The sequence below is a fragment of the Loigolactobacillus zhaoyuanensis genome (assembly GCF_003946385.1).
GTDB classification, from domain to species: Bacteria; Bacillota; Bacilli; order Lactobacillales; family Lactobacillaceae; genus Loigolactobacillus; species Loigolactobacillus zhaoyuanensis.
In genome coordinates, this window is the sequence record NZ_RHOE01000017.1 from 1 (window position 1) to 43,707 (window position 43,707).

The following is a 43,707-nucleotide window of genomic DNA, read 5'->3' on the forward strand; positions in this document are numbered from 1 at the left end:
CGCGGCACTTAACCAACGGCCACGTAAACTATTTGGTTATAAATCAGCCAATGAATTCATGGCTGAGCAGCTACTCGCATGACCACCACCTAGACCACTTATAAGTGAAGTTTAGCAAGTGTTGCACTTGATTTGACAATTCGGGATTTTTAATATCTAACTAAAGGTTGAAAGTTAATATTCCCAATTGAGTCCCAATCTGTTGGGGCTTTTTTGTTATAAAAATAGACACGAAACACTCCGTATCTGTATAATTGAGTCGTCTAAAAAACAAACATACAGAGGAGTTTTCGTGCCATGTCTACTATACAACATTCTACCCCTAATATTCACCTAGCAATGCAACATTTTTCTAAATTGGTCCAGTTACCTGACGTTTTACGTCGCGCTAATATCCATAAAACTCGTGGTATTCAGGTGCCAGTCCTGTTTGAATGGCTGATCACCACTATTTTTACGCGCTATTCCATCTTTCGTGCCGAATCTGATCCACATTTTACTAAGAAAACCGCCCGCAACTGTCTCAATAATCGCCATACAAATTGGCAACGTCTAGTTATTTTACTCGCAGTGCGGCTAATTCAATATGTTAAACACTTTACGGATACCCGCCGTGCACAAGCGCTCATCCTAGATGATTCCTTATTCAAGCGTGAGTTCTCGCGTAAAACTGAGTTATTAGCTCGGGTTTTTGATCATAATCACCAGCGCTATTATCATGGCTTTCGTACGTTAACTTTAGGTTGGAGTGATGGGAATACTTTCTTGCCCGTTGATTTTGCGCTGATGTCATCTGGCAAAGCCAAAAATCAATTAGGTCCGATCAACCAATTTGATCCGCGTACATTAGCCGCACAGCGACGAGCACAAGCCAAACGAAAAATGAATGAGGTTGCCTTAGAGCTAGTTGATTCGGCTTTAAGTGCTGGCATTAAAACTAAATACGTTCTGTTTGATAGCTGGTTTGCTTCACCAAGACTATTTTTTGAGTTACTGCAACGCGGTCAGTTTGGTGTAGGTATGCTCAAACGCAGTGAGAAAGTTTATTTTCGTTATCGTGGTCGCCAAATGGATGTTAAATCGTTGTACGAGCGCCTTCGGCGGAGTAAATGGCCTCAGCATCAGAATTATCATTATAGTCCCATTGTCACTTTCGAAGTTGGAGGTCAGCCCATGAAAGTTAAATTAGTTTTCGTTCCTAACCGAACAGATCACAGTCAGTATCTGGTTTTAGGTACAACAAAAACGACCCTAGAACCTGACCAAATCATTCAACTTTATGGTCGTCGCTGGCAGATCGAGGGCTACTTCAAAGTAGCCAAACAATACCTGCGTTTTGATCAAACCCAAGTCCAAAGTTACGATGGACTGTGCGGCCATATGGCCATGGTCATGATGAGTTACGATATTTTAGCGCTGCATCAACGCGAACAAGTTGATGAACGAACGCTTGGCGATTTATTTTATAATTTTGGCCGCCCGTTGCCGGATATTGAGATCGCAGTCGCTTTAGCTTGGTTGATGCGCCAATTAACTGGTCTAGGTGAAAAGTTAGGGCTCACAACAACCATCATTGATGAACTCTTCGATCAATTTATCCGAACACTGCCCAATAATCTGGCCCAATTATTGGGCAATGGCGTGTAATAACTGAATTAACTAATTTTTAGTCTTCAAACTCAGGACTAGCAGGAGTTTGAAGTTATTTGGGTACTTTCAACCTTTAGTATCTAATAAAATTATTTTAATTTACGAGTCGCTCAGACTTAACTAGCTCCCAACCGTAGTGTAGAATAAGCACTGAAGCAACAATCCGAATTTAAGCCAATTAGTAGAATATGGAGTAAGTAAATGGAAAAAAGAATAATGCCGATCAAAATTTGGAATCGAGGTAAAAAAATCGCGACTAATGGTGATGTGGAGATTCAATACGTTGATAATGTTCGCCAAGAAGTCGAAGCAACGGTTTATGGTACCGAAGCCTATGGCGTGACAGTCAGTCAAAAAGCGGCTAATGCTGATTTTTGTGAATGTCCTTATTTTCCTGATCATGGTTATTGTAAACACATTGCCGCGGTGATCAAATTATTGAAGTCACAGCAGCGACCGATTGAAAAGTTGTTTGATGCGGCGACGGATGATCTTAATTTTGACAAAGATAACCAGGATGATTATTTAGAAATCTCAAGTGAATTTGAAGAATTATTGACAGCCAATCCGGTTACTGCACGACAAATTTATGCGGACAAGCGGCAATACAATGTTTTACGTGCTGATCCTAATTATTGGGATGATTTATTTAGTGCGGCGTCTGAACAGCCTACGATTGACCCGGTTATGCCGGAATCAGTGCGACCTGCTTCAGAATTTTTTCGCACACAACAACCGCAGGCTAGCGGTGAATATTTTTTAGATAGTATTCAGCTGCCAGAAAAGCAGTATTTTCAGCCGTTGCAAGAAAGCACAACTTCAGCGTTGCAGATCGAGGTCACGCTGGTCGTCAGTGCAATCGAGAGTGATTGGAATTATCAAGAAGAAAATCGGTTCTTTGTTAAGTTGCGTATTGCCACGTTGACCGAGCTTAAATTTTACGTCGTGACCGATATTACGCGCTTTTTAAATGCGTATAAAAATAACAACGACTACCAAACCAATGGCAAACAGAAATTTCATTTAACGCCAACCGTCTTTACAGCTGCTGAACAGAATTTTCTAGATTTTTTGCTGACCGCAGAAAACAATGTTAGAATCGCCAGTTATGGGTCTAGTACCAGTAAGTATTTTGTTTTACCAAGTTATAATTTTAAGCAAACCTTGGCACTTCTAGCTGAGTTACCTAAATTTCAATTTCAATTAACGGATGAGGCGGAAGTCTACCCGCGGGTTCAGTTGGCGGACTATCAGGCAAGCGTTGGTTTAGTTCGTGGCGAAATAAAGGCGGTCGCAGATGGCTATGATTTAACGATCCATGACGACGTGCAAGTGTTCGTTAGTGCTAATCAGATTTTTGTGAATGGCAATACTTTTTATGCAGTCACTAGGGAACAAGCTCAGCTACTCGAGCAAATTTTAGGCGGCTATGAGGACGTAATGAACTATCGCACTAATGGCGCTGCACTGCATTTCCCAGCTGGTAGTGAAGCACAGCTAAGCGATTTTATTGCGCTTTTTCAGCAGGTTGGCGTGCTCACAGCGCCGCCACAGTTGACGGTCAGCACAATGACGCCGCACTTTGATTTAAGCAAAAATAAGCAGTCACTGGAATTGCGCCTAGCTTATGAATATAACGGTGAAATCACGGCAAGCGCTGATATTGAGCAGAATACAGTGGTAGTGCGCAATTTAGAAATGGAAAAACAGGCACAGCAGTATTTACAAAGTTTGCAATTTCGGCAGCACAGTCGGCTCTGGGTCAAAGATTTTACGCAATCCGAAGAGCTATACCGCTTTTTCATGCAAGAATTACCTAATTTGCGCTTAAATGGTGTTGTGACGATTACGCCAGAATTGGAGGACTTGCTGCATGATTCAGCCGAATTAACACCGGCCATCAATGTTAATGAAGCAGATGGTTTTTTAGCGGTCAGTTTTTCTTTTGCTGGGATTGGTGAAAATGAAGTTGATCATGTGCTGGAACAGTTGGATGTGGCGCGGCCGTTTATTGAGCGCGACGATGGGTCAATTATTTTAGTTGATGATACCTTAAAAAAGGTGTCAGCCACTTTGGCTAAGATCCGCGCCCAGGGTAAATTTAAAAATGGCCAACTAAAAGTTCATGCTTCCCAAGCACTGGCATTGCAGGCAGCTTTAGGCGATACGGCTAATTTTGATCAAAAATTTCAACAGTTAACGACTGATTTGGCTCATCCGGAAAAGTTTAAAGTTGCAGCTAGTCGACCAGTTCAAGCAAAGTTACGACCATACCAAAAAGCTGGGGTGCGTTGGCTAGAAATGCTGGATTCGTATAATTTTGGTGGTATTTTAGCTGATGAAATGGGTCTCGGCAAGACGCTGCAGATGATCACTTTTTTAAATAATCATTTGACCAGCGATAAAACTAATTTGGTCGTGTCACCAGCGTCACTGATCTATAATTGGCAAGAGGAATTTTCTAAGTTTGCTCCTGAAATTGAGGTGGTAGTAGTTGATGGCACCAAAGAAAATCGCCGCCAATTGATTGAAACCAGTACCGCCGCGGTTTTGATCACCAGTTATAACAGTGCCCGCCTAGATATTGCGGAATATCAACAAAAACAATTGAATTACTTGGTGCTGGATGAAGCACAGTATGTCAAAAATGGCAGTACCAAAACTAACCAGAACTTACGCAAACTGACACCGAAGAATACCTTTGCTCTGTCGGGAACACCAATTGAAAATCGTGCCGAAGAATTGTGGGCGATTTTTGCTTTGGTCATGCCAGGACTTTTGCCTAGCAAAAAAGCGTTCAATAAGTTAACGCCTGCCGAAATTGCGGTGCGGGTCAAACCATTTATTTTACGTCGTGAAAAGGCGGCGGTGCTGAAAGATCTACCGCCAAAGGTCGAATCTAACTTATACAATGAAATGACTAAGGAACAAAAAACAGTCTACTTAGCACAACTTAAGCAGATGCAAATTCAGATCAAGGGCATGTCTAGCGAAAGTTTTGTCAAAAATAAAATTGCGATTTTAGCTGGTCTAACGCGACTGCGCCAAATTTGCGATACACCAGCGCTATATTTAGATGACTATCAAAATAGTTCTGGTAAGCTAGAGCAACTAAACGAAATTCTCCGGCAAGCACAAGATAATCAACATCGCGTGCTGATTTTTTCACAATTTACCAGTATGCTAAATATTATCGAAAGCGAGTTAGCTGATCGGGGTGTTGCGGCGTTCATGCTACAGGGTAACACCAAACCAAAAGAGCGCTTGGCCTTGGTCGATGCCTTTAACGCTGGTGAAAATAATATTTTTCTGATCTCACTTAAGGCAGGTGGTACGGGGCTGAATCTAACCGGCGCCGATACCGTGATTTTAGTCGATCTATGGTGGAATCCGGCGGTAGAAGACCAAGCCACTGCACGCGCCCACCGGATTGGTCAGAAGAAAAAAGTTGAAGTTTACCGCTTGATCACAAAAGGCACGATTGAAGAACAAATCTACAAGTTACAGGAAAAAAAGCGTAACTTTGTCGACCAAGTTTTGAGCGGTACTGAGAATAAAGGCACATTAACTGAAGATGAAGTGCGACTGATTCTGGGGATCGAATAGGCCATAAAAAATCGGTAAGTAACTTGCATTATGCAAGTTACTTACCGATTTATTTTTGTTGCTCATAAACAAACTTCGCGAAATAAAGTGAGCCGATATAGAGATGAAACAAATCCCGATAATTGTGTGGATCTAACTGTAATTCGTCTTTGATTTTCTTAAGCCGATAATTCAGTGTATTACGGTGAATATGCAATTTTTCTGAGGTCGCTGACATATTGCCATTATTTTCGATAAAAGCAGTCAACGTTTGTAATAATTCTTGGCCACTTGTGGTTTGATTAACTTCAATAAAGCATTTAAGCAATGGTTCCAGTGGTAGGTTGCTGGATAGCAATTTGTCGATCAGCTTCACTTGTTCATAATATTTAAGCTGGCTATCATTTAAAATATGACTTAATTCAATTGTTTTTTGCGCTTCAGCGACAGATATCCCGATTTTTGTGGTGCTATGACCGATCCCCACGTCTAATTTACGTTTTAAACAACTGTGTTTATATTTTTCAATATTACCCTCATATTCGGTTAAAATAATTAAGTTATTTGAAGCGATCAAGAGCTTGAAGTCTTTACTATCAATCGGAAAGTCAGAAAGGTGGTGACCTTTAATGACGATGGCATAGCGATCACGGAACAGATCGATTTTTAGTTTTTGGGCATCAACTAGTAAGGATTGATTTTTTTCTAAACTATCGGTCACTTGAACCCATTGGTAGAGAAAACGATTAAAGTAGGTCTCGCTAATTAATTTTTGCTGATCAGCATAACTCTGGTTCAGCAATAATTCAGTTGCCGTGCTTAATAAAGCGGCCAATGGGACAACTTGTTCAGGCTCACCAGTAATACCGATAACGCCAATGATTTTATCATTAAAGTGAACCGGCATATTAACGCCAGGTTGGCCATTTTCACCGTGGGAACGTTCCATAATAAGTGTTTTCTGCTGACGAATTGCGTCCCGCGCGCCAACATGCAACGTGTTGATACGCTCCGGACTACCGCTGGCAATGATATAGCCGTTTTCATCCATCATATTAATATTATAAGGGATCTTACGCATCATTTTATTAACAATTGACTGAGCAAGTTCACTTTCTAATTTCAATTTTTCCACCTCCATTAGACGTTAAAATTAATTAGTAAATATTGAGCATGAATTGATTATTAATGCACAATGTCGGGTGCTACTATTTCTATATTAGCAAGTTTTTTTCATAAATCAAACAAAAAAATAAAAAAATATTGGTCAAATGAACATTGTATGCGAATACATTAATTGATATTATGAACGAGATGAATCAGGTTAACCACATCACAAATGTTCATTGCGTAACAATATTACTTATCGGAGACTGAAAGTGGGTGAGCTTCATGGATTATAAAGCAATTGTCGGCTTTATAATGATGATTTTAATAACGGTCTTATTGATGAAGAAGAAAGTTAGTACAATTTTTTCCTTCACCGTAATTCCATTGGTAGCAGCTATTATTATTGGATCATCGGTTAAACAAATTGGTACTTATCTGACGAAAGGGTTAGCGATGACCACGTCAGTAGCTTTGATCATGCTGTTCTCATTACCGTACTTCATGTTAATGGCTGATACCGGGCTCTTTAGCGGCATTGTTAAACGAATTGTTAGTCGCGTTAGAATGAACCCAATTGTTTTAGCAGTATTGACCGTGATCGTTGCGATGATCACCGGACTTGATGTTAGTATCACTTCCGTCTACTTAATTACAATACCGTTACTTTTGCCATTTTACAATAAGATGAAGATGCGGCCAGTAATTCTGGTTTTCTTAACGTCACTAGGGATCATTAATACCTTTGATGTGCCATGGAGTGCCAGAATGCTGCGGAGTGCTTCATTAATTCCTAATGTTGATAATGGCGCCAATTACTTATTTGCCAAATTATTTCCACCACAAATTGTTTTAACGATCGTTATTTTCGGGATCGCCGTATTTCTAGGTATCCGGGAAACAAGACGTTTGAAAAAACTCGGCATCGATGCTGCTGCGGCTGCTAAAGAGAGTAGCACTGATGACGATGTATTCAATGAAGATGCTGATTTGGTTCAACCAAAGAAGTTCTGGATCAACGTTGTTTTAACCTTAGTTGTTATTACTTGTCTCTGTGCTTTTCCAGATGTGCCATCCTACTACACATTCGCCTTAGGGCTGGTCATTGCACTGGAAATCAATTTCCACGATCAAAAAATGCAAATTACGTTACTTAAAAAATATGCCAGTTCATTGTTCCCCGTTATGCCAGCTATCCTTTTATCTGGGGTCGTTGTTGGGGTCATGGAATTTAGTGGCATGATGCAATCAATGGTCAAGTTCTTAGTTGGGATCATTCCAGCTGGGATGGGCCCATGGATCTACATTATCATCGGGCTTGTCGGGACACCACTCATGTTTGTTTTTACAAACGATACTTGGTATTACGTTTTAATGCCGATCGTTATTGGTCTGATGCGGGCGTACGGCATACCAGCCGACGTTGTTATCGTCACCTTATTCATGAACATGGGTGCAATGTTAACACCAATTGCGCAACCGCAATTATATATTGGGACTGATTTAACCGAAGGCGCTGTCGATTTACCGCAGTATATGAAGTTTGCCTTTCTACCGATTTGGTTACTAAATATTGTCTGGATCGGTATCGGTTTATTGATGGGTACGTTTAGATAATGCACTTGCACAAGAGCGTGACCTAATTGTTGAACCAATGAACATTGTTAATGAATGTACAAAGAACTAGTATAAATATGTAATTAAAACTTTAAAATTTAAAGGAGATCATATATATGACAAAAATTGGATTTCTTGGTTTAGGTATTATGGGTAAACCAATGGCTAAAAACTTAGTTAAAGCGGGCGAAGATGTAACCGTATTCGATTTTAAACAAGCTGCAGTTGATGAGTTAGTTAGTGCTGGTGCTAAATCAGCACAAAACGGTAAAGAACTCGCACAAAATGCTGACGTTGTCTTCACTATGGTACCTAATTCACCTAATGTTGAAGCCGCTTTATTTAATGAAAATGGGGTTGCTGAAGGCTTAACTGCTGGCAATACCGTGATCGATATGAGTTCGATCAATCCATTAGCTAGTCAAGGCTTTGCTAAACGTTTAGCAAAAATGGATGTTGGCTTCTTGGATGCACCAGTTTCTGGTGGCGAACCTAAAGCAATCGACGGTTCGATTGCAATTATGGTCGGTGGCGAAAAGTCTTTATATGAAGAATTTAAAGATTTATTAGGCATTATGGGTGGTACTGTAACTTACGTTGGTGCAGTTGGTGCCGGTAATACAACTAAATTAGCGAACCAAGTTATTGTTGCTTTGAACATCGCTGCAGTTAGTGAAGGTTTCGCTTTGGCAGAAAAAGCTGGTCTTGATCCAGAATTAGTCTTCAATGCGATCCATACTGGTTTAGCTGGTAGCACGGTAATGGATGCTAAGGTACCAATGATCATTAATCGTAACTTTGATCCTGGTTTCCGGGTCGATCTACACATCAAAGACTTACAAAACGCCTTAGATACATCACATTCAATGCACGTTTCATTACCATTAACTGCAGAAGTTATGGAAATTTTACAAGTTGTAAAAAATGATGGTAACGGTTCAGATGATCATGCGGCAATCGCTAAATACTATGAAAAAATCAACGATATCACAATTCAAAAGAAATAAATAATGCAGAAAAGGGTGAAGTAATCAATTCGCTTCATCCTTTTTCTCTAAAACTTAAAGTGAAGGAATGATCAAGATGGTACCTAAAATTGTCAAAATGGATGTCTATCCAGTTGCTGGCTATGACAGTATGTTGCTCAACCTAAGTGGTGCGCATGGCCCATTTTTCACGCGCAATATCGTTATTTTAACAACCGATAAAGACGAGATCGGTGTTGGTGAAGTGCCTGGTGGTGAGAAGATCACCACACTATTGGAACAAACTAAGTCGTTAGTCGTTGGACAACCTATTAGCCAATTTAAAGGCATTCTCTTAGCCATTCAAAAGAAATTTGCTTATTTGGATGTTGGTGGCCGTGGTCAGCAAACTTTTGACCAACGCATCATGATCCATGCAGTGACTGCGATCGAAACGGCTTGCTTGGATTTATTAGGCAAATATCTACACGTCCCAGTCGCTGCACTATTGGGTGATGGCCAACAGCGAGAAAAAATCGATGTGTTAGGTTATCTATTCTATGTGGGTGATCGGACTAAAACTGATCTACCTTATATTCATGATGATGACAGCGATGATGAATGGGGTAAGGTACGGCGCCAACCAGCTTTAACGCCTGAAGCAATTGTGCGTCAAGCGCAAGCGGCATACGATCGTTATGGCTTTAAAACCTTTAAGCTTAAAGGTGGCGTTTTCTCTGGTGAAGAGGAAGTTGCGGCAATCAAGGCGCTCCATCAAGCCTTTCCTGAAGCTAAACTAGATCTTGATCCAAACGGTGCTTGGTCATTAGCTGAATCGATCGAATATGCTAAGGAACTCAAAGGTATTTTAACTTATGCCGAAGATCCTTGTGGTGCCGAAGATGGTTTCTCTGGTCGTGAAATTTTAGCTGAATTCAGAAAAGCGACCAACTTACCCACTGCGACTAACATGGTTGATACTGATTGGCGACAGATGCAGCACGCAGTTGCGTTAAATAGTGTGTCGATTCCGTTAGCTGATCCGCATTTTTGGACAATGGAAGGTTCAGTCCGTGTTGCCCAGTTGTGCCATGATTTTGGTTTAAATTGGGGCATTCATTCTAACAATCATTTTGATATTTCATTAGCAATTGTGGCCAACACAGCTGCAGCAGCGCCAGGCAGTATTTATGCCATTGATACCCATTGGATCTGGCAAGATGGGCAAAACTTAACTAAGAATCCATATGAAATTAAAGACGGTCAATTAACGGTGCCGAAGACCAATGAAGGTTTAGGCGTTGAAATTGATTTAGATGCGATCAAAGCGGCCCATCAGTTGTACCTTGATAATAATCTTGGTGCGCGTGATGATGCGAAGACGATGCAGTTCTTGGTTCCTGGCTGGTCGTTTGATCCGAAGAAACCAGCCTTAGTTCGTTAGGGCGATCGTTCAAGTCAGTCATTTTGATTATTGATAAAATAATTTTATTGCAGGAAAGGTGCGCAAACTAAAATGGATACAACGAGAATTAAAGGCATTATCGTACCGCTAATAACACCAGTTGACGCTGAAGAAAATATTGATGACGCTAAGCTACGAAAGATCGTTGACCACGTGATCGAAGGCGGCGTCCAAGGGATTCTAGCCTTTGGTAGTAACTCGGAATTCTACATGTTTGATGATGATGAATTAGCACATGGTTTTAAGATCATTAAAGAACAAGCCGGCGACCGGGTCCCAGTCTACTTTGGTATGGGTCCGATCCGCACTCGCCGCGGGCTTAAGCTAGCTAAGAAAGCAGTTGAATTAGGTGCCGATGCGGTTTCAATTTTACAGCCAATGTTTTTGGCACCAACGGATGAAGAGTTGTTCCAACACTACAAGACAATTGCTGATGCGATTCCAGATACACCAGTATTAGTTTATAATAATCCGCGGGTCGGCTATGGCTTGTCAGCGCAATTGGTTAGCGACCTTGCTCACCAAGTTCCGAATATTGTTGGGATGAAGGATTCCAGTGGTAATTTAACGTTGCTTAGTGAAATTATTCGCTTAACTGAAGATATTGAATTCAGAACGTTTACGGGTAAAGATACGCTGATCTACTTAGGCCTTTGCTTAGGGACTTACGGTAGCGTATGTTCGACGGCTAATGCACTGGCACCACTAATTGTTTCGATCTACGATAAATTCCAACAAGGTGATTATAAAGGCTCACGGGCAGCACAATTCAAATTAAACCCAGCTCGGTTAGTCCAAAATGAAGCCAGCTTCCCAGTAGCAACTAAAGATATGGCGAATATTTTAGGCTTAGATATGGGCAAACCAATCTTGCCAAGTACACCATCAACCGGTAAAGTATATGCTGATATTAAGCGCGAGTTGGATAAATTAAATTAAAACTGTAAATCGAGGGATGGCTATGAATAGAGTACTTATAGCGTCTGACTCCTTTAAGGGTAGCGCTACCTCGACAGAAATTGCTAAGTATATTACAACCGGTATTTTACGTGCTGATGAGACTGCGCAAATTGATGCCGTTTCGATTGCTGACGGTGGTGAAGGCACTGTTTGTAGTGTTGTGGCCGCCACTGGTGGTCGGCTGTTAGAAACTGAGGTAGCTGGTCCCTTAGGAACGCCAGTTAAGGCAACCTGGGGATTGTTAGACGATCAAACTGCCATTATTGAAGTGGCCGAATCATCAGGCATCACTTTAATTCAAGATCAATTAGATGCTGGCAAAACGACGACATTTGGCGTTGGTCAATTGATCAAAGCCGCTTTAGATCAACAAGTAACTAAAATTTATGTTGGTCTAGGTGGCAGTGCAACTAATGATGGTGGCGTTGGCATGGCCCAGGCGTTGGGTGGTCATTTTTATGATCATGCTGGCCAAGAATTACCACACGGCGCCAATGCATTATGTGATTTAGAAAAAATTGATTTAACCACGATCGATCCGCGTTTGAAAACAGTTAAAGTGATCGGCTTATCAGACGTTAACAACCCGTTAACTGGTGAAGAAGGGGCTAGCCAAGTTTTCGGCCCACAAAAAGGGGCTAGCCAGAAGCAAGTTGCGGAGTTAGATCGTAATCTACAGTGTTTGGCACGAATAGTTGAACAGACAAGTAACGTTGATTACGCAACGCAGGCTGGTGCAGGCGCTGCTGGAGGGACTGGCTTTGGTTTAATGGCATTTTGTCAGGCAGAGATCAAATCAGGTATCAACGAAATTATCAACTTATTACAATTGGATCAACGAATGCAAAATGTTGATTTAGTTATTACTGGTGAAGGTCAAATCGATGGTCAGTCACTGCATGGTAAATTACCAGTGGGTGTAGCGCATTTAGCTAAACAACATGATTTACCGGTGATTGCGATCGTGGGCAGTATTGGCCATGATCTGGAGGAAATTTATAAAGCTGGATTTAACTTAGTTTTAGCATCAACTAGTCGACCGATGACGTTGCAACAAGCCACGAAAGATATTGCGCTATTAGTAGCAGATGCTGGCTATACCGCTTTTAAGGCGTTTGAATCTTTTAGACAAGAAAGTTAGAAGGCGCAAAAATGAGAAATACAGTTATGATGCGAAGTAATGATAACGTTGCCATTGCGATCCATGATTTAAAAAAAGGTGATTATGCGACCGATGACGTGCAAGTTAACGAAGATATTCCACAAGCGCATAAGGTGGCACTTGTAGATATTCCGCAAAATGAGGATGTTCGCCGCTATGGTGTCGTACTCGGATATGCGAAAGAAGACATTAAAGCCGGTGACTGGATCAATGAAGATAGCCTGATTTTACCAGCTTCACCGGAATTAGATGACATGCCATACAATACAAATATTGTGAAGGATCGACCACAACCACCACGGACAACTTTCATGGGTTATGAAAATGAAGGTTCTGATTATGCGGGTACGCGTAACATTTTAGGTATTCAAACTACAGTTCAGTGTGTTGTCGGTATTCTCAATGTTGCGGTTAAGAAAATGAAACAAGAATTATTACCTAAATACCCTAATGTTGATGATATTGTTGTTGTTAGCCACGCCTATGGTTGCGGGGTTGCCATTGATGCCCCTGAAGCAAAAATTCCAATCCGCGCCATCCGTAATATTATGAAAAATCCTAATTTCGGTGGTCAATTAATGGTTGTTGGCCTTGGCTGTGAAAAATTAACACCAGAAAGAGTTATGGACGAAGCCGATATTACTGATGAGAATTTTATCTTATTACAAGATCAGCATGGTTTTCAAAATATTCTTAAGGCATTATACGCAATGGCCGAGAAGAAGTTACAAATTCTGAATCAGCGCCAACGGGTAGAATTGCCATTATCAAAATTATCAGTGGGGATGCAATGTGGTGGTAGTGATGCCTTTTCTGGTGTTACTGCTAACCCAGCTGCTGGCTACGCTTCTGACTTATTGGTCAGTGGTGGCGCAACCGTAATGTTCTCCGAAGTTACTGAAGTCCGCGATGGTGTTGAATTTATTGCACAGCGGATCCCAGACAAACCTAATTGTGATAAGTTGGCTAAAGAAATGAGTTGGTATGATAATTACTTGGCCGAGGGTGGAGTCGATCGTTCAGCTAACCCAACACCAGGGAATAAAGCCGGTGGATTGTCAACAATTGTCGAAAAGTCGATGGGCTCTATTGCAAAATCAGGTGCTGCACCAGTTGCGCAGGTAGTGAGTGCCGGTGAAATCCCAACCAAACATGGTTTGATTTTCAACGCGACACCAGCTAGTGATTTTGTTTGTGGCACGATGCAATTAGCCTCTGGTATGGGGATGGAAGTCTTCATGACCGGCCGCGGCACACCTTATAACTTAGAAGCAGCGCCAGTTATTAAAGTTTGCTCACGGACTGATTTAAAAGAATTTTGGCAAGATTTAATTGACATCAATGCAGGTACGATCGCTACTGGCGACAAAACAGTCGAAGAGGTTGGGACACAGTTATTTAACTTCATTATTGACGTTGCTAGTGGAGAACAGCCAGTTGCCGAGCAGTTAGGATTATACAATGATATTTGTATTTTTAATCCGGCACCGATTACTTAGAACTTTGTTCAATAATGAGATTGACAAAAAAGGCGATGACAGAATAGTGTCATCGTTTTTAATTAGACATTAGGGAGGAAATTTCAATGACAAGCGTAATTCCTAAAATTACAGCAATGAAAGTTTATCCAGTAGCTGGCTACGATAGTATGTTGTTAACACTAAGTGGTGCTCATTATCCGTATTTCACCCGTAACATTGTCGTTTTAACGGATGATTCAGGTCAAATGGGTATCGGTGAAATTCATGGTGGCGACTCGATCACTAAGTCCCTGGAAAGCTATAAGCCCTTAATAATTGGTCAAAAAATCACTGAATATCGGCGGATTTTAAACGATATCCGGCAAAAAGGTTGGCGCGAAAAAAACGATAGTGGTCAAGGTTTGCAACAATTAAACTTGGCTAATCTGAAATATGTCGTTCACGCTGAAGCTGCCATCGAGTGCGCACTATTGGATTTATACGGTAAATTTGTCAACTTACCAATGTGCGATATCATTGGTGATGGTCGCCAACGTGATAAGGTAGAAATGCTGGGATATCTGTTTTATATTGGCGATTATCACAAAACTGATCTGCCATATATTCATGACGATGATAATGACGCCTGGGGTAAGGTCAGACGACAAGAAACGCTGACGGTTGCTGGGATTGTTAAACAAGCCGAAGCCGCCCAAGCACGTTATGGCTTCAAGAATTTCAAGTTAAAAGGTGGCGTCCTCAGTGGCGACGAGGAAATGCAAGCAGTTGTGGCTTTGCATAAAAGATTTCCGGATGCGCGAATTAATCTTGATCCTAACGGGGCGTGGTCGTTGCAAGAAGCCATTGATCTAACCCATAAATACGGGGATGCGCTCACTTATTTAGAAGATCCTTGTGGTCCAGAAAGTGGTTTTTCTGGTCGTGAAATCATGAGCTTCTATAAAAACGCGACTAATATGCCAGTGGCAACGAATATGATTGCTACTGATTGGAAGCAATTTTATCCATCACTGATGATGAAATCAGTCGATATTGTCTTAGCGGATCCACATTTCTGGGGAATCAATGGTAGCTTACGCATGGCCAGCGTCTTAAATGATTGGGGCTTAACTTGGGGCTCACATTCTAATAATCATTTTGACATTACCCTTGCTTTATACGCGCAAGTTTCAGCAGCTGCGCCAGGTAACATTACGGCTATTGATACGCATTTTATTTGGCAAGATGATCAACAGTTATGCGATGATGCGCTACAAATTAGCGACGGTGGTATTAAGATCCCTAAGCGTCCTGGATTAGGGATCAATATCAATTTAGAAAAATTAGAGGCAGCAAACAAGTTGTATACTACCTTGAAACACCATGACCGTGATGATTCATTAGCAATGCAATATTTAATTCCAGGTTGGCAGTTTGATCCTAAGCAACCGACTTTAGTTAGATAGCAAAAATAAATTATAAAAAACGTTCATCAATGATTAGATCTTTGTCTAACAATTGATGAACGTTTTATTTTTTTACGTTAATTTAAAGCTTATTCTCCAGGTTTATATTCTGGATCGATGACCAAGACAGGCTTGATCGTTTCACCACTAATTGAATCTGCGTTAGCTTCGTTGATTTGATCAAACTTATAGAATTTTTCAGTCTTATCAAAATCAAACATACCTTGACGATAGAATTCAATCAAACGAGGAATATCGATCTGTGGAATTGAGTCGCCCATGTTAACGCCGATAACAGCTTTGTCATCAACACAAAGGTCATTCCAAGTATCAACGTCAATATGATGAGATGTCACGGCGATACAAGCAGCAACGCCACCTTGAGCCAAAGCCTTGATGGAGGATTCCATTACTTGGGTCACACCAGTCGTATCAACAGCGAAGTTAACGCCATGACCATGAGTTAAAGCCTTGATGGCAGCAACTGGGTCTTCATTTTTACTATTGATCACGTCAGTTGCGCCAAGTTCTTTAGCTAAGGCCAAACGATCGTCAATAATATCAACGGCGATGACACGGATACAACCAGAAATTTTACCGGCCATCATAGCTGCTAAACCAACAGCACCAGTACCAAAGACCGCAATTGTATCACCAGGGCGAGGTTTTAAGGTGTTTAAAACGGTCCCACTACCAGTTACGTAGCCACAGCCCAAAGGTCCTAATTTCCGTAGATCTAAATCATCAGGAACTTTGACGGCATTACGTTCGCGGACGACCGTAGTTGTGGTGAAGGATGATTGATCAAACATGTCATCGACTTGTTTCCCGTTTTCAGTGAAATGAGCTGAACCATCAGGACGAACGCCAGAAAGGTTATTAGCTGCATAATGTAAACATTGAGTAGGAACACCTTTGAGACAATTTTCACAGTTGCCACAAGCGTAGAAAGAAAGGATAACGTGATCGCCAGGTTTGAAGTTTTGTACATGTGAACCGACTTTTTCAACGATCCCAGAACCTTCATGGCCTAAGACGATTGGGTAGCCAATTGTAGCGTCACCCTTACGTAAAGCCTCGTCAGAATGGCAAACACCAGTGGCAACCATATGGACTTGAATATCGTCGTCTTGCATTTCAGCAAGTTCAATATCATTTTTAATTGTAAATTTGGCACCTTGTTTATCAACTACAGCTGCTTGAATTTTCAATTTAAATCACTCCTTAAAATAGTCATGAATCACTTGCAATATAATTATTTCACATATTAGGATAATAGCAAGCGCTTAACAGCAACTGATGAGTATTTGCCCCTGTGAATTTAACAACATTATCCTAAAAAATAGCCAGCATTTAGGCGGCATTGTAAGGGAATACACAAACTAAGTTACAATAAATAATTGTTAAATTAGGAACATATCTACATATTTAGTCGATTATAATGTGTCGGTCAATGACTTACTATTGATAAGCTGGCGATCTTCCTTTGGTGTTCGCCCGAATTTATCGGCGTATTTATGATAGAAAAAACTTTTATTTGAAAAGCCAACTTCGTGACAAATCGTAGTGATAGGTTGGGTTGTATTTTGGACTGCTTCGCGCGCACGGAGCAACCGTTCCTCGGTCAGCGCCTGACTGAAAGTTTTGCCAACTACCTTATGGAACAGGTTACTAAGGTAGTTCTTATTATAAGAATACTTATTGGAAAGCGTCTCTAGACTCAGGCTTTGATAATGCTGCCGGATCTCATCTAGTAATTTGATCGCCAGCTTTTGCGTCGGTGACGTTGCTGGTTCTGGGAGCTGTTTGTTGCGGACGAGCCGAGCAATTAGAATCGTTAATTCTGATTTAATAATGGTATCAGCGAAATCACGTTGTTGGTAATATTCGGTGATCAAGTCATCAAATGTTGTTTGGATTTCGTTGTTGCCGTTGCCCAGATTCTTGAATAAAAGGTATCGGCCTGGCTTGGGATCGGCTGCCATATTATTGATCAGAAAATCGTAAAGCACGCTCTTAGCTGCCTGTATATGGGAAATTAAATCTAAGGAAATATTGCGGTCACGGAATAAAACATTGATCAGTAGGTCATTGGTATCAAGTGCGTCGATTCGATGTTGACTACCAATATCGAGTAGTAAAACATCGCCTTCACTTAACACGATTTTCTGACCATTGACGTATTCGGTTGCGTGACCGCGGAGCATGTAATTGATTTCAAAAAACTGATGCGTGTGCAACGGATAAGGTGCAAAACGATTATATTTGCGGATAGCAACGCTGCAATTTCTAAAAAAGTATTCGTTGTTGATCACAGGAACTTTATAGTCGTGACTAGCTTTCAAATCAATTGCTGCCGGCGGGATATCATCGCTAACGTAATGGCTTTGCTGTTGTTGAATTTCAACACTCGATAATGCTTGTAATGATTTGAAAATATTAGCGTCCATAATGCCCTCCTGTACTTATGTTCCAAATATCCTGAAGTTCTGACATTGATATAATACCATGAAAACGGTTAAATGATAACTGTAATCAAGTAATTATTTATTCAATTTATTATTGTCTTAACATTTAGGAGGTTAAAAATATGGCTGAAGGGTCATTGAAGTCCACAATTCGTGTTTCGATCACAAATTTCCTCGATTCCGGTTGTATCGTTGCTGGTTCTGTCGGAATGGCGTCTTGGAGCACACAGTTTGGGCTTAGTACATTACAAACAGGTATTTTAGGTGCTTTATCTGCTAATGCGTTTGGCGCTGCGTTAGGCGCGATCATTGGTGGACCATTATCTGATAAATTTGGTCGTCGTTTCATTTACGTTTATGACATGTTGATCTACATGGTGGGTTGTTTAATGTGTGTCTTCGCTAATAATTTTGGTTTTTTATTAGCCGGCTTCATTATCACTGGGATCGCAGTTGGTGCCGGTGTTCCAGCATCATGGTCATATATCGGTGAAACAGCTGCAGGAACTGAACGTGCCAAGAACATTGGGGTTTCGCAGTTTGCTTGGTCACTTGGCCCGGCGGTAGTCTTTATTGCTGCATTGATAGTTGCACCACTTGGACTATTAGGTTATCGTCTGATCTTTGTTGGCTTGGCGATCGTTGCCTTTGTCGCTTGGAATTTGCAACGGACATTACCTGAATCACAAGATTGGTTGGATCAAAAGGCGGAAGAGAAGAAGACTGGGCATAAATCTAAAGCTAACAGTCATCCATACCGTACTTTGTTCTCCAATAAGACATCCATCAAATGGCTATTCTTCTTAATTGGGGTCTATGCTTTATGGAACTTAGTTGCTGGTTCACAAGGGATGTTCCTACCGTATATTTTTGAAAACGTTGTTAAGCTTGATGCTACTCAATCTAGTATGCTTAATATTTTGATTTGGGTGCTTACAGCTTGCGCCACATACTTTGGTTTTGCCAAGTTTGGTGACAAAGTCAATCATCGTTTCTTCTTCGGAGTCGGTGCAACAATGTCATTGCTTTCATGGATCATCTTGACACTCTTTGGGATGAGCCAGACATGGGCATTGTGGACATTTGCTGCGCTTTGGGGCATTTCTGCTGGTATCGGTGCACAAGCATGGTATGCACTGTGGGCAACTGAACTTTTCCCAACTCAGTTCCGTGCCGGTTCGCAAGGGGTCATGTTCTTCGTTGTTCGTGCTTTTGCTGGTGCATATACGATTTTTGTACCAACGATCATGGCCAACCTAGGCTTTAGTATTGGCGGCTACATTATGATCGCAATTTTGATCATTTCACTGTTAGTCGGAATTACTTGGACACCAAAAACTCGTGGCAAGAGTTTGGAAGAAATCACCAAAGAACAATATGGTGAAGACTTCTTAACGCAAGACCAGCGCGATACACTGGATAAAAAATGAATCTGAGGTGTTAAAAAAATGAACACATACGTAGCAGTTGATATCGGTGCTTCCAGCGGCCGTTTAATCCTCGGTACAGTGGATGAGGGTAAACTAAAACTTGAAGAAGCGCACCGTTTTAAGAATGGCTTTACTGGTGAAGACGGACATGATTGTTGGCAGATCGATCATCTCATCGATGAAATTTTAGCTGGCTTGGAAAAAATCAAAGCACGTGGCATTAATCGTGTTAACTTAGGTATTGATACTTGGGCGGTCGATTATGTGTTAGTTGATGAAGACGGCAATAAGCTGCATAATCCGATCGCATACCGTGATGCGCGAACTAATTCTGCAATCTCAAACCTTACTTCGGAATTACCAAGAGAATATATCTATGAGAAAACTGGGATTCAATTCCAGGATTTCAATACGCTATATCAGCTTTATACCGAAGATAAGGCCGACTTAGAAAAGACTGACAAGATCATGATGATCCCAGATTACTTGGGCTATGTCTTGACCGGCAATGCGGTTACCGAAGTGACTAATGCTTCGACAACGCAAATGTTAAATCTCCGTCAAGGCTTGTTCGACAAGGATTTGATGAGTGAAGTCAATGTTGAGGCCGATCAGTTTCCACATTTAGTTGAAGCCGGGACTTTGCTAGGTAGTGTGCGGCGTAAGTGGCATAAACAATATGATATTCCAGAAACTGATGTGATCACTACTGCGACCCATGACACGGCGAGTGCTGTCGTTGGGACGCCAGGATTTGGTGATAACTGGGCTTTCCTAAGTTCTGGAACTTGGTCATTGCTTGGTGCTGAGCTAAATACACCAGAAAATGGCTTAGATGCCTTTCGTGAAAATTATACTAACGAATGGGGTGCCTATGGGACTTACCGTTTTCTGAAGAATATTATGGGCCTGTGGATCATCCAGAAGGTCAAAGAAGAGCTGAATGACCAGTATTCATTTGCTGAATTGGCAGCACTTGCTGATAAAGAAGAGTCGTTCAAAGTCTTCATTGATGTCAATGATCTGCGTTTCCAGAATCCCGAAAACATGATTCAAGAATTACAGAATTATGCCAAGGAGACTAATCAGTTTGTACCCAAGACACCGGGTGAGATCGCCCGTGCGATCTACGATAACTTGTCATTGTATTATGCCGATTCCGTGCATAAACTCAGTACAATTATCGGTCACCCGATCACAACGTTAAACATTGTTGGTGGTGGTTCTAACGTCGCCCTAATGAATCAGTTGACCGCTGATCTTGCTGGGGTAACGGTAGTGGCAGGTCCAGGTGAAGCGACTGCCATCGGTAATATCATTGTTCAAATGATCACTGCCGGTGAGGTCAAGGATGTCGTGGCTGGACGTCATTTGATCGCCGATTCATTTGACTTGAAGACTTTTGCACCGCAGAAAGATGCTGATGCAGGCGTCTTGGCTAAATATCAGGATTTTTTAGCCAATAATAAATAATTCAGGGTACTAAATTATTAAAAACAATTTATTGAGATTTATGAGGAAAGTGAAGTGTATAACTGATGAAACGGATTGCGCAAGTAATGTACATCAACCCAGGTTCTTACGACGAATATGCTAAGCGTCATGCAGAAATTTGGCCAGAAATGAAAGCGGCTTTAAAAGCGCATGGTGCCACGAACTATTCGATCTATCTCAATCGAGCTAATGGTCAGACTTTGGCCTATCTCGAAGTACCAGATGTTGATGCCTATAATGCTATTGCGGATACAGATATTTGCAAAAAGTGGTGGCATTACATGGAGCCAATTATGAAGACTAACCCAAACGAAAGTCCCGTTGCCGATGATCTTGAAGAAGTATTCCATTTAGATTAACAGCGCGCCTTGATCCGTGCGGCATGAACTTGGCTACAAGAATCAATCGTATGGAACAAACAAAATCGATCAGTGATTTTGACTGATCATAACCTTAATTGAGGAGTGTATAAACATGGTAAAAGCAGAAACAGTCGATAAAGCATATGAAGTTGCAAAAGAACGATACGCAGAAATGGGTGTCGATACTGAAGCTGCAATGAAACAATTGGAAAAAGTCGCTTTATCTATTCATTGTTGGCAAGGCGACGATATTCATGGTTTCTTGAATCCTGACGCTGAATTAACTGGTGGGATTGCAGTCACTGGTAATTATCCTGGTGTTGCGCGTACTCCTGACGAATTGACAGCTGATTTACATGAAGCGCTAAGCTTAATTCCAGGCACACATAAAGTTGCCTTGCATATGATTTATGCAGTTGCTAAAGATGGCAAGAAGAAAGACTTTAACGATATCCGTCCTGAGGATTTCGATTACTGGATCGATTGGGCTAAAAAAGAAGGCATTGGTTTAGATAACAATGGTACTTTCTTCTCACATCCTAACGTTAAAGACAACATGACCGTTGCTTCTCCTGATAAAGCGATCCGCGACTACTGGATCGAACATGGTAAGTTGACCCGTGAAGTTTCTAACTATATCGGTGAAAAATTAGGTCAGACTTGTTACAACAACTTCTGGGTCCCAGATGGTTTTAAAGACAATCCAATTGACAAACGTACACCTCGTGAACGCTTATTAGCTTCTTTGGACGAAATCGAAGCTAAGCCATACGATGAAAAGAATACGCAAGATTCCTTTGAAGGTAAGTTGTTTGGTGCCCCTGGGATCGAATCTTACACAGTTGGTTCTCATTTATTCTATGACAATTATGCAATCACTCGTGGCCATTTATGGACGATCGATGCCGGACATTTCCATCCAACAGAAGATGTTTCTGATAAGTTTGCAGCTTACTTCCCATTCACTAAGAAAGACTTATTCATGCATGTTTCTCGTCCAGTACGTTGGGATTCTGATCATACGGTCATCATGGATGAAGCATTAGTTCGGATCACACGTTCACTTGTTCGTGATAACTATCTTGAACGTACTCATCTGGGCTTAGACTTCTTCGATGCAACGATCAACCGTGTCGCTGCTTGGGTCGTTGGCGCTCGTGCAACTCAAAAGGCATTGTTACAAGCAATGCTCGAACCAATTGATCAGTTGAAACAAGCTGAATATGATGCTGACTTTACTACTCGTTTAATTGAAACCGAAGAACTTAAGAGCATGCCATTTGGTGCCGTTTGGGATAAATTCTGTCAGAACAATGGCACACCTGTTGGCATGGACTGGATGCAGAACATTCATCAATATGAAAAAGACGTTCAATTCAAACGTAACTAAATAGACTGAATCAAATAAAGGGGATCATAAATCTTGACACAAGAAAAATTTATTAATTCAACATACGTACAACAAATGTGCAAAATCACTCGTGGGTTATACGACCATGGTTGGGATGAACGTAATGGTGGTAATGTTAGCTACCGCTTGACTGAAGATGAAATCAGCCAGTACGCAGATACTGATAAAGTATTACGTAATGTACCGATTGCTTTTGATGCTAGCGAATTAGCTGGTCAATACTTTTTAGTTACTGCAACTGGTCGTTATTTCAAAAATGTTATCGATAATCCTGAACGGGATACTGGTTTAGTTCAGATCGCCAAGGATGGCCATAGTGTTGATATTCGTTGGGGCTATAATGATGGCGCTCAACCAACTAGTGAATTTCCATCCCATTTAATGACGCATATTAATCGGTTGCATGTTGATAGCAATCAACGTGTAGTGATGCATTGTCATCCAACTAATTTAATTGCCATGAGTTTCACTTTACCTCTGGACGAGAAAACGTTTAGCCGTATCTTATGGAAAATGCAAGCAGAATCAGTAGTTGTCTTCCCAGAAGGCCTAGGCGTCATTCCTTATATGACTCCAGGAACTAACGATATTGGTGAAGCAACTGCAGAGAAAATGAAAAACTTCCGTGCAGTTATGTGGCCACATCATGGTGTCTTTGGCGCCGGCGATTCAATGGATGAAACCTTTGGCTTAATTGAAACGATTGAAAAAGCAGCATTGATTTACACCACGATCCAAGCTCAAGGCGGTGTTTGCTTACAAGAAATTACTGATGATGATTTAGCAGATTTAGCAAAGAACTTTGGTTTAACACCTAATCCCAAGTTTTTGACTGGTAAATCTCTAGTCGAAAACAAATAGCTTATTTTGAGTGATAAAGCGAATCATCCATAGGATGGTTCGCTTTATTATTAGGCAATCATTTAGCGGGAGATGAGGCATCATTGAAGAAACACAGTCGAAGAATCTAATTCAACGGTGGGGTTATCTAGGACTGTCGCTGTTGATCAATGCTACTGGTCATTCACTGACGATTGCAACTAATTTAGGTAGCGCTGTTTGGACCGCCTCAGCAGTTAATTTGTATCATTTGTGGCCGTTAAGTTTGCGCGTCACACTGTTCTTATGTGGTGTTTTAGTTGCCTTAGCGAATATGGCTTTGACACGTAAATTATCGTGGCGGCGTTTTTTAGGTAATTTATTATTTATTACGCCGTTTAGCTACTTGATTCAATTATTTACCCAAATCATTCTGCACTTAGGTATTAATCAGTTGCCGCTGGTTGTGCGCGTCATTACCGATATATTTGGCATACTTTGTGTCGCTTTGGCAACCTCAATTTATCAACGGGCCAACATTGTTCTGCACCCCAACGATGATTTTATGCAGATATTGCGGTTTCGCTATTTAAAGGGGAACGCTACGATCGCGCAAATGGTTCATTATATTCCACCAGTATTGATCATGCTAGGCACTTTCTTGTTTACAGGGCGGTTGTTTGCCGTCAATATTGGCACCTTGATCTGTCTATTTTTCCAAGGCAGTTTTATTGGCTTTTTTGATCAACATGCTTTTAAGCACTTAAAACATTACGGGATCGCGGGGTTGACTCAAGTAAAGCCAGTGATTAGGCCAGCACGTTCTGTAAATGGTAAATGATCGAGGTTATAAACAGTTATTTTGTGACTTAGTAGCCTGTCATTGTACTTTTGTTGTTACATTAGGTATGCTTGTGAGTAGGTAGATCAGTAGCAGATTTTGAGTAGTGACGGCTAGCTTAACCGGTATGCGCCCATAATGCCACGGCCGTCACGAGCATGAAGGGGAGGTACAAAACGGTGCGTAGTTTTAGTTATATTGTTTTAAAAAATTATTTAACCGAATTAGCCGAGTTTAGCGAAGTAGAAGTAATCGTCATGGAAAGTCCGGGACGCTACTATCACGTTTGTTTGCACAAACTTCAAGATATGGAACGTTTAACGACGAAGGCAATCTTTAATGTTGATTGCCAGAATATTAAACATTAAAACGATACATCAGCGTGGTGGAATGGTTCTTGCTGAACTTTGACTACAAGCAGAGCAAGTTAGCTTCTATTCCGGCGCCAGTGGACGGAACGAGTGCGACTTGAACTTGGTGGTTTCTGCCATAGTTCAATCGACATCGGGAAGCAAGCTCTGTTTAGCGAAGATGATCTAAAAATTAATACTTGCTAAAAGTGTTTCAAAAATTGAGCAACAGTGCTCCACTGGCGCCTGCATTCCAGCAGGCAATAAGTGAACATTCAAACATTGATTGCTTAAGTGGCAAACTTAGTGATAATCAGAATAAAAATATCGGTAAAACAGTTGAAAGACTGTTTTACCGATATTTTTATGCGCATATAATCTACTTGAAAACAGCGAATCACTAATGACTGTTGGTCAATTCTAATTAAATCAACTAAACCGTTTAATCTAATTCATTAAATAGTGTTCTAAAACTGCCAAGGTGAAATGGAGGCGCTGGCGTATCACTGTCGCTCGTTCTTAATAACACTATTTACAAGTATCGCAATTAGTACTTATTTGTTAAACAGAGCTTGCCTCCCGTTGTCGATTGAACTAAGGCGAAAACCGCCAAGTTCAAGTCGCAGCTGTGTCGATGGTACTTGGTGACCGAATTGTGGTCACCTAGTACCCATGCGCGATTGACAAGATCCATTTTCTTTTCCGATTGGGCTTAATTGGAAAGAAAATTAGCTTGCCAACGCGCCACGCGTTCCATACGCCAGCGCTGGAATAGAACCAAACTAAATCTGCCTACGAGTTAATCAGACAGACAAAGTTCAGAAAGAACCGATGGAATTTCACTATGCTGGTGTTTTCTTGTACCATGAATTAGGCTGCTTATTTTTTAAGCCAGATTTTAATAAAATTACCGTGATTTACTAAAAATTCAAAACTTCTTCATACATTTTTAATATAATTAAAGTGATTTTAATCTTAGGATAAGGAGTTTTGAATGATGAAGGGACAGCGCTGGCGAATTTTTGGGGTACTAACACTTATTTTACTGACAGTGGGGCTAACTGGTTGTGGTCAAACGCAAAAGCAGACCACGACTAAAACGAATACGACTAAGTTACTGTCAGTTAAGCAGATCAAACGAAATATTGGTAGCCACCTAGTGACAACACGGGCGCAGAAACAGGAAAACGCAAATCAGACGTATAAAACAGCATTGGCGAATACTGACTATACGTTGGCTACGCCGTACGTTAAGGTAAATCCCTATCAGACTTCTCCGCTAACCACCGCATTAGTGATTTTTCAAACTGAGCAAGCGGCTAAAATCACCTATACGGTCGTCGGCAGAACTGAAAACACTTCGATCACTAATCAAGTTAACGGTGACTACAGCACCCAACATCAGGTGCCAGTGGTAGGCTTATACTCCGGTCAAAATACGGTTAAGTTACAAGTACAGTATCAAGATGGTACAACCACAGAGCAAACATTACAAGTTAAAACAACGACTGATTTACCTGAATATTTGCAAAAAACAAAAATAAAGGTCACTAAGAATAATAAACAGCAAATGGTGATCGGCGATAATAAATTAACCTTTATGATTCGGACAACGAAACAATCGTTTGCCATCGATGCTGATGGCGCAATTCGTTGGTATTCGACTTTGTACGTTCAGCATATGTTGCAGCCGATTCACAATGGTCACTTGTTGTTATTAAGTAAAAACACACAATCAGCACTAGTTTATAATGATTTGCTGGAAACGGACTACTTAGGGCGTGTCTATAAGGAATATAATTTCCGGGCTAAAACTAGTAATAGTGACGGTGGCGCCAGGGAAACGACCGTGCTGCATCATGATATCATCGAGCTACCCAATCATGATCTAGTCGCAACGGTCAACGATGGCTCTGACTATGTGGAAGATACCATGGTCGTGATTTCCGCCAAGACGGGTAAAATTACTAAGGTGATCGACCTAAAAAATTTATTACCGCAAGCAATGTATACAAAATATAAAGCCGCTAAAGACGGTTCGATCGACTGGTTCCATCAAAACGCAGTTTATTATGATAATAATGATCAGAGTTTGATGATTTCTGGCCGTAATCAGGATATGATCATGAAATTTGATCTTAAAACAGAGCAGATCAAGTGGATCTATTCTGGTAAAAAGAAGTCCACTTGGCCGCAGAAATATCAGAAATTATTATTAACGCCGACGAAGGGAACATCGATCACAGGTGGTCAACATGGCTTGAATTTGTTGAGTGATGATAATAATGATCCGAACAGCGAAAATATTTTGCTATATGATAATAATATCAACGTGACTAACGGGGATGCCACAACTTCTGGTAAGTACTCACAAGGCGTTCAATACCATATTGACACCAAAAAGATGACTATTGATCAGACTTGGGCTTACGGTAAATCATTGGGGAAAGCTAACTTCACGGCGATCATCGGCTACACCCAAAAAGTTAGTTCAACTAACTATTTACTAGATTTCGGCTTCCAGAATAATGGGAAAACAAGTAATATTATTGAGGTCGCTGGTCAAGAACAAGTCTTCAATGTTAAGTTAACAAATCCATCAGCTAAAGCTTACGTTTATCGAGCTTATCGATTACCAGTCTATGCTAGTGACTACCAATTTGATGTTGATCAATAAAACATGCTAAACAAAAAAGCCTTGAATTTTTTCAAGGCTTTTTTATCTGGGAATCAAGCGCGTTGTTTTAAAGCTTCAATAATTTTAATTCCAGCGCTAGTACCAATGCGTTCGGCGCCGGCGTCGATCATAGCAAGAAAATCAGTTGCGCTACGAATACCGCCAGCGGCTTTGACTTTAACGGCTGCACCAACCGTTTGTTTCATCAATTGAACATCAGCAATAGTTGCACCGCCAGTACCAAAACCGGTTGAAGTTTTAATAAAGTCAGGTTGTACCGACTTAGCAATCAAAGCTAATTGACGGATTTCGTCGTTGGTTAAGTAGCAATTTTCAAAAATCACTTTGCATGGAAGTTGATGTTGATGACAGCAGGCGACCATTTGAGTCATTTCTGATTTAATGTAGTCATAGTTACCATTTTTAACTTCGGTCAAATTCAGCACATAATCAATTTCAGTGGCGCCATTTTTGATTGCATCTTCCGTTTCAAATATTTTAGCGGCTATCGTGGTTTGGCCTAGCGGAAAACTGATTGCGGCACCAACATGGATATCAGTACCCGCTAAATACTGGGCACAACGCTCGGTTTGACTTTGATTGATCGCCACCATTTTGAAATGATATTGTTTGGCTTCAGCACAAAGTTTTTCCATATCAGCAGCGGAAGCATCTGCATGTAGGTTAGTGTGGTCGATCATACGGGCATATTGATCCAGTTGTTCTGGGGACATAAGTAGACCTCTTTCTATTATGTAATTACCTTTTAAGATAAACCGTTTTCTTGATTAGGTCAAATCCATAAGTCAACGCTGGCTCTAAATTAAGTCGCCAGTGGCTATCTAATTGGCACACGTTTAAACTATAATATTTGGCAATGAAAAAAGACTGCGACATAATTTTACGGATCTTTTTGAACTTTGGCTGTGCGCAGAGTTAGTTTGCTTCCATTCCGGCGCCAGTGGACGGAACGCGTGCGAATTGAACTTGACGGTCTTTACCATAGTTCAATCGACAACGGAAAGCAAGTTCTGCTTAGCGGCTCAGTGCCAGTTTTGATACTTGTTAATTTAGTTGTTAAGAATAAGCGACAGTGGTCCACTGGCGACTCCATTTCAATTTCACCTTGGCAGTGTTAGATCACTATTTAATTAGTTAGTTTAATTATCTTAGTTAGCTCAGTTAGGTTTAATCGACAATTATTAGAGACTCGCAGTTTTAAAACAGATTATATGCGCATAAAAACACCAGTAAAACAGTTTTCGAATGTTTTACCGGTGTTTTACGTTCTAACTGCCTAACTTTACTGCTTAAACAAGCAACACTTGAATGTTCAGTTATTGCCTGCTGGAATGGATTCGCCAGTGGACCAGATGTGCCGATAGTTCTTGATGGCGACTTGGGCCATTTAGAACTATGCGTGGCTGGCGAGATCCATTTTTCCGTCCGCTTTTGGGTTTATCTGGGAAAAATTAGCTCGCCAACGCGCCCACTCGTTCCGTCCACTGGCGATGGAATGGAAGCTAACTAACTCATACTTCAGAAAGAACCGTTTTACTTATATCACAGTCTCTTTACATTGCTAGTCAGCAAGTGGTGCTTTGCCAAGGTAGGCGCTGATCATCCAAATGTTTTTATCAGTTTCATCCTTGAAGCCGTTTAACATATCTTGAGTTGGGAAGTCTTTTTCTTCATCAGTGACTTCGATACCTTTTTGATATTGATCACGTAGATACTTAAATTGATTGACCAAGCGTTGCATAAATTCAGGTAAGGTCAATTGATCGAATTCTACTTTGTCATCAGGTAAGCCAGTATTTGCAATGAATTCGTGGGTTGTCGCTAACGGGCTGCCGTTTAAAGCAATTAGCCGTTCAGCGATTTGATCAAGCTGTTCGCTAAGTTGGTCGCCGTATTCATCCATTAATGGATGGAGACGGAAGAAATTTTCGCCGCGCATGTACCAGTGAGTCTGTTGAACATTAACCTTTAATTGGCTGATATCTGCAATCAGCTGGTTAAGTTGTGCCTTAGACTTTGGAAAATCATAATTATAAGTTGTCATGATGAACCCCTTTTCTTAATTATTGATTACAAGACAACCATAGCAGTTTTGGTAGCGCTTTTCAATTGATACACTAGCGCTATTTATGAAGCAGTAGGGCCAGCTGTCCAGCGCCGATAAATATTTTCAATGATTTCGATGGTGTGACAGGTCAACTCGGGGGTCATAATGGGGCTGGTGAGTTGGTGCTGCCGCCAGAGTTGATTAAAGTGTTGAATTTCAAAGACAAATTCACTATCTTGTGTGACTCGTAGTGGGGTAGCTTTGCCATCATAGGTGTATAGGGTTGCTTCGGCTGATTTCCAATAATTAGGGATCACAATTTTACCGCGGTCACCGTAAATGATCATTCGACTGTTAAGTGGTAATTTTGCGGAAATAAATAAATTAACGAGGACATTCTGTTCAGTCTTTAAAACTACATTGCTTTGCCAATCGGCAGCCGGCGCTTGTCGTTGACATTCGCCACTATAGCTGGTGAATTGTTGGTTTAGAAGGTACTGAATATAATCTAGTGGATAAGCGGCACTGCCACGAAAGGCGCCACCACCAGCGGCAATATCTTGAAACCAACTAATATCAGTGCCGCCAGGGTGATAGCTTTGTGCATCGATCCAACTGACTTGGCCGATAGTGCCGGCAGTCAATATTTGTTTGATTTTTCGAGTCAATGGCAAAAAGACGGCCTTTTGTGCGGCCATTAAAGTCACGTGTTGTTGTTGCGCTAATGTAAATAACGCTTCCGCTTGAGCGCGGGTCAAGGTAAATGGTTTCTCTAACAAAACACTTTTGCCATGATTTAAAGCTAGCTTTGCGCCGGCGTAGTGGCCGCCATTATATAGTGGAATATAGATCACATCTAGTGTAGGATCATTGACTAGTTCGGTGTAACTGCCATAAGCATGGGGAATGTTGTTAACTTGGGCAAATTGCTGTGCACGCGTTAGTTGGCTGGCGCCGATCGCCAATGCTTGGGCACCGCCAGCTGCACGTAAGCCAGCTAAAAAACGGGGCGCAATTTGTGCTGCACCCATAATACCGTAATTAATTATTTGTTGTTGTGTCATCTGAATAAACCTCCGCATTGGTCTTACCGTAACAGCTTAGAAAAAGGTTGTAAAGAATGAGTTTTGCCGATAACCACATAAAAAAACGCCACTAAATTGTAAATTAGTTGGCGTTTTCTGTATAGGTAATTTTTTAAAATTGGCCATTAGGTGTAGCCGGACCGTTATAGGATTGCGTTCCAGTTGTATCGCCAGTCCCAGTGTAACTATCACTGCTACTCTCGCTGTTGTAGGTACTACCATCACTATAGGTGCCAGTGCCATAATTAACGGTGCTGTCAGTACCATAGATCGTATACGTGGTACTAGTAATTCCATCAAAATAAGGGTTGGCTGTGTTCAGTTCAGTTTCCTTATTGCTGACGGTTTCAGCATTCAAATTCAATTGCTTACGTAATTTTTTTGAAACTCGATTTAATTCCTTAGTCGATGCAATTTGGTAAGAACTACCGTTGATGTCGGCATCTTGCCCTTGTAATTGATCGGAATCCATCGTTGTTGCAGCCGCACGATAATTAGTGGCCAAACCTTTCATGTCAGAAAAACTGAGATCGGTTTGCAGATTATTCTGTACAACGCTTAAAATTTTCTGGTAGTTAGCAACACCATTTAATGATAGCAGCTTTTTGGTCACAGCCTTGATCACTTGTTGTTGCCGTAATTGTCGACCGTAATCACCCTTGGGATCGTCATAACGCATCCGGGCAAACGATAAGGCTTGCTTACCATTTACGTGCTGGGAGCCTTTTTTAATGGTGACGTTGTTGAAACTGAAATCTAAGTCACTGGTGACGGTGATACCGCCTACTGCATCAACAATTTTAGATAAACCGCCCATATTTAAGGTTAAATAATAATTGATCGGGACATTTAGTAAATTGCTGACAGTTTTTTTAGCGGTTTTGGCACCACCAATTTCATAAGCAGAATTGATTTTTTGAATACTAGTTTCGCTGCTAGCGGTCATTTCTGCCATTGTGTCACGGGGGATACTGACGAAAGTTGTTTTTTTAGTACTAGGATTAATGGTGGCAAGGATCATCGTATCAGAGCGACCTTTATCAGTACGACCATCAGCGCCGGTATCAATGCCTAATAAGAGAATCGATAATGGCTTTTTTTGTTTGACCACAGCAGATGCGTTACTGTCGCTGGCTTTGTAGATTTTACTAGCAGTTTGTTTGGTTTGATAGTAGGCATAGGCTACGAAGCCACCGCCGATCAGTAGGATCGCCGCAATGACCGCCGCTAAGATTTTGGGCCATCGTTTGGATTTCTTTTTATGCAACATAGGCTAGTTCCCTTCGTTTACTAAGGCGGCAGGAGAAAAAGCAGGTGATTGTAGTCGCGTGATAAATCTCCAGTTGGCCGCTTGGCTTTTTTTGCTCAATTTCTTTACAATTATATCAGAGTTGACTTAAATCAAGCTTAAATATTTCAATAAGATTACTTTAAGCTGAAATGTGTACGATAGTTGAGCCATATTAATGTAAAAAAAGTACCGCTTGGTTAGCGATACAGCAAACAGTAAGCTTTGAATCTAGGATTTAGTCGTTGATTCAGCCGTTGTTAGATCAACGGTACGGGTAACTTTAAACCAACTAACATAGGCGTTATCAATTTCACCAACGGTAAATGTAAAATCATCAACAATAAAAGTATCCTCTGGTTGGACTGCCGGATTGTCTTTCATAATATAACCGGTTAAAGTCACCACGTCCGAATCGTCAAATTCACGAATTTTAACGTTAAAATAGCGTTCAAAATCATAAAGGGTGATTTTACCGTTGACCTGGTAACTACCGTCTTTTTGTTTTTCAACATATTCTTCAGATGGAATTTCGTTTTCATCCTTGACGGTACCAAATAATTCTTCATAGATATCTTTATCAGTGACGATGCCACTGGTACCGCCATATTCGTCGACGACTACCACGATGGGGGTTCGTTTCTGCACCATTTGCGCTAAAACATTCTGTAGCGAAGCTGTTTCTGGCACAGTAATGATATTACGCAATAATTTACTGACCCGGGTCTGATCACTGAGTTCAGCTTGTTTAATTAGATCATAATTGTACACGTAGCCGATGATTTTATCTTTATCATTATCTTCAACGACGGGGAAACGGCTAAAACCGTTAGCGATATACATTTTAATCGTTTTGGCAACCGTTGTAGTGACATCAACCACCATTAACGATGTTCGATCGACCATAATATCTTTAGCGATTTTATCGTTCATGGCAAAGGCGCGCTCCATGTAGATATAATCGTTCCGCTCTAGCTGACCGCCACTGACCGCATTACGGGATAAGGTCAAAATTTCAGCCTGCGAGAAGTTTTCGTTTTCTTCATCGGCTGGTTTTAAACCGATCAACCGGACAACGCCGCTAGCTGAAATATTTAGCAACCAAACGAAGGGATAGAAGATCAAATGAAAATAGCGCAGTGGTGTCGTAATGAACATCATAGTTGGCAAGGGCATGTCGATACTGATATTTTTCGGCACGATCTCGGTGAAGACAACTTCTAAGTAAGTTAGTACGATCACCCCAAGAATCGCACCTACCGCGTGTAAGGCGGCTGAGCCCATTAGGTGATCTAGATTGAATAAGTCGATCAAAATAGTTTCCACAGTTGATTCACCGATCCAACCTAAAATAATTCCGGCAACACTGACGCCGACTTGGGTGGTCGATAAATATTCATTTAGGTTATGTACCATGTTCAGTGCGGTGCTGACCTTTTTCGAGTGACCACCACGTTTTTCTAGTTCTTCTTCAAGTGCGCTTGGCCGAGTTTGCACTAAAGCAAACTCTGATGCCACAAAAAACGCCGCAAATAAAAAGGTGATCAACATGACGACCGTATTTACAGCGATTTGACTACCAGTCACAATCATTCCTCATTTCAATCAATTTAGTTATATTCTAACATGTTTAGCTGATGAATTAATCACTTGCCGTAAATTAGTTAGGTAAATGATACTACCATTACTGTAATTAGGGTACTTATTATCGCACTAATCAATATAAAGTACAGTGATTTTTGCGGTTTTACATCCTATTTAAGGTACACTGATTAAACAAATATTAAATCGGTCGCAGGTCGGTAGTTAGTTACACAAAATCTGGTAAAGTTAACTTAGCGAATGGTGCTAAATTTTTACACAAAATTATCTGTCTAATTATTTACTGAATTCAAAGTATTATGCTTGATTATAAGAGGAGAAATGAAACATGATCGTTACAATTATTATTGCGCTGATTTTAATTATAGCTGTTTACCGCGGAATGAAGCGTGGCTTGATCGTTCAGCTACTATATACACTTGGTTACATCGGCGTTTATATATTTGCACGGTTGACAGCGCCCAATGTTAGTACTTGGCTAGCAACTTGGTCGGGTAGTGCGGCCGCTAGCTTAGGTGTGACCAATACGATCGCTTTTTTGATGATGATCGCACTTGGCTGGCTTATCGTTCGCATGTTAGCGCGATGGTCGCGGGTGATCACTTGGCTACCGGTGATCAAACAAGTCAACAGTGTTGCCGGGGCAATAGTGGCGTTTGTGCTTAACTATATCGGACTGTTCATCGTTTTGACCGTATTGAATTTTATCCCTGACACGGCGATTCAAAATCAGATTTCACAGTCCGGCGCGGCACAAGTTATTATCACTAAAACGCCGGTGCTCACTGGTCAGTTATTGCAAAAGTATCTATTTAATGATTCAACAACTACCGATGATAGTGGTACAGCAACAGACCAAAGCGATGAGGTTACAACAACAGATGCAAACGCCATTTAAAAAAAGGATTCGTCAGCTTGCTTTAAGCCGACGAGTCCTTTTAATTAGCTAACATAGATAAGGCTGTTTTATCGGTAGTTTTCTGAAAATAGGCAACTTACACTTACGAAGACCAACTTTTCCTGCTAGAATGATCTCTTGTATCCAGAAATTATTTTTGGTTTATGGTATTGGGAAAGAGGAACTTTTTCACATGAAAAATAGTACAGAGACTAAACGCTTGCCGATCATGGCTGGCCTGCTTATTGGTGGCTTCATTGGTATGTTTAGTGAAACGGCGCTTAATATTGCCTTGTCCCCCTTAACAGCTAAATTAGGGGTATCCGCCGGCACAATTCAGTGGCTGGTTATTGGTTATTTGTTAATGGTGGGCATTGTTTTACCACTTTCAGGATTATTAACGCGCTGGTTTACGACGCGACAATTATTGATTTTTGCGTTATGCGATTTTATTGTTGGCGCGTTGATCTCGGCTTTATCATCAACGTTTATGTTCTTATTTATTGGCCGGTTGATTCAAGGTATTGGCACCGGAATTCTGCTACCACTGATTTTTACGGTGGCTTTAGCAATCTATCCTATAGATAAACGGGGCTCCGCGATGGGCTTGATCGGCCTAACTATCATGTTTGCACCCGCGCTTGGGCCAACGGTGGCTGGATTGATTCTTGGTGTTTTATCATGGCAGTTTATTTTTTGGGTCATGATCCCATTTTTGATCATCGCTTTACTCATCGCAATCAAATTCACTGAAAATGTAATGACGATCACCAAGCCACATGTTGATATATTATCGATTATTTTGTCGACGATCGGCTTTGGTGGTGTTGTGATCGGAATTAGCTTAGCCAGTGATCAAGGCTGGACTTCAGCCATTGTTCTAGGCAGTTTAGTAGTGGGCATTATTGCGTTATTTTTCTTTGTCCGGCGGCAATTAAAGTTAACGGAACCCATTTTAAGCGTTAAAGCTTTCGCCCATGGTGGTTTTTCGTTAGGCACTGGCCTGGTGATGATCGATTTCATGATCATTATGTCAGCGATGTATTTATTACCAATTTATTGGCAAAAAGGGTTATTAGTGCCAGTGGCTTTAACTGGGATGTTAATGTTGCCCGGCGGCTTATTTAACGCCTTAGTTTCATCGATTTCCGGGCGCCTATACGATAATGTAGGTCCACGGCGGCCCGCGATGCTAGGTTTTCTCGTGAGTACCATTGGGGCGTTAATGTTATTTTTCAGTCAGGCTGATTCCAGTTATTTTTATGTTGTGTGTGCACACGTTATTTTAATGATCGGTGCACCGTTGGCGATGTCACCAGCGCAGACTCATGGACTAAACGCATTGCCACGACAATTATCACCTGATGGTAGTAGTATTATGAACACATTAGAACAAATTTGTGGCGCGATCGCGACGGCCTTAGCAACTAGTTTACTGGGTGCCGGTGAAGCAGCTAGTAGCGCTACTGGTGCTGTAAAAGTTACCAGTGGAACGCATTATGGTTTCGCGTTGACAGTTGGGTTAGCAGTGATCGGTTTTGCATTGACCTTTGCTTTACCACGAAAACAAAACGATCAATAGCGTGAAGCGCGTTATTTCTAGCAATTTTTGTTAGGAACAACGCTTTTTTTGTTCAATTATCGTCATAAATACTTATTTTCTGCTATCATTAAGTATAAAATCGGGTGAAAGAGGTTACCAGTTAATGGATAAGCGCAAAGCATTGAAAATATTGCAAGATCTATTGAAAATTAAATCGGTGAATAATCATGAAGCCCAAGTGGCTGACTATATTAAATTATTGTTTGATCAATATCCAGCGGCGCAAGTCACTGAAGTTAATTATGCGCCAGGCCGTTCCAATTTAGTGATCACATTACATGGTGATCAGCCGGGTAAAACATTAGGCTTAGCCGGACACTTAGATGTAGTTTCACCTGGCGATGTAACAGCTTGGCAGCATCCGCCATTTGCTGGTGAAATGGACGCTGATAACGTCTACGGTCGCGGTGCCAGCGACATGAAAGGCGGCTTAGCAGCCTTGATCAATGTGTTATTAGATCTATTGGCTGAAAAGCGCAGTTTTGCCGGCACGATTCGTTTATTTGCTACTGTTGGCGAGGAAACTGGTAACTATGGGGCTGCTCAATTGACGCATCAGGGTTTTGCTGACGAGCTGGATGCATTGATCGTGGCTGAACCTAGTCAGTTGCAAGTGGAATATACCCATCGTGGTGTGATCGATTATGAGTTGGCGGCTGAGGGTAAGGCGGCTCATAGCGCTGATCCAGCGGCTGGTAACAATGCAATCGATCAATTATTCCGCTTTTATCAAGCGCTAACTGCTTTAATGGCGCAGAAAACAGCAGTCGATCCTGTTTTGGGACCGTTGCTCCATAATGTGACCCAGATTGCTGGCGGTGAACAGATCAATTCAATTCCAGCACGGGCGCGCTTATATGGTAATATTCGCACTACACCGTTGTACCCTAATCAGCCATTGATGGCAGAAATCGATGCTTTAGTGGCGCAATTGAATCAAGCACCAGAAAATAAATTGACCTTAACGTATCATTATCCAGAGAGTCCACTTCCAGGTAATCCACAGGCGCCATTTGTTCAGTTATTCCACCAGGTTGCTAGCAATACGCTTGGCCAGCCGGTGGAGATAGTCGGTAACGGTGGTGCCACCGATGCATCTGAATTTATTCGTGCCGCGCAGAAGTTCCCGGTAGTTATTTTTGGTCCGGGGAACGCTAGCGGGCATCAAGTTGACGAATATATCGCCATCAAGGATTATTTGGCGGCGATCACGATTTATCAACAAGTGATTTTACAATTTCTACGGTAAATAAAAACGTCTCAGCGCTATGTTTTAATAGCGGCGAGACGTTTTTTATCGATCAAGCTGTTAGATAGATTTGGCGTAGTTCGTTCAAATCATGATCAGTTAGTTGTAAGCCTTCATGCAAATAATTATTTAAATTACCGGATTCTTGTTTCACTTGATCCAGCGCAGTTGCTAGATAATCCGCGTGTACGCTGAGTAATGAGCGAAGATTTGCAAGCGTATCGGGGGTAGCGTGCTGTGCTTTCAACTCATTTAAGCGGGCATCAATATGTGGTGCCGCAATCGTGTTGGTCAGTAGATAATCCGTTTTGATCGTTTTAGCATCCACGCCTAACGCAGTCATGAAAAAGACTGCTGCCATTCCAGTGCGATCCTTACCGGCAGTGCAATGAAATAGTGTGGCCGCACCATCAGTGGTATTGGCCAATAAAATCTCGAAGAACTGATGATAAATTTGCTTAGCGTGTGGTTCAGCGATCATGTTGCGGTAGACCGTCTTCATGTGTTCATGACCATGATTTGGATTGCCTTGATACTCAATTTCTAATTATTTTAGCGATTGTGAATTTTGAGTTTGATCATAATCGAAGACCGGTAAGTACTTGTAAGTAGCGTTGGTCGGTACTTTATCCGGTGCTTGCTTGACTTCATCGGCGGAGCGCAGGTCAACATCAATCCGCGTGCCGTAATTGTCAAGGTAGGTGAGATCCGCTTGATTAAGTGGCGCTAGTCGTCCTGATCGGAGCACTTTATGGTATTTAATGTGCTGATCATTCATGGCTTGATAGCCACCTAATTCGCGAAAGTTACTGCCGCTGGTAATCGGTAATGCGCGTAAATCAGTTGCTTCTGTTGTCATCCATTCCAATCCCTTCATTAAAGCCTTATGCTGCTACTTTAACACAAATGGACACTAAAATCTGTATCCAATCTGCGGTCAATCGTCGAGGACTTCAATTCCGAGCACGGTTAAATGACCGTTGGCAATTAATTGAATGACTAACTTGGCCATATGCTCTGGTGAAAAATCGCTATCGGCGTGGACCCACCAATTAACGGTGCCAATAAAAATAGAAGTCATGTAAGAAATGATAAAGTCAGTTGGAATCTTCTTCTTATTGTGGGTGATCAATAAATGGGCGAAAATTTCGGCATAACGTTGCGTCAACAAATCATGAAGTAGTTCGGATAAACGATTCGCATTGGCGCCGTCTAACGCTAACGCGTAAAACTGACGATTAGTTTTGATTTCGGTAAATAATTGGGTCAGCAGGTGAGTAACTGTTTTTAATTTGATTTGGTTGCCAGTGATATTGCTGGTATCAAGAATTTTAAGAAAAGGGACCATGCTAGTCGTGAAAATTTGGTCATAAAGATCTTGTTTGTCCTTAAAATGGGCGTAAAAAGTGGTTCGATTGATCATGGCTTTATCAGCGATCTCTTGAATGGTTACGGCTTCAAAGCCTTCAGCTTCAACCAACTGCATGAATGCAGAGAAAATCATTTTTTTTGTACGGAAAACACGTAAATCAACTTTTTTAGCCATTTTAAGGTCTCCATTTCTTTGAAACAAGCTATCTTCTAAAATACATTTACATTAAGTGGGTCACAAAACTTTAGTGAATTTAGAGTTCAAACCTAACTGAGGAATTGTTTAGTCATACTTTGAATAAGTGCCGCGGTTATTTCTAATTGAGAACGATTTTCAATTGTGAATAAAATAGCTAACTGCGTTTTAAAATCAAACTATTTTTTTAAAAAATAGCCAACGTTTCGTTTTAATCCGTTGTTTATCACACAAATTGGCGGAAATTGCTGATTGAATTTTTTTTGTGAAGTCGTAAACTAAACACAAATAGTATAACAGACATTCTGTTGGATATTCAACAGGTGTTCGTTATCTAAGTTGAATAGAAATTAAAAAATAGTTTGATTTGAATTTAGTTAGCGTAAATGTGTTAAAAAAGTAGTGGCTGAATATTTTTTTAACGCGCTGCAATCAAGAGGAGGATTCGCGATGACGGAGAAACTTTATGGTGGCATCGACGTCGGCTCGACGACAGTTAAGTTGGTTATTATGGACGCACAACAGCAGACACTCTTTGCCCGTTATGAGCGGCATTATTCAGACGTAAAAGCAGCAAGTGAACGTATATTGAAGGAAGCGATCCAAGAAATTGCACCGACGACACCGATCGCATTTACGATCACTGGTTCTGGTGGCATGGGCTTAGCTAATTTGTTGCAGCTGGAATTTGTGCAAGAAGTAATTGCTTGTACCAAAACAGTTGAGACACTGATTCCGCAAACTGATGTCAGTATTGAGCTCGGCGGTGAAGATGCCAAGATCACATTCTTTGGTGCTTCGTTAGAACAACGAATGAACGGTAGTTGTGCTGGTGGAACTGGCGCGTTTATCGATCAAATGGCAACACTGCTGAAAACCGATGCCAATGGCCTAAATGAAATGGCTAAGGACTATCAAACGATTTATCCGATCGCTTCGCGGTGTGGCGTTTTTGCTAAAACAGATGTCCAGCCATTGATCAATGATGGTGCCCGTAAGGCTGATATTGCAGCAAGTATTTTTCAAGCGGTGGTCAATCAGACTATCGCTGGTTTGGCGTCGGGTCATAAAATTAAAGGCAAGGTCGCCTTTTTGGGCGGGCCACTATACTTCATGGATCAACTCCGCGCTCGATTCATTGATACTTTAAATTTAGCACCTGAGGATGTTGTTTTCCCTAGTGATCCCCAATTATTTGTAGCTAAAGGCGCAGCTCTGTACGCAGAAAAACAGCCCGTGATCAATTTAGTGACCTTACTTGATCGTTTGGAAAATGGGGACGATAAAGTCATGCAGCCATCGCGCTCATTGACGCCATTATTTAAAGATGATGATGAATTACAAGAATTCCGCAAACGTCATGCGCAAGCTAAGGTTGAAACTCGTGATTTAGCTAGCTATCGCGGTGTAGCTTTTCTTGGGATCGATGCGGGTTCAACCACGACCAAAGTTGCCTTGATGAGTACTGACCATAAATTGTTGTATACCTATTATGATAGCAATGATGGTGCGCCATTAGAAAAAACCGAAACAATTTTAACTGATCTGTACTCTAAATTACCAGCGGATGTGACCATCGGTAAAGCTTGTGTTACCGGTTATGGTGAGCATTTAATCAAGAATGCATTAAAAGTTGATCTCGGTGAAGTTGAAACGGTGGCACATTACCGGGCGGCGCATTTCTTCCAGCCAGATGTTGATTTTATTTTAGATATTGGTGGCCAAGATATGAAGGCCATGACGGTTAAAAATAACGCATTAACAACGATCAAGTTGAACGAAGCCTGTTCTTCTGGTTGTGGGTCGTTTATCGAAACTTTTGCGACTTCATTGAAATATGGGGTCAAAGACTTCGCGCAGGCGGCACTATTGGCTCAGCATCCAGCTGATCTCGGTTCACGCTGTACGGTCTTCATGAACTCAAAAGTTAAGCAGGTTCAAAAAGAGGGCGCAACCATCGGTGATATTTCTGCTGGGTTGTCGATGTCGGTTATCAAAAATGCTTTGTTCAAAGTTATTAAATTACGGCGCGCTGAAGATCTAGGTAAACATATTGTTTGCCAAGGCGGGACCTTCTATAATGAAGCTGTTTTGCGGGCCTTTGAACAAATCTCTGGCCGTGAAGTGATTCGGCCGAACATTGCCGGCTTAATGGGTGCTTATGGTGCGGCTTTGATTGCTGAAACTGCCTATGCAACGGGCGATGAAACCACATTATTAGATACCAAGGATATGCAGGATTTAACCTTCAAAAAAGAATTCATGCATTGCGGCTTGTGTGAAAATAACTGCGCATTAACGATCACGATTTGTAGTGACGGTCGCCGCTTTGTTACTGGTAATCGTTGTGAACGCGGTGAAGCCCGCGGGATGAAGCAACGGGTACCTAAGGATAACGGTAAAATTAATTTAGTCCAAGAAAAGTATAAGTTATTGTTCGGCTATCGCCCATTACGTAAAAAAGAAGCTCGTGGCGTGATCGGGATTCCCCGCGTTTTAAATATGTATGATGATTACCCAATGTGGCAAACTTTCTTTACTAAGTTAGGCATCCGTGCTGTTTTGTCACCTAAAGGTAGCAAGAAACAATTTGAATCGGGGATTGAAACAATTCCCAGTGATACAGTTTGCTACCCAGCAAAGCAGGTCCATGGCCATATCCAAGCGCTGATCAACAAGGGTGTTAAAACTATTTTTTATCCAGGAATCGTCTACGGCCAAGTCGAAAATAAGGACGCACAAAATCATTTTAATTGTCCAATTGTCCAGTCCTACCCAGATGTTATTCGTAACAACGTGGATGAAATTCGGGAAGGAAAAGTCGATTATCGGAACCCATTCTTAAATCTTGGTGATCGTAATTCGACCGCGCGTAATTTGTATGAAACGTTTAAAGACTTTGGTGTGACTGAAGACGAGGTTAAAGTGGCCTTGGATGCTGGTTATGCTGAGTTAGCTCATTTCAGACAGCAAATTCAGGATCGCGGCGAGGATACCTTACGGATGCTGAAACAAACCGGCGAACGGGGCATTGTTTTAGCTGGCCGGCCATATCATTTGGATCCAGAAATCAATCACGGCATCGCTGAAATCATCACCGCCGAAGGGTTCCATGTGTTGACCGAAGATTCCATCGCTCATTTAGGCGATGTCAAAGGCTTACGCGTGGTCAATCAGTGGGTCTACCATTCACGCTTGTACGCAGCAGCGCGAGTTGCAGCTCGTGATCCACAACTAGAATTCGTTCAATTGAACTCCTTTGGTTGTGGTTTGGACGCAATCGATACTGATCAGGTTGAAGAAATTTTAACGCAGTATAATCGTTTGTATACTTGTCTGAAGATCGACGAAGGAACAAATATGGGCGCCGTCCGTATTCGTTTACGTTCGTTAAAAGCAGCGGTCGCTGAACGGCGGCGGCGCTCGATCATGCCAGAAAAATTGTATGAAGATGACAAGCCGGTACAATTCACTGAGGATATGCGCAAAGACAAATATACGTTGTTAATGCCAATGATGTCACCAATTCATCAACAAGGATTAGTTGACGTGGCACTACAAGCATCTGGTTATAATGTGGTCAATTTACCGATGGATGATCGGCATGCGATCGATGAAGGTCAGAAGTTCGTTAATAATGATGCCTGCTTCCCAGCGATTATTTCAATTGGTCAAATGCTAGAAGCTTTGCAAAGTGGTAAATATGATCTCGATCATACTGCTGTTATGATGACGCAAACTGGTGGTGGTTGCCGTGCGACTAACTATATTCCACTGATCCGTAAAGCCTTGAAAGATGCTGGTTTCGCACAAGTGCCAGTAGTTTCCATGTCATTGGGTAATCAAGGTGTTGAGGAAACGGCTGGCTTTAAGTTGACCTTGCCATTATTGAAGCGTGTAGCTTTAGCGTTCTTGTACGGTGATTTGTTTGAGCGCGTGGTTTACCGCACCCGACCATATGAAAAAACGCCTGGTGAAATCGACAAAATGCATGACCAGTGGCTGAAATTAGTTCAGCCGAGTGTGATCAAAGGCAGCTTCCGTGAATTTAAACGGAATGTGCAGCAAATCGTCAAAGACTTTGATACTGTGCCATTGCAACAATTATCCAAGCCCAAAGTTGGTTTAGTCGGTGAGATCTTAGTTAAGTATTCACCGATCGCGAATAATAACATTGTACGTTTATTGGAGCAAGAAGGCGCAGAAGCAGTAGTGCCCGATATTGTTGGTTTTATGAATTACTCATTATACAATCAAATTTATCGTTATCAGCAATTTGGATTTGCCAAGAAGTCAGAGGTTTTAGCTGAAATGGCACTGAAATTGATCAAGTGGTGTGAAAAACCATTGCAAAAGGCTTTAACCGCATCTACTCGTTTTGAGGGGATAGCGGCAATTGAAAGCTTAGCTGATGATGCCAGCAAGATCTTGTCATTAGGCAATCAAACTGGTGAAGGCTGGTTCTTGACTGGTGAGATGATCGAATTGCTTAAGGGCGGCGTTGACAATATTATTTGTATGCAACCTTTTGGCTGTTTACCTAATCATGTAGTTGGTAAAGGGGTCGTCAAAGAATTACGTCATCAATACCCACAAGCTAACATTGCCCCAATCGATTACGATCCTGGTGTTTCAATTGTGAATCAGTTGAACCGAATTCGTTTAATGTTAGCCACTGCTAATAAAAATTTAGCAACTCAGTCAACCGTGATGACCACAATGAATAGTGGCCACAAACTTTCAACTGTTGGCTCACAAGTATAGAAAAACGCCCAATTTGGGCGTTTTTTTGTTTGATAAAGTTGAGTCGTCAGCTGATAGCTGGTTCCCTAAAAGCTGATTTTACAGGCGTTATTCATCTATTCACGCTTAAAAAAGTAAAAGTTGCCATAGGTGATTGACAATTTATCGTAAGCGGTAAATAATCACCCGTTTTAAAAAGACAACCAAACTTCTCGATTTTGAGAAATCTGGTTGTCTTTTGTTAGGCGGCATTTTTAGCTTGATGCTTGTCCGTTGTTTTTTTATTTTGATGCCGAGCACCTGGATAATGCCATG

Annotated in this window: 30 protein-coding genes and 1 pseudogene; 21 read left to right on the forward strand and 10 right to left on the reverse strand. The window is 41.4% G+C overall.

Going from position 1 to position 43,707, the window contains the following annotated elements:
- Positions 1-297: 297 nt before the first annotated feature.
- Entirely contained in the window at positions 298-1,647 is a 1,350-nt protein-coding gene (locus tag EKM76_RS05260) for an IS4 family transposase (protein ID WP_035457969.1), read from the forward strand.
- A 204-nt stretch (positions 1,648-1,851) separates the two neighbouring features.
- Positions 1,852-5,256 carry a DEAD/DEAH box helicase gene (locus EKM76_RS05265; RefSeq protein ID WP_225417880.1) on the forward strand — a complete coding sequence of 1,135 codons (3,405 nt, stop codon included), beginning with the start codon at positions 1,852-1,854 and terminating at the stop codon, positions 5,254-5,256.
- 49 nt (positions 5,257-5,305) lie between these two features.
- Here EKM76_RS05265 and EKM76_RS05270 read toward each other — a convergent pair whose 3' ends face one another.
- A complete protein-coding gene (locus EKM76_RS05270; protein ID WP_164507601.1) occupies positions 5,306-6,361 on the reverse strand; it encodes a CdaR family transcriptional regulator in 1,056 nt (351 codons plus the stop codon).
- 266 nt (positions 6,362-6,627) lie between these two features.
- Between EKM76_RS05270 and EKM76_RS05275 the strand changes: the two genes are divergently transcribed.
- The 7 genes from EKM76_RS05275 (at position 6,628) to EKM76_RS05305 (ending at position 15,437) form a co-directional block, all read left to right on the forward strand.
- Positions 6,628-7,959: a Na+/H+ antiporter NhaC family protein gene (locus EKM76_RS05275; protein WP_125549656.1), complete on the forward strand. Its 1,332-nt coding sequence runs from the start codon at positions 6,628-6,630 to the stop codon at positions 7,957-7,959.
- 116 nt (positions 7,960-8,075) lie between these two features.
- Positions 8,076-8,966 carry a 2-hydroxy-3-oxopropionate reductase gene (gene garR, locus EKM76_RS05280; RefSeq protein ID WP_125549657.1) on the forward strand — a complete coding sequence of 297 codons (891 nt, stop codon included), beginning with the start codon at positions 8,076-8,078 and terminating at the stop codon, positions 8,964-8,966.
- A 76-nt stretch (positions 8,967-9,042) separates the two neighbouring features.
- Positions 9,043-10,368: an enolase C-terminal domain-like protein gene (locus EKM76_RS05285; protein ID WP_125549658.1), complete on the forward strand. Its 1,326-nt coding sequence runs from the start codon at positions 9,043-9,045 to the stop codon at positions 10,366-10,368.
- A gap of 72 nt (positions 10,369-10,440) precedes the next feature.
- On the forward strand, positions 10,441-11,328 hold the full coding sequence (locus tag EKM76_RS05290) for a dihydrodipicolinate synthase family protein (protein WP_125549659.1): 888 nt from the start codon (positions 10,441-10,443) through the stop codon (positions 11,326-11,328).
- Positions 11,329-11,350: 22 nt separating this feature from the next.
- Positions 11,351-12,490: a glycerate kinase gene (locus EKM76_RS05295; protein ID WP_125549660.1), complete on the forward strand. Its 1,140-nt coding sequence runs from the start codon at positions 11,351-11,353 to the stop codon at positions 12,488-12,490.
- Between the two features lie 11 nt (positions 12,491-12,501).
- A complete protein-coding gene (locus EKM76_RS05300; protein WP_125549661.1) occupies positions 12,502-14,010 on the forward strand; it encodes a UxaA family hydrolase in 1,509 nt (502 codons plus the stop codon).
- 86 nt (positions 14,011-14,096) lie between these two features.
- Positions 14,097-15,437: an enolase C-terminal domain-like protein gene (locus EKM76_RS05305; RefSeq protein WP_125549662.1), complete on the forward strand. Its 1,341-nt coding sequence runs from the start codon at positions 14,097-14,099 to the stop codon at positions 15,435-15,437.
- A gap of 89 nt (positions 15,438-15,526) precedes the next feature.
- On the opposite strand, the gene EKM76_RS05310 is transcribed toward EKM76_RS05305, so the two are convergent.
- Positions 15,527-16,648, reverse strand: coding sequence for an NAD(P)-dependent alcohol dehydrogenase (locus EKM76_RS05310; protein ID WP_125549663.1), 1,122 nt, complete (start codon positions 16,646-16,648; stop codon positions 15,527-15,529).
- 225 nt (positions 16,649-16,873) lie between these two features.
- Positions 16,874-17,887, reverse strand: a complete 1,014-nt coding sequence (locus EKM76_RS05315; protein ID WP_125549664.1) for an AraC family transcriptional regulator — start codon at positions 17,885-17,887, stop codon at positions 16,874-16,876.
- Positions 17,888-18,027: 140 nt separating this feature from the next.
- Here EKM76_RS05315 and EKM76_RS05320 point away from each other — a divergent pair, with 140 nt between their 5' ends.
- The 8 genes from EKM76_RS05320 (at position 18,028) to EKM76_RS05355 (ending at position 27,289) form a co-directional block, all read left to right on the forward strand.
- Complete coding sequence (locus EKM76_RS05320; protein ID WP_125549665.1) at positions 18,028-19,335, forward strand: MFS transporter; 1,308 nt, start codon at positions 18,028-18,030, stop codon at positions 19,333-19,335.
- 18 nt (positions 19,336-19,353) lie between these two features.
- Positions 19,354-20,808: a rhamnulokinase gene (rhaB, locus tag EKM76_RS05325; RefSeq protein ID WP_125549666.1), complete on the forward strand. Its 1,455-nt coding sequence runs from the start codon at positions 19,354-19,356 to the stop codon at positions 20,806-20,808.
- A 65-nt stretch (positions 20,809-20,873) separates the two neighbouring features.
- Positions 20,874-21,188 carry an L-rhamnose mutarotase gene (gene rhaM / locus EKM76_RS05330; RefSeq protein ID WP_125549667.1) on the forward strand — a complete coding sequence of 105 codons (315 nt, stop codon included), beginning with the start codon at positions 20,874-20,876 and terminating at the stop codon, positions 21,186-21,188.
- 115 nt (positions 21,189-21,303) lie between these two features.
- Complete coding sequence (locus EKM76_RS05335) at positions 21,304-22,581, forward strand: L-rhamnose isomerase (protein ID WP_125549668.1); 1,278 nt, start codon at positions 21,304-21,306, stop codon at positions 22,579-22,581.
- A 33-nt stretch (positions 22,582-22,614) separates the two neighbouring features.
- The gene (rhaD, locus tag EKM76_RS05340; RefSeq protein WP_125549669.1) at positions 22,615-23,463 is read left to right on the forward strand and encodes a rhamnulose-1-phosphate aldolase; all 849 of its coding nucleotides are present in this window, start codon (positions 22,615-22,617) and stop codon (positions 23,461-23,463) included.
- A gap of 142 nt (positions 23,464-23,605) precedes the next feature.
- A complete protein-coding gene (locus EKM76_RS05345; RefSeq protein WP_225417881.1) occupies positions 23,606-24,262 on the forward strand; it encodes a YczE/YyaS/YitT family protein in 657 nt (218 codons plus the stop codon).
- 179 nt (positions 24,263-24,441) lie between these two features.
- Entirely contained in the window at positions 24,442-24,630 is a 189-nt protein-coding gene (locus EKM76_RS05350; protein ID WP_125549671.1) for a hypothetical protein, read from the forward strand.
- A 976-nt stretch (positions 24,631-25,606) separates the two neighbouring features.
- Positions 25,607-27,289 (forward strand): aryl-sulfate sulfotransferase, encoded by a 1,683-nt coding sequence (locus tag EKM76_RS05355; RefSeq protein WP_164507602.1) that lies wholly within the window; start codon positions 25,607-25,609, stop codon positions 27,287-27,289.
- 53 nt (positions 27,290-27,342) lie between these two features.
- Here the strand turns inward: EKM76_RS05355 and deoC are convergent, their stop codons facing one another.
- The 5 genes from deoC to EKM76_RS05380 form a co-directional block, all read right to left on the reverse strand.
- A complete protein-coding gene (gene deoC / locus EKM76_RS05360) occupies positions 27,343-28,023 on the reverse strand; it encodes a deoxyribose-phosphate aldolase (RefSeq protein ID WP_125549672.1) in 681 nt (226 codons plus the stop codon).
- 848 nt (positions 28,024-28,871) lie between these two features.
- Positions 28,872-29,354 carry a Dps family protein gene (locus tag EKM76_RS05365; protein ID WP_125549673.1) on the reverse strand — a complete coding sequence of 161 codons (483 nt, stop codon included), beginning with the start codon at positions 29,352-29,354 and terminating at the stop codon, positions 28,872-28,874.
- 83 nt (positions 29,355-29,437) lie between these two features.
- Complete coding sequence (locus EKM76_RS05370; RefSeq protein ID WP_125549674.1) at positions 29,438-30,421, reverse strand: Gfo/Idh/MocA family protein; 984 nt, start codon at positions 30,419-30,421, stop codon at positions 29,438-29,440.
- A 133-nt stretch (positions 30,422-30,554) separates the two neighbouring features.
- A complete protein-coding gene (locus EKM76_RS05375; RefSeq protein WP_125549675.1) occupies positions 30,555-31,712 on the reverse strand; it encodes an LCP family protein in 1,158 nt (385 codons plus the stop codon).
- 249 nt (positions 31,713-31,961) lie between these two features.
- The gene (locus EKM76_RS05380; RefSeq protein WP_225417882.1) at positions 31,962-33,317 is read right to left on the reverse strand and encodes a hemolysin family protein; all 1,356 of its coding nucleotides are present in this window, start codon (positions 33,315-33,317) and stop codon (positions 31,962-31,964) included.
- A 343-nt stretch (positions 33,318-33,660) separates the two neighbouring features.
- Here EKM76_RS05380 and EKM76_RS05385 point away from each other — a divergent pair, with 343 nt between their 5' ends.
- The 3 genes from EKM76_RS05385 (at position 33,661) to EKM76_RS05395 (ending at position 37,082) form a co-directional block, all read left to right on the forward strand.
- On the forward strand, positions 33,661-34,230 hold the full coding sequence (locus tag EKM76_RS05385) for a CvpA family protein (RefSeq protein ID WP_125549677.1): 570 nt from the start codon (positions 33,661-33,663) through the stop codon (positions 34,228-34,230).
- Between the two features lie 193 nt (positions 34,231-34,423).
- Positions 34,424-35,812 carry a DHA2 family efflux MFS transporter permease subunit gene (locus tag EKM76_RS05390; RefSeq protein ID WP_125549678.1) on the forward strand — a complete coding sequence of 463 codons (1,389 nt, stop codon included), beginning with the start codon at positions 34,424-34,426 and terminating at the stop codon, positions 35,810-35,812.
- Between the two features lie 124 nt (positions 35,813-35,936).
- Complete coding sequence (locus EKM76_RS05395; RefSeq protein WP_125549679.1) at positions 35,937-37,082, forward strand: ArgE/DapE family deacylase; 1,146 nt, start codon at positions 35,937-35,939, stop codon at positions 37,080-37,082.
- A gap of 52 nt (positions 37,083-37,134) precedes the next feature.
- Here the strand turns inward: EKM76_RS05395 and EKM76_RS05400 are convergent.
- Both EKM76_RS05400 and EKM76_RS05405 read right to left on the reverse strand, forming a co-directional pair.
- A pseudogene (locus EKM76_RS05400) lies at positions 37,135-37,959 on the reverse strand (tyrosine-protein phosphatase).
- A 60-nt stretch (positions 37,960-38,019) separates the two neighbouring features.
- Complete coding sequence (locus EKM76_RS05405; RefSeq protein WP_125549680.1) at positions 38,020-38,628, reverse strand: TetR/AcrR family transcriptional regulator; 609 nt, start codon at positions 38,626-38,628, stop codon at positions 38,020-38,022.
- 471 nt (positions 38,629-39,099) lie between these two features.
- On the opposite strand from EKM76_RS05405, the gene EKM76_RS05410 reads away from it, so the two are divergent.
- Positions 39,100-43,413, forward strand: coding sequence for a 2-hydroxyacyl-CoA dehydratase (locus EKM76_RS05410; protein WP_125549681.1), 4,314 nt, complete (start codon positions 39,100-39,102; stop codon positions 43,411-43,413).
- Positions 43,414-43,707: the final 294 nt, after the last annotated feature.

Coding starts and splice junctions, on each gene's coding strand:
- EKM76_RS05260 (WP_035457969.1), top strand. CDS start 298: ATGTCTACTATACAACATTCTACCCCTAATATTCACCTAGCAATGCAA.
- EKM76_RS05265 (WP_225417880.1), top strand. CDS start 1,852: ATGGAAAAAAGAATAATGCCGATCAAAATTTGGAATCGAGGTAAAAAA.
- EKM76_RS05275 (WP_125549656.1), top strand. CDS start 6,628: ATGGATTATAAAGCAATTGTCGGCTTTATAATGATGATTTTAATAACG.
- garR (WP_125549657.1), top strand. CDS start 8,076: ATGACAAAAATTGGATTTCTTGGTTTAGGTATTATGGGTAAACCAATG.
- EKM76_RS05285 (WP_125549658.1), top strand. CDS start 9,043: ATGGTACCTAAAATTGTCAAAATGGATGTCTATCCAGTTGCTGGCTAT.
- EKM76_RS05290 (WP_125549659.1), top strand. CDS start 10,441: ATGGATACAACGAGAATTAAAGGCATTATCGTACCGCTAATAACACCA.
- EKM76_RS05295 (WP_125549660.1), top strand. CDS start 11,351: ATGAATAGAGTACTTATAGCGTCTGACTCCTTTAAGGGTAGCGCTACC.
- EKM76_RS05300 (WP_125549661.1), top strand. CDS start 12,502: ATGAGAAATACAGTTATGATGCGAAGTAATGATAACGTTGCCATTGCG.
- EKM76_RS05305 (WP_125549662.1), top strand. CDS start 14,097: ATGACAAGCGTAATTCCTAAAATTACAGCAATGAAAGTTTATCCAGTA.
- EKM76_RS05315 (WP_125549664.1), bottom strand. CDS start 17,887: ATGGACGCTAATATTTTCAAATCATTACAAGCATTATCGAGTGTTGAA.
- EKM76_RS05320 (WP_125549665.1), top strand. CDS start 18,028: ATGGCTGAAGGGTCATTGAAGTCCACAATTCGTGTTTCGATCACAAAT.
- rhaB (WP_125549666.1), top strand. CDS start 19,354: ATGAACACATACGTAGCAGTTGATATCGGTGCTTCCAGCGGCCGTTTA.
- rhaM (WP_125549667.1), top strand. CDS start 20,874: ATGAAACGGATTGCGCAAGTAATGTACATCAACCCAGGTTCTTACGAC.
- EKM76_RS05335 (WP_125549668.1), top strand. CDS start 21,304: ATGGTAAAAGCAGAAACAGTCGATAAAGCATATGAAGTTGCAAAAGAA.
- EKM76_RS05355 (WP_164507602.1), top strand. CDS start 25,607: ATGATGAAGGGACAGCGCTGGCGAATTTTTGGGGTACTAACACTTATT.
- deoC (WP_125549672.1), bottom strand. CDS start 28,023: ATGTCCCCAGAACAACTGGATCAATATGCCCGTATGATCGACCACACT.
- EKM76_RS05365 (WP_125549673.1), bottom strand. CDS start 29,354: ATGACAACTTATAATTATGATTTTCCAAAGTCTAAGGCACAACTTAAC.
- EKM76_RS05370 (WP_125549674.1), bottom strand. CDS start 30,421: ATGACACAACAACAAATAATTAATTACGGTATTATGGGTGCAGCACAA.
- EKM76_RS05375 (WP_125549675.1), bottom strand. CDS start 31,712: ATGTTGCATAAAAAGAAATCCAAACGATGGCCCAAAATCTTAGCGGCG.
- EKM76_RS05385 (WP_125549677.1), top strand. CDS start 33,661: ATGATCGTTACAATTATTATTGCGCTGATTTTAATTATAGCTGTTTAC.
- EKM76_RS05390 (WP_125549678.1), top strand. CDS start 34,424: ATGAAAAATAGTACAGAGACTAAACGCTTGCCGATCATGGCTGGCCTG.
- EKM76_RS05395 (WP_125549679.1), top strand. CDS start 35,937: ATGGATAAGCGCAAAGCATTGAAAATATTGCAAGATCTATTGAAAATT.
- EKM76_RS05405 (WP_125549680.1), bottom strand. CDS start 38,628: ATGGCTAAAAAAGTTGATTTACGTGTTTTCCGTACAAAAAAAATGATT.
- EKM76_RS05410 (WP_125549681.1), top strand. CDS start 39,100: ATGACGGAGAAACTTTATGGTGGCATCGACGTCGGCTCGACGACAGTT.